This window comes from Mycolicibacterium sp. MU0053, from assembly GCF_963378095.1.
GTDB lineage: Bacteria > Actinomycetota > Actinomycetes > Mycobacteriales > Mycobacteriaceae > Mycobacterium > Mycobacterium burgundiense.
Genome location: NZ_OY726397.1, coordinates 3756711 through 3812191 on the forward strand (window position 1 = coordinate 3756711; position 55481 = coordinate 3812191).

General features: G+C 69.0%; 61 protein-coding genes (2 of these 61 cut by a window edge). 25 read left to right on the forward strand and 36 right to left on the reverse strand.

Annotated features, from left to right (window positions below):
• From secA to mtrA, 6 genes are all read right to left on the reverse strand, one after another.
• On the reverse strand, positions 1–1011 hold the 5' end (the start) of the coding sequence (gene secA, locus RCP80_RS17745; RefSeq protein WP_308478926.1) for a preprotein translocase subunit SecA. 1833 nt of this gene lie to the left of the window's left edge; the window shows 1011 of its 2844 coding nt (coding positions 1–1011); it begins with the start codon at positions 1009–1011; its stop codon lies off the left edge, out of view.
• A 204-nt stretch (positions 1012–1215) separates the two neighbouring features.
• Positions 1216–1887, reverse strand: a complete 672-nt coding sequence (gene hpf, locus RCP80_RS17750; protein WP_308478927.1) for a ribosome hibernation-promoting factor, HPF/YfiA family — start codon at positions 1885–1887, stop codon at positions 1216–1218.
• 288 nt (positions 1888–2175) lie between these two features.
• On the reverse strand, positions 2176–2811 hold the full coding sequence (locus RCP80_RS17755; protein ID WP_308478928.1) for a ComF family protein: 636 nt from the start codon (positions 2809–2811) through the stop codon (positions 2176–2178).
• Between the two features lie 34 nt (positions 2812–2845).
• Entirely contained in the window at positions 2846–4615 is a 1770-nt protein-coding gene (gene lpqB, locus RCP80_RS17760; RefSeq protein ID WP_308478929.1) for an MtrAB system accessory lipoprotein LpqB, read from the reverse strand.
• The gene (gene mtrB, locus RCP80_RS17765) at positions 4612–6267 is read right to left on the reverse strand and encodes an MtrAB system histidine kinase MtrB (RefSeq protein WP_308478930.1); all 1656 of its coding nucleotides are present in this window, start codon (positions 6265–6267) and stop codon (positions 4612–4614) included. The genes lpqB and mtrB overlap by 4 nt, the downstream gene beginning before the upstream one ends.
• A gap of 7 nt (positions 6268–6274) precedes the next feature.
• On the reverse strand, positions 6275–6952 hold the full coding sequence (gene mtrA / locus RCP80_RS17770; protein WP_068245077.1) for a two-component system response regulator MtrA: 678 nt from the start codon (positions 6950–6952) through the stop codon (positions 6275–6277).
• Positions 6953–7175: 223 nt separating this feature from the next.
• On the opposite strand from mtrA, the gene RCP80_RS17775 reads away from it, so the two are divergent.
• The 3 genes from RCP80_RS17775 (at position 7176) to RCP80_RS17785 (ending at position 8741) form a co-directional block, all read left to right on the forward strand.
• Positions 7176–7787 (forward strand): hypothetical protein, encoded by a 612-nt coding sequence (locus RCP80_RS17775; protein WP_308478931.1) that lies wholly within the window; start codon positions 7176–7178, stop codon positions 7785–7787.
• 7 nt (positions 7788–7794) lie between these two features.
• Complete coding sequence (locus tag RCP80_RS17780) at positions 7795–8325, forward strand: VOC family protein (protein WP_308478932.1); 531 nt, start codon at positions 7795–7797, stop codon at positions 8323–8325.
• Between the two features lie 101 nt (positions 8326–8426).
• Positions 8427–8741, forward strand: a complete 315-nt coding sequence (locus tag RCP80_RS17785) for a WXG100 family type VII secretion target (protein WP_308478933.1) — start codon at positions 8427–8429, stop codon at positions 8739–8741.
• A gap of 9 nt (positions 8742–8750) precedes the next feature.
• Here the strand turns inward: RCP80_RS17785 and RCP80_RS17790 are convergent, their stop codons facing one another.
• The 8 genes from RCP80_RS17790 to RCP80_RS17825 all read right to left on the reverse strand — a co-directional run bounded on the left by RCP80_RS17790 (position 8751) and on the right by RCP80_RS17825 (position 15601).
• A complete protein-coding gene (locus RCP80_RS17790) occupies positions 8751–9383 on the reverse strand; it encodes a dTMP kinase (RefSeq protein WP_308478934.1) in 633 nt (210 codons plus the stop codon).
• Positions 9384–9430: 47 nt separating this feature from the next.
• Positions 9431–10039 (reverse strand): PepSY domain-containing protein, encoded by a 609-nt coding sequence (locus RCP80_RS17795; protein ID WP_308478935.1) that lies wholly within the window; start codon positions 10037–10039, stop codon positions 9431–9433.
• A gap of 153 nt (positions 10040–10192) precedes the next feature.
• Entirely contained in the window at positions 10193–11650 is a 1458-nt protein-coding gene (ahcY, locus tag RCP80_RS17800) for an adenosylhomocysteinase (protein ID WP_308478936.1), read from the reverse strand.
• A complete protein-coding gene (locus tag RCP80_RS17805; protein ID WP_308482906.1) occupies positions 11631–12251 on the reverse strand; it encodes a TetR/AcrR family transcriptional regulator in 621 nt (206 codons plus the stop codon). The genes ahcY and RCP80_RS17805 overlap by 20 nt, the downstream gene beginning before the upstream one ends.
• Positions 12252–12388: 137 nt before the next feature.
• The gene (locus RCP80_RS17810) at positions 12389–12592 is read right to left on the reverse strand and encodes a rubredoxin (protein WP_308478937.1); all 204 of its coding nucleotides are present in this window, start codon (positions 12590–12592) and stop codon (positions 12389–12391) included.
• Positions 12589–12765, reverse strand: coding sequence for a rubredoxin (locus tag RCP80_RS17815; RefSeq protein ID WP_308478939.1), 177 nt, complete (start codon positions 12763–12765; stop codon positions 12589–12591). Before RCP80_RS17815 ends, RCP80_RS17810 begins: the two co-directional genes overlap by 4 nt.
• Positions 12762–14000 (reverse strand): alkane 1-monooxygenase, encoded by a 1239-nt coding sequence (locus tag RCP80_RS17820; RefSeq protein WP_308482907.1) that lies wholly within the window; start codon positions 13998–14000, stop codon positions 12762–12764. Before RCP80_RS17820 ends, RCP80_RS17815 begins: the two co-directional genes overlap by 4 nt.
• Before the next feature lie 110 nt (positions 14001–14110).
• Complete coding sequence (locus RCP80_RS17825) at positions 14111–15601, reverse strand: amino acid permease (protein WP_308478940.1); 1491 nt, start codon at positions 15599–15601, stop codon at positions 14111–14113.
• A 60-nt stretch (positions 15602–15661) separates the two neighbouring features.
• Here RCP80_RS17825 and RCP80_RS17830 point away from each other — a divergent pair, with 60 nt between their 5' ends.
• Positions 15662–17050 (forward strand): FAD-dependent oxidoreductase, encoded by a 1389-nt coding sequence (locus tag RCP80_RS17830; protein ID WP_308478941.1) that lies wholly within the window; start codon positions 15662–15664, stop codon positions 17048–17050.
• A 20-nt stretch (positions 17051–17070) separates the two neighbouring features.
• Here RCP80_RS17830 and manA read toward each other — a convergent pair whose 3' ends face one another.
• The 4 genes from manA to RCP80_RS17850 all read right to left on the reverse strand — a co-directional run bounded on the left by manA (position 17071) and on the right by RCP80_RS17850 (position 21336).
• Positions 17071–18297, reverse strand: a complete 1227-nt coding sequence (gene manA, locus RCP80_RS17835) for a mannose-6-phosphate isomerase, class I (RefSeq protein ID WP_308478942.1) — start codon at positions 18295–18297, stop codon at positions 17071–17073.
• Between the two features lie 36 nt (positions 18298–18333).
• Positions 18334–19410, reverse strand: a complete 1077-nt coding sequence (locus RCP80_RS17840) for a TobH protein (RefSeq protein WP_308478943.1) — start codon at positions 19408–19410, stop codon at positions 18334–18336.
• On the reverse strand, positions 19407–20825 hold the full coding sequence (locus RCP80_RS17845) for a phosphomannomutase/phosphoglucomutase (RefSeq protein WP_308478944.1): 1419 nt from the start codon (positions 20823–20825) through the stop codon (positions 19407–19409). The genes RCP80_RS17840 and RCP80_RS17845 overlap by 4 nt, the downstream gene beginning before the upstream one ends.
• Positions 20826–20913: 88 nt before the next feature.
• Positions 20914–21336 carry a DUF3499 domain-containing protein gene (locus tag RCP80_RS17850; protein ID WP_308478945.1) on the reverse strand — a complete coding sequence of 141 codons (423 nt, stop codon included), beginning with the start codon at positions 21334–21336 and terminating at the stop codon, positions 20914–20916.
• 185 nt (positions 21337–21521) lie between these two features.
• Here RCP80_RS17850 and RCP80_RS17855 point away from each other — a divergent pair, with 185 nt between their 5' ends.
• Positions 21522–21944 (forward strand): metallopeptidase family protein, encoded by a 423-nt coding sequence (locus tag RCP80_RS17855; RefSeq protein WP_308482908.1) that lies wholly within the window; start codon positions 21522–21524, stop codon positions 21942–21944.
• A 16-nt stretch (positions 21945–21960) separates the two neighbouring features.
• On the opposite strand, the gene RCP80_RS17860 is transcribed toward RCP80_RS17855, so the two are convergent.
• Positions 21961–22224 (reverse strand): WhiB family transcriptional regulator, encoded by a 264-nt coding sequence (locus RCP80_RS17860; RefSeq protein ID WP_308482909.1) that lies wholly within the window; start codon positions 22222–22224, stop codon positions 21961–21963.
• A gap of 415 nt (positions 22225–22639) precedes the next feature.
• Here RCP80_RS17860 and cofD point away from each other — a divergent pair, with 415 nt between their 5' ends.
• Genes cofD through RCP80_RS17875 form a run of 3 tightly spaced genes read left to right on the forward strand, consistent with a single transcriptional unit; the run spans position 22640 to position 25517 of the window.
• A complete protein-coding gene (cofD, locus tag RCP80_RS17865) occupies positions 22640–23638 on the forward strand; it encodes a 2-phospho-L-lactate transferase (protein ID WP_308478946.1) in 999 nt (332 codons plus the stop codon).
• Positions 23635–24987, forward strand: a complete 1353-nt coding sequence (locus RCP80_RS17870) for a coenzyme F420-0:L-glutamate ligase (protein ID WP_308478947.1) — start codon at positions 23635–23637, stop codon at positions 24985–24987. The genes cofD and RCP80_RS17870 overlap by 4 nt, the downstream gene beginning before the upstream one ends.
• Entirely contained in the window at positions 24984–25517 is a 534-nt protein-coding gene (locus RCP80_RS17875) for an NUDIX hydrolase (protein ID WP_308478948.1), read from the forward strand. Before RCP80_RS17870 ends, RCP80_RS17875 begins: the two co-directional genes overlap by 4 nt.
• Positions 25518–25594: 77 nt before the next feature.
• On the opposite strand, the gene RCP80_RS17880 is transcribed toward RCP80_RS17875, so the two are convergent.
• The 4 genes from RCP80_RS17880 to rfbD all read right to left on the reverse strand — a co-directional run bounded on the left by RCP80_RS17880 (position 25595) and on the right by rfbD (position 29484).
• Positions 25595–26476 carry an endonuclease domain-containing protein gene (locus RCP80_RS17880; RefSeq protein WP_308478949.1) on the reverse strand — a complete coding sequence of 294 codons (882 nt, stop codon included), beginning with the start codon at positions 26474–26476 and terminating at the stop codon, positions 25595–25597.
• A gap of 161 nt (positions 26477–26637) precedes the next feature.
• A complete protein-coding gene (gene manB / locus RCP80_RS17885) occupies positions 26638–27723 on the reverse strand; it encodes a mannose-1-phosphate guanylyltransferase ManB (protein ID WP_308478950.1) in 1086 nt (361 codons plus the stop codon).
• Entirely contained in the window at positions 27720–28598 is an 879-nt protein-coding gene (locus RCP80_RS17890) for a glycosyltransferase family 2 protein (RefSeq protein ID WP_308478951.1), read from the reverse strand. Before RCP80_RS17890 ends, manB begins: the two co-directional genes overlap by 4 nt.
• Positions 28599–28623: 25 nt before the next feature.
• Positions 28624–29484 (reverse strand): dTDP-4-dehydrorhamnose reductase, encoded by an 861-nt coding sequence (rfbD, locus tag RCP80_RS17895; protein ID WP_308478952.1) that lies wholly within the window; start codon positions 29482–29484, stop codon positions 28624–28626.
• Between the two features lie 66 nt (positions 29485–29550).
• Between rfbD and RCP80_RS17900 the strand changes: the two genes are divergently transcribed.
• From RCP80_RS17900 to RCP80_RS17910, 3 genes are read left to right on the forward strand one after another with little or no spacing between them, the layout of a single operon-like run.
• The gene (locus RCP80_RS17900) at positions 29551–31017 is read left to right on the forward strand and encodes an LCP family protein (RefSeq protein ID WP_308478953.1); all 1467 of its coding nucleotides are present in this window, start codon (positions 29551–29553) and stop codon (positions 31015–31017) included.
• A gap of 10 nt (positions 31018–31027) precedes the next feature.
• Entirely contained in the window at positions 31028–31756 is a 729-nt protein-coding gene (locus tag RCP80_RS17905) for a TIGR03089 family protein (RefSeq protein WP_308478954.1), read from the forward strand.
• A gap of 10 nt (positions 31757–31766) precedes the next feature.
• Positions 31767–32612: a biotin--[acetyl-CoA-carboxylase] ligase gene (locus RCP80_RS17910; protein ID WP_308478955.1), complete on the forward strand. Its 846-nt coding sequence runs from the start codon at positions 31767–31769 to the stop codon at positions 32610–32612.
• On the opposite strand, the gene RCP80_RS17915 is transcribed toward RCP80_RS17910, so the two are convergent.
• Genes RCP80_RS17915 through RCP80_RS17925 form a run of 3 tightly spaced genes read right to left on the reverse strand, consistent with a single transcriptional unit; the run spans position 32576 to position 35544 of the window.
• Complete coding sequence (locus tag RCP80_RS17915) at positions 32576–33745, reverse strand: acyl-CoA dehydrogenase (RefSeq protein ID WP_308478956.1); 1170 nt, start codon at positions 33743–33745, stop codon at positions 32576–32578. The genes RCP80_RS17910 and RCP80_RS17915 overlap by 37 nt on opposite strands.
• A gap of 29 nt (positions 33746–33774) precedes the next feature.
• Entirely contained in the window at positions 33775–34287 is a 513-nt protein-coding gene (gene purE / locus RCP80_RS17920; protein WP_308478957.1) for a 5-(carboxyamino)imidazole ribonucleotide mutase, read from the reverse strand.
• Positions 34288–35544 carry a 5-(carboxyamino)imidazole ribonucleotide synthase gene (locus tag RCP80_RS17925; protein WP_308478958.1) on the reverse strand — a complete coding sequence of 419 codons (1257 nt, stop codon included), beginning with the start codon at positions 35542–35544 and terminating at the stop codon, positions 34288–34290.
• A gap of 73 nt (positions 35545–35617) precedes the next feature.
• Here RCP80_RS17925 and RCP80_RS17930 point away from each other — a divergent pair, with 73 nt between their 5' ends.
• On the forward strand, positions 35618–36301 hold the full coding sequence (locus RCP80_RS17930; RefSeq protein WP_308478959.1) for a GtrA family protein: 684 nt from the start codon (positions 35618–35620) through the stop codon (positions 36299–36301).
• On the opposite strand, the gene RCP80_RS17935 is transcribed toward RCP80_RS17930, so the two are convergent.
• Positions 36256–36774: a PH domain-containing protein gene (locus RCP80_RS17935; protein ID WP_308478960.1), complete on the reverse strand. Its 519-nt coding sequence runs from the start codon at positions 36772–36774 to the stop codon at positions 36256–36258. The genes RCP80_RS17930 and RCP80_RS17935 overlap by 46 nt on opposite strands.
• Before the next feature lie 113 nt (positions 36775–36887).
• Here RCP80_RS17935 and RCP80_RS17940 point away from each other — a divergent pair, with 113 nt between their 5' ends.
• From RCP80_RS17940 to RCP80_RS17970, 7 genes are all read left to right on the forward strand, one after another.
• Positions 36888–38513 carry an acyl-CoA carboxylase subunit beta gene (locus RCP80_RS17940; protein ID WP_308478961.1) on the forward strand — a complete coding sequence of 542 codons (1626 nt, stop codon included), beginning with the start codon at positions 36888–36890 and terminating at the stop codon, positions 38511–38513.
• Positions 38514–38524: 11 nt separating this feature from the next.
• Positions 38525–38797, forward strand: coding sequence for an acyl-CoA carboxylase epsilon subunit (locus RCP80_RS17945; RefSeq protein WP_373693370.1), 273 nt, complete (start codon positions 38525–38527; stop codon positions 38795–38797).
• Positions 38794–39426 carry a Maf family protein gene (locus RCP80_RS17950; protein ID WP_308478962.1) on the forward strand — a complete coding sequence of 211 codons (633 nt, stop codon included), beginning with the start codon at positions 38794–38796 and terminating at the stop codon, positions 39424–39426. The genes RCP80_RS17945 and RCP80_RS17950 overlap by 4 nt, the downstream gene beginning before the upstream one ends.
• Before the next feature lie 51 nt (positions 39427–39477).
• Positions 39478–40374: a sulfurtransferase gene (locus RCP80_RS17955; RefSeq protein ID WP_308478963.1), complete on the forward strand. Its 897-nt coding sequence runs from the start codon at positions 39478–39480 to the stop codon at positions 40372–40374.
• The gene (locus RCP80_RS17960) at positions 40371–40781 is read left to right on the forward strand and encodes a SufE family protein (RefSeq protein ID WP_308478964.1); all 411 of its coding nucleotides are present in this window, start codon (positions 40371–40373) and stop codon (positions 40779–40781) included. Before RCP80_RS17955 ends, RCP80_RS17960 begins: the two co-directional genes overlap by 4 nt.
• Before the next feature lie 38 nt (positions 40782–40819).
• Positions 40820–41152 (forward strand): hypothetical protein, encoded by a 333-nt coding sequence (locus tag RCP80_RS17965; RefSeq protein WP_308478965.1) that lies wholly within the window; start codon positions 40820–40822, stop codon positions 41150–41152.
• 151 nt (positions 41153–41303) lie between these two features.
• On the forward strand, positions 41304–43100 hold the full coding sequence (locus tag RCP80_RS17970) for an acetyl-CoA carboxylase biotin carboxylase subunit (RefSeq protein ID WP_308478966.1): 1797 nt from the start codon (positions 41304–41306) through the stop codon (positions 43098–43100).
• Positions 43101–43107: 7 nt separating this feature from the next.
• Here the strand turns inward: RCP80_RS17970 and RCP80_RS17975 are convergent, their stop codons facing one another.
• The gene (locus RCP80_RS17975) at positions 43108–43833 is read right to left on the reverse strand and encodes an SDR family oxidoreductase (RefSeq protein WP_308478967.1); all 726 of its coding nucleotides are present in this window, start codon (positions 43831–43833) and stop codon (positions 43108–43110) included.
• Positions 43834–43912: 79 nt separating this feature from the next.
• Here RCP80_RS17975 and RCP80_RS17980 point away from each other — a divergent pair, with 79 nt between their 5' ends.
• The gene (locus tag RCP80_RS17980) at positions 43913–44251 is read left to right on the forward strand and encodes a hypothetical protein (protein ID WP_308478968.1); all 339 of its coding nucleotides are present in this window, start codon (positions 43913–43915) and stop codon (positions 44249–44251) included.
• A gap of 2 nt (positions 44252–44253) precedes the next feature.
• Positions 44254–45246 carry a malate dehydrogenase gene (locus RCP80_RS17985; RefSeq protein ID WP_308478969.1) on the forward strand — a complete coding sequence of 331 codons (993 nt, stop codon included), beginning with the start codon at positions 44254–44256 and terminating at the stop codon, positions 45244–45246.
• Here the strand turns inward: RCP80_RS17985 and RCP80_RS17990 are convergent.
• The 4 genes from RCP80_RS17990 to RCP80_RS18005 form a co-directional block, all read right to left on the reverse strand.
• Positions 45243–45785 (reverse strand): nucleotidyltransferase family protein, encoded by a 543-nt coding sequence (locus RCP80_RS17990; RefSeq protein WP_308478970.1) that lies wholly within the window; start codon positions 45783–45785, stop codon positions 45243–45245. The genes RCP80_RS17985 and RCP80_RS17990 overlap by 4 nt on opposite strands.
• Positions 45786–45790: 5 nt before the next feature.
• Entirely contained in the window at positions 45791–46579 is a 789-nt protein-coding gene (locus RCP80_RS17995; protein ID WP_308478971.1) for an RNA polymerase sigma factor SigF, read from the reverse strand.
• Positions 46576–47028 (reverse strand): ATP-binding protein, encoded by a 453-nt coding sequence (locus RCP80_RS18000; protein WP_308478972.1) that lies wholly within the window; start codon positions 47026–47028, stop codon positions 46576–46578. The genes RCP80_RS17995 and RCP80_RS18000 overlap by 4 nt, the downstream gene beginning before the upstream one ends.
• A 258-nt stretch (positions 47029–47286) precedes the next feature.
• Positions 47287–47664, reverse strand: a complete 378-nt coding sequence (locus tag RCP80_RS18005; RefSeq protein WP_308478973.1) for a hypothetical protein — start codon at positions 47662–47664, stop codon at positions 47287–47289.
• A 166-nt stretch (positions 47665–47830) separates the two neighbouring features.
• Between RCP80_RS18005 and RCP80_RS18010 the strand changes: the two genes are divergently transcribed.
• Positions 47831–48400, forward strand: coding sequence for a restriction endonuclease (locus RCP80_RS18010; protein ID WP_373693371.1), 570 nt, complete (start codon positions 47831–47833; stop codon positions 48398–48400).
• On the opposite strand, the gene lat is transcribed toward RCP80_RS18010, so the two are convergent.
• Both lat and RCP80_RS18020 read right to left on the reverse strand, forming a co-directional pair.
• Complete coding sequence (gene lat, locus RCP80_RS18015; protein WP_308478974.1) at positions 48397–49728, reverse strand: L-lysine 6-transaminase; 1332 nt, start codon at positions 49726–49728, stop codon at positions 48397–48399. The genes RCP80_RS18010 and lat overlap by 4 nt on opposite strands.
• A 127-nt stretch (positions 49729–49855) precedes the next feature.
• On the reverse strand, positions 49856–50314 hold the full coding sequence (locus RCP80_RS18020; RefSeq protein WP_308478975.1) for an Lrp/AsnC family transcriptional regulator: 459 nt from the start codon (positions 50312–50314) through the stop codon (positions 49856–49858).
• A 96-nt stretch (positions 50315–50410) separates the two neighbouring features.
• Here RCP80_RS18020 and hglS point away from each other — a divergent pair, with 96 nt between their 5' ends.
• Both hglS and amaB read left to right on the forward strand, forming a co-directional pair.
• On the forward strand, positions 50411–51586 hold the full coding sequence (gene hglS / locus RCP80_RS18025) for a 2-oxoadipate dioxygenase/decarboxylase (RefSeq protein ID WP_373693543.1): 1176 nt from the start codon (positions 50411–50413) through the stop codon (positions 51584–51586).
• On the forward strand, positions 51577–53124 hold the full coding sequence (gene amaB / locus RCP80_RS18030) for an L-piperidine-6-carboxylate dehydrogenase (protein WP_308478977.1): 1548 nt from the start codon (positions 51577–51579) through the stop codon (positions 53122–53124). Before hglS ends, amaB begins: the two co-directional genes overlap by 10 nt.
• Here amaB and RCP80_RS18035 read toward each other — a convergent pair.
• A complete protein-coding gene (locus tag RCP80_RS18035; RefSeq protein WP_308478978.1) occupies positions 53121–54560 on the reverse strand; it encodes a cytochrome P450 in 1440 nt (479 codons plus the stop codon). The genes amaB and RCP80_RS18035 overlap by 4 nt on opposite strands.
• 49 nt (positions 54561–54609) lie before the next feature.
• Here RCP80_RS18035 and RCP80_RS18040 point away from each other — a divergent pair, with 49 nt between their 5' ends.
• Positions 54610–55260, forward strand: coding sequence for a TetR/AcrR family transcriptional regulator (locus RCP80_RS18040; RefSeq protein WP_308478979.1), 651 nt, complete (start codon positions 54610–54612; stop codon positions 55258–55260).
• A 6-nt stretch (positions 55261–55266) separates the two neighbouring features.
• On the opposite strand, the gene RCP80_RS18045 is transcribed toward RCP80_RS18040, so the two are convergent.
• Positions 55267–55481: the 3' portion of a hypothetical protein gene (locus RCP80_RS18045; protein WP_308478980.1), read on the reverse strand. 127 nt of this gene lie beyond the right edge of the window; only the last 215 of its 342 coding nucleotides appear in the window; its start codon lies beyond the right edge, outside the window — the gene reads right to left on this strand; its stop codon occupies positions 55267–55269.

Consider the following 55481-nt stretch of genomic DNA (forward strand, 5'->3'; position numbering starts at 1 on the left):
CTCGATGGCCTGGTGCATGCCCTCGTTGTAGCGCCGGCCGGTCAGCACCCGGCCGGTGAACTCGTCGACGATGACGACCTCGCCGTTGCGGACGATGTAGTCCTTGTCGCGGTGGAACAGCTCCTTGGCCTTGATGGCGTTGTTGAGGTAGCTGACCAGCGGCGAGTTGGCCGCCTCGTAGAGGTTGTCGATGCCGAGTTGATCCTCGACGAACTCGACACCGAGTTCGTGCACGCCGATGGTGCGCTTGCGCAGGTCCACCTCGTAGTGGGTGTCCTTCTCCATCATCGGCACGATGCGGGCGAACTCCTGATACCAGTGCGCGGCGCCGCCGTCGGCCGGACCGGAGATGATCAGCGGCGTCCGCGCCTCGTCGATGAGGATCGAGTCCACCTCGTCGACCACGGCGAAGTTGTGGCCGCGCTGCACCATGTCGTCCACCGAGTGCGTCATGTTGTCGCGCAGGTAGTCGAAGCCGAACTCGTTGTTGGTGCCGTAGGTGATGTCGGCGCCATAGGCCACCCGGCGTTCCTCGGGCGTCATCTGCGACAGGATCACGCCGACGTCCAGGCCGAGGAAGCGGTGCACCCGGCCCATCCATTCGCTGTCACGTCGGGCCAGGTAGTCGTTCACGGTGACGACGTGCACGCCCTTGCCGCTCAGCGCGTTGAGGTAGGCCGGCAGCACACAGGTCAGGGTCTTGCCCTCACCGGTCTTCATCTCCGCGACGTTGCCGAAGTGCAGTGCCGCACCACCCATGATCTGCACGTGGAACGGCCGCTGGGACAGCACTCGCCAGGCCGCCTCTCGGGCCACGGCGTACGCCTCGGGAAGCAGGTCGTCAAGGCTGGTACCAGCCGCAACGCGCTTTTTGAACTCGTCGGTCTTGGCGCGCAATTCGTCGTCGGTGAGCTTCTCGACGTCATCCGAAAGGGAGTTGACGTAGTCGGCCACCCCGTTGAGGCGTTTGACCATACGGCCTTCACCCAGGCGCAACAGCTTGGACAGCACTGATGTATCCCCTACAGGATTGGAAGTCTTTATCGCTGCCCATCGTAGGTGACGCGGCGTCAAGGTCCGGCGAACTCGCCCCTCGAACTGGCCCCGACCCGGCGTTACCGCCCGGGCGGCCCAGACCGCGGCCCGGGCGGAGAGGGCCGGAAGCCGCCCGCCCGGGCCGCAGCGTGGCGCCGTGATGTCCGGCTCAGCCGCCGATCAGGCCAGTCGGATGAGGCCGTAATCGAATGCGTGGCGACGGTAGACCACCGACGGCTTGTCGGACTCCTTGTCGTGGAACAGGAAGAAGTCGTGGCCCACCAGTTCCATCTCGTAGAGCGCGTCGTCGACGGTCATCGGCTTGGCGGGGTGCTCCTTCACGCGGACCACCTGACCGGGTTCGTAGGGCTCCGGTGTCGACTCCTGGGCCGCGATGGGGGCCGCGGGCGGCTCGAAGGCCTGCGGCACGACGGCCGTGGCCTTGGCGAGCGACACCGGGGTCTTGTCGCCGTAGTGGATCTTGCGGCGGTCCTTCTGCCGCCGCAGCCGCGCCTCGAGCTTTGCGACGGCCGATTCCAGCGCGGCATAGAAACTGTCGGCGCAGGCCTCCCCGCGCACCACCGGGCCGCGACCCCGCGCGGTGATCTCGACGTGCTGGCAATTCTTACGTTGGCGACGGTTCCGTTCGTGGTCGAGTTCGACGTCGAACATGTAGATGGTGCGGTCGAACCGCTCCAATCGGGTGAGTTTCTCCGAGACATAGACGCGGAAGTGGTCGGGCACCTCGACGTTGCGACCTTTGACCACCACTTCGGCGTTCGGTCCAGATGGCTGCTCGGCCGTACGTTCGGAGACCAGCGTCTGGGCTGCATTCACGGATTGGCTTGACATGCTTGACATCTCGATTCTGTGTCGCTTTGCACGCGGGAGCGTGCCTGGCTGATACACAACATGTGCCGAGGGGCTCGTGGACGCGGGAGTCCGCCGGCGCCTGGGGTCGAGAACTCACCTCCTCACGCGGTCGGCTCCACACCAACCGTGTGGGCCTCGGGTCAGAAGCCTCGCCGCAAGCAACTTGCGGTCGTTGTTCCCGAAGGTAGTCGCAGTTCACCCAAACGTGCCACCCTTTTGGTCGACGTGTTGCCGGAACTTTCGCCGGGCGTAACACGCGAGCGCGGTTCAGGCGTACGCGAGCGTCAGCACACCCGTCACGCGCGCCCCGGAAGTTTGCAGGACGCGCACGGCTTCGCGGGCCGTCGTGCCCGTGGTGACGATGTCGTCGACGACGAGGATCTCGGCGCCGCGCGGCGGGTGTGCGGTCAGCAGAACCCGACCGGCGACGTTGCGTTCGCGGCCGCGGCTGTTGAGCCCGACCGAGTCGCGCACCAGCGCGCGCATCCGCAGCGCCGGCGCGACGGCGAGCTGCGGATGGCCGGCCACCGCCGCGACCGCCAGCCGCGTCACCGGGTCGCCGCCGCGGCGGCGCGCCGAGGACCGCCGGGTCGGGGCCGGCACGAGCACCAACGGCAGCCCGACCATCCCCCAGGTCAGCAACCTGTGCACCCCGAGCGCCAGTGCGCGCGACAACGGGGCGGCCAGATCGGTGCGGCGACGCTCCTTGAGGGCGACGATCGCGGCCCGGCGCGCCCCGGCGTAGCGGCCCAGCGCGAAAACCGGCACGCCGGGATCGTTGCGCGGGGTCACCAGGTGGGGCTGATCCGCGGCGACCGTGAGCGCGGACGCGCACGCCGCGCACCACCGCGTCGCCGGTGCGCCGCAACCGCCACATTCCAGCGGCAGGATCAGATCGAGCACGCTGGCAGTGTGCGACGGCCCACCGACACGTCGCTCAGCCCGGCAGCACCGGCACCGCCCCGGGCGTCAGGAACGCCCGCACCCCCGACCACGCCTGATCGTTGTCGGCCCCCGAACCGGACAGCTGCATCACGCCCTGCTGGTCGGCCACGTAGACCGTGGACGGGTTGGCCGCCACCGTGCCCACCGGCAGCGCCAGGCCCCGGCTGGGTCCATCGGAGTTGACCCCGTCGAGGTTCACGTAGGACACCGGATGCGCCGGTGCGTTGCGGCTGACGACGATGTCGTCGCCGGTCCGCCACGACAGCGACACCACCGAGGACTCCAGCCCGAACCCCAGGCGCCGGGGGTAGGTCAGCGCAAACTGCCCGCCCGGGGTCTGCTCGACGCCGGAGAGGATCACCTGGCCCTCGATCACCAGCGCGGCCCGGGTGCCGTCGCGCGAGAGCTGCAGTTCGGTGACCGTACCGGGATACTTGGTGGCCACCGCGATCGAGTCCACCGGGACGCGGGCCGGCTGGCCGGTGGCCGCCTCCTGCGTCACCCGCACCACGTTGTTGCCGTCCACCACCACCCACACCGCGCCGTCCAGCGCCCAGGTGGGGCGAGTCAGGGTGCGGCCCTTGATGGCCTCGACCGCGTCCTGGCCGCTGTTGTCGATCCACAGCATCGACACCGCATCCGGGGCGCCGACCCGCAACGCCACCACCGAGGCGACCCCGCTGCCGTCCCGCGACAACGCCGCCGACCGCTGATCTCCCATCGTGCCGAGCACGCCGCCGACCGGGGTCGCCCGCTGGCCGTCCAGGAACATCAGCGAGCCGTCGACCACCGCGTGCAGTCCGGCCGAGGCGCCGTCCGCGGCACCGGGATCGGTCGCCGCGACGTCGGAGGTCTCCCAGCCGTCGGCAAAGCGCTCGTCCAGCGGCAGACCGTCGACCTCGATCACGTAGGGGCCCTTGACGTCGGCCCGCGCCAGCGTCCAGATGATCTGGGCGGCAAGCAAAGACCGACTCTGCGGATCGGAGCTGGGCAGGTTCTCCAACTCGATGCGGGCGCCGCCGTAGCCGTTGCCGACGCCGGACTTGCCGCCGTCGGCCCGGGTCACCGGACCGCGCAACTGCAGCGGCGCGCCGAGCATGTTGCGCACCGAGTTGGCCAGCTCGGGGCGGGGCCCGGCGATCAGCTTGGACACCAGTTCGGTGGCCAACTGATCGCGCTCGGAGACCGCGACGTAGCGCGGATCGGGCACCGTGGTCTTCCCGGTCGGCTCGACGAAATACAGCGGGTAACGCTTGTAGGTCTCCTGAAACTGCTTCCAGTCCAGGAACACTCCGTTGGGCAACTTGTCGATGCGCCAACCCTCGGGCGTCTTCACCAACTCGATGGGCCCCGGGTCGGGCAGCGAACCCTCGGCGGTCTCGAAGACACCCATATCCGACAACGAGCCGAGGATGTCGGCCTGCATGCTCACCGAGACACGGTCCGCTTTGCGGGTTTCGGTGAACACCACGCGGTCGATCAGCAGTGCGCTGCCGGCGTCGTCCCATTCGCGGGAGGCCGATTCGGTGAGGAACTGCCGAGCGGCCAGATGTCGGTTGGCGGGATCGGCGGTGGCCTTGAGGAATTCGCGCAACAGCTGGTCCGGCGCCATCCCGGGCGTCGGCTTGGGCAGGTCCTGTGGGGCGGCCCGCTCCACAGTGCCGATCGCCTGCGGCGCCGACGAATTGGGCACGCCCGCGCAGCCGGCCAGGACGGCGACGACGGTACCCAGGGTCAGCAGCAGACCAAGCAGCCGATTCACCCGCTGTCTCCGGCGTGCTCGCGGGCCCGCGCCTGGCGCTGCCGGTCCTTGCTTTCGGCGCCAACGGGTTTCATCGGCAGCGGACTCGTGGTCACCTTGTGGCCCCGCACCAGCGGCAGCGTCAGGCGGAAGCAGGACCCGCTGCCGGGCTCGCCCCAGGCCTCCAGCCGGCCCTGGTGCAACCGGGCGTCCTCGATGCTGATCGCGAGGCCCAGTCCGGTGCCGCCCGAGCGGCGCACCCGCGCCGGATCCGAGCGCCAGAACCGACTGAACACCAGCTTCTCCTCACCCGGCCGCAAACCCACACCATAGTCGCGGACCGTCACCGCGACGGTGTCCTCGTCGGCGGCCATCCGGATCCGGACCGGCTTGTGTTCGGCGTGGTCGATCGCGTTGGCGATCAGGTTGCGCAGGATCCGTTCCACCCGTCGCGGGTCGACCTCGGCGATCACCCCGTCGCCCGGCATGTCGACGAGCAACTCGATGCCGGCGTCGTCGGCCAGGTGCCCGACGTTCTCCAAGGCGCTGTTCACCGTCGAGCGCAGGTCCACCGATTCCACCGACAACTCCGCGACACCGGCGTCGTGGCGCGAGATCTCCAACAGGTCGTTCAGCAGCGACTCGAACCGGTCCAACTCGTTGACCATCAGTTCGGTGGAGCGCCGCAACGCCGGATCGAGTTCCTCGCTGTTGTCGTAGATCAGGTCGGCGGCCATCCGCACCGTGGTCAGCGGGGTGCGCAACTCGTGGCTGACGTCGGAGGTGAATCGCCGCTGCAGGTTGCCGAACTCCTCGAGTTGGGTGATCTGCCGGCTCAAGCTCTCGGCCATGTCGTTGAACGACACCGCGAGTCGGGCCATGTCGTCCTCACCGCGCACCGGCATCCGTTCGGTCAGATGCCCCTCGGCGAAGCGCTCGGCGATCTGCGAGGCCGACCGCACCGGCTGCACCACCTGCCGCGACACCAGCCAGGCGATCCCGGCCAGCAACAGCAGCAGCACCAACCCGCCGGTCACCATGGTGCCGCGCACCAGCGCGATGGTCCGTTCCTCGCCGGAGAGCGGGAAGATCAGGTAGAGCTCCAGGTTGGTCACCCGGGAGGCGGTGGGGCTGCCGATCACCAGTGCCGATCCCGAGAAGCCGTCGGTGTCCACCGCGGCGTACTGATAGCTGACCTGACCGGCCAGCACGAATTCCCGCAGCGCCGCCGGGATCTCGTCGATGGGGCCGGCCGCGGTGGCGGCGCGCGGTCCGTCGCCCGGGACCACCAGCACGGCATCGAAGGTGCCGGCGAGGCCGGTCGAGGTGGCGCGCGACGTCAAGGTGTTGCGGGCCAGTTGCAGGCTGCTGTCCAGCGACCGGGTTTCCTCGCCGCCGACGATTCCGGCCACTATCGTGCCGGCCCGCTCGATCTCCTCAGTGGCCGCGCGGACCTTCACATCGAGCACGCGGTCGGTGATCTGACTGGTGAGCACGAAGCCCAGCACGAGGATCACGGTCAGCGAGAGCCCGAGCGTGAGCACCACGACCCGCAGTTGCAGCGACCGCCGCCACGCCACCCCCACCGCACGGCTCAGTGCATTCAGCCCGCGCAGTAGCGGACCCGATCGCCCCCAACGGCCCCGGCTACGCCGTTTCGAGCGACCGATCATCCGCGCCTCACGGAGGTCCGGCCTTGTATCCCACTCCTCGAACGGTCAGCACCACCTGCGGGTTCTCGGGATCCTTCTCGACCTTGGCGCGCAGCCGCTGGACGTGCACGTTCACCAACCGGGTGTCGGCGGGATGCCGATAGCCCCAGACCTGTTCGAGCAGCACATCCCGAGTAAACACCTGGCGTGGTTTCCGTGCCAGCGCGACCAGCAGGTCGAACTCCAGCGGGGTCAGCGAGATCTGCTCGCCCTGGCGGGTGACCTTGTGCGCCGGCACGTCGATCTCGACGTCCCCGATGGACAGCATCTCGGCGGGTTCGTCCTCGTTGCGGCGCAGCCGCGCGCGGACCCGGGCCACCAGTTCCTTGGGCTTGAACGGCTTCATCACATAGTCGTCGGCACCCGACTCGAGCCCGAGCACCACGTCCACGGTGTCGGTCTTGGCGGTCAGCATCACAATGGGCACGCCGGAGTCGGCGCGCAGCACCCGGCAGACGTCGATGCCGTTCATCCCGGGCAGCATCAGGTCCAACAGGACCAGATCCGGCCGCAACTCGCGCACGGCGGTCAGCGCCTGCGTACCGTCGCCGATGACCGCGGTGTCGAAACCCTCGTTCCGCAGGACGATGGTCAGCATCTCGGCCAGCGACGCGTCGTCATCGACGACAAGGATTCTTTGCCTCATGACAGTCCATGGTGTCACCAAACCGTGACAAAACGCCGCTAGGACGCTGGGCGTTTCGCATCTGGCGCCGGTCGGCCACGGCCGCCGCCGCCCGACGGACGCCATGATTGACATGGTGTCATTTCTGACGCACACTCCGTCAGATTGTTACCTGCGCCACAGCAGCGCGCGCCCCTCGTAGGTCGATACCGCCCATCGGTCGCATCCAAGGATGGTTCTTGCCATGACAAAGCTCGACATCACCACCCAGACCCGCAACCTCGACAACTTCCTCGAAACGTTGGACAACCCGCGGCATCGCCGGATCATCGCCAATTACCGTCGGCATGCGATCTTCGAGATCACCGGGCACAAGGAGCGGATCTTCACGCCGGAGATGACCGTGGATCACCCCGTCTACTACCTCAACGCCAATGGACTGAGCCTGACTCTCGACGGCCGGGATCAGGTATTGGCGTTCTACTCGTCGCTCGAGGAGCGCGAAGCGACGGTCATGGTCGTCGAGGACGAGAAGCTCGCGGTGGCCGATTGGGGATTCGCGTCCGAGGCCTGGTTCAACTCCTACATGCCGGGCCGCCTCGTGCCGGACGGCTGGGACGCCGACCCGGACAAGCTGTACATCCTGCGCCAATACCTGGCGATGAACTGGCCCTACGACGAGCAGGGCCGAATGGTCGGCGAACATGTCTACGAGCATGCCGACCTCGCGGAACTGACCGAGATCGCCGCCGACGAGTTCATCACCCTCGCCGAAGCGCGCGAGAAGCTCCTACCGTTGCAGCAGGAACTACCCGCGCTCGACGGCTCGCCGGCCACCGCCGTGGCAGCGCGCTGACGACGCGATGAGCAACATTTTCGGTCCGGCCCGGCAGAACGGTCTGGTCGTGGCGAACCTCGACGAGGCGGTGAAACGCTGGGTCGGCAAGCTGGGCGCCGGTCCGTTCTACGTGGTGCGGCACCTGCCGCTGGACTACTTCACCTACCGCGGTCGTCCGAGCAGTCCCGACATCAGCGTGGCGTTGGGCAACCTGGGCGAGCTGCAAATCGAGCTGATCGAGCAGCACAATGACGAACCCTCCCCGTACCTGCATTTCGTGCACACCAAAGGGCCTGGCCTGCACCACATCTCGGCGTGGACCGCGGCCTACGACGAGGACCTCGAACGCATTCGCGACCGCGGCTTCACACCGGACTGCGAGGGTCAGATCAGTGGATTGGCCCGCTTCGCCTACTTCGATTCGGATGCGACCGACGGGTCCGCTTTCGAGATCTCCGACCTCGGGGCCGGCAACGAATACGGCGCGATCCACGATTTGATCCGCCAGGCCGCGGTGGACTGGGACGGGTCCGACCCGATCCGATCGCTGAGCTGAACGCAGCGGCCGGGGATCAATTCGTGTCACCCGCGGCCCCACGCCGGGCCTAGGATCTAGTGACCTGCCACAATCGGCAGCAAACTTTCCGGAGGGGGCTCATGACGGATCCCAACCTGCTGTCGATGACCCCGTCCGACGTCATCTACTCGGCCGACTACCTGGACTCCATCGGCACCGCGGCCGGCGCCGAACGGCGCGCGCTGGCCACCGAGCTGGCCGGCCACGGCGCGGCCTGGCAAGAGCAGGCCAAGCCGGGTTTCGCGGCGTTCATCGACACCGTGCACCGGCAGGCGGACCGGACGCAGACCGAACTCAGCGACGTCGCCGACAAGCTGCGGCACGCCGCCCGGGAATACCTGGCCACCGCGCAGGAGGGTGCCGATGCGCTGCGCTATCACCGCTCGGGTACGTGAGGCGGAGCGTCAGACCGCGGTCAGTGCCGCCAGCACGTCCCCGGGCGTGCTCTGCGGCCCCAGCGTGAGCCAGGGTCCGACCCAGTTCGCCGCCGCCAGTTCGGCATACACCGCACCGGTGCGCTGCTGCAGTCCGCTGTCACGTTCATAGGCATCGCGTGCGCGGCCCGGCTCGTCCTCGGCCCGGCTGCGGGCCCGCGCTCCGGCGAGCTCCACCGAGACATCGAGCAACAGTTGACAGTCGGGCTTGGGCAGCCCCAGCCGCTCGAACTCCAGGCGGTACACCCAGTCCACCGCCGCCCCGTCCGCCCGCTGGTGCAGCCGCGCCGCGCTGTAGGCGGCGTTGGAGGCCACATAGCGGTCCAACAGGACCACGTCGTGGGTCCGGCTCAGCTCGGCGATGTGCTCGGCCGCCCCGGCGCGGTCCAGCGCGAACAGCATGGCCATCGCATACACCGACTCGGCCAGGTCACCGTGTTCGCCGTGGAGCGCCTCCGCGGCGATATCGGCGTGCACCGACTGCCCGTAACGGGGAAATGCCAACGTGGACACGGTCTTCCCGGCCGTCTCCCAGGCGTTGCACAGGCCTTGGGCCAGGGTCCGCTTCCCGGCCCCGTCGAGTCCTTCGATCACGATGAGCACGCGTCGAGCCTAGTGGGCCGCCCGATCGCGGGTCGCGACGTCGGTGATCAACTGTCGGTGATGGCGCCGGTTTGCGCGTCGACATCGATCTCGACCTCGGAGCCGTCCGGGCGAACCAGTTCGATCTGCCACACCACGACGCCGCGCTCGGTGTCGATCTGGATCTCGCTGACGGTGGCGTCCGGTTCGCGTTCCACCGCCGTCTGCATCGCGCGGTTCGCATCGACCTGGGCCGCCTCGGCCTTGGCCACATCGTCACTGGGCGTGCCGACCTGGCGCTGCGAGATGATCTCGGCTCCCGCCTGATCGATCCGCACCTCGAACTCGTTGCCGTCCGAGGCCACCTCGATGTCGAGGACCTTGCGGCCGTCGTCCGAGTCGACCTCCAGATCGAACGGCCGGCCGTTCGGGACGGCCGCGGCGGCGGTCCGCAGCCCCTGCTCGACCGCGGAGACCGGCAGGCCCTTGCCGGTGGCCGCCGGCGCCGGGGCGCCCGGCGCTGCCGACGTGGTGACCGAGGTGGTGGCCTGGGTGGTCTCGCTCGTTTCGGTGGCCTCCGCCGTGGGTTGGTCGGTCTGCGAGTCGCTCGAACAGCCCCCCAACACGAGTGTGCAGGCGAGCAGGCCCAGGCCCGCCGGACGTCCCCAATGCATCATGGTGCGCTCCCAACGCTGAGTCTCGATCTCCGTCTGGTACCCACAAACCCCGCACCCGACACCACGGGCTGTCGCGGTGTGCGCGCCGGGGCGGTCCCGAAAACGCAAATCGCCCAAACCCCTACGGGTTTGGGCGATTTCGCTCGCGCTGGGTCAGTACCGGTAGTGATCCGGCTTGTACGGGCCTTCGACGTCGACGCCGATGTACTCGGCCTGCTCCTTGGAGAGCTTGGTCAGCGTCCCGCCGAGAGCCTCGACGTGGATCTTGGCGACCTTCTCATCGAGGTGCTTGGCCAGCCGGTACACCTCGTTGTCGTATTCATCGTTCTTGGTCCACAACTCGATCTGGGCGATCACCTGGTTGGAGAAGCTGTTGCTCATCACGAACGACGGGTGACCGGTGGCGTTGCCGAGGTTGAGCAGCCGGCCCTCGGACAGCACGATGATGGACTTGCCGGTGTCACCGAAGGTCCACTCGTCGACCTGGGGCTTGATGTTGATCCGGGTGGCACCCGAGCGCTCCAGACCGGCCATGTCGATCTCGTTGTCGAAGTGACCGATGTTGCCCAGGATCGCCTGGTTCTTCATCGCCTTCATGTGATCGAGGGTGATGATGTCCTTGTTGCCGGTCGAGGTGATCACGATGTCGGCGTTGCCGATGGCCTCCTCCACGGTCACCACGTCGAAGCCGTCCATCAGCGCCTGCAGCGCGTTGATCGGGTCGATCTCGGTGACCTGGACGCGCGCGCCCTGGCCGGCCAGCGACTCCGCGCACCCCTTGCCGACATCGCCGTAACCGCAGATCAGCACCTTCTTGCCGCCGATCAACACGTCCGTGCCGCGGTTGATCCCGTCGATCAGCGAGTGCCGGGTGCCGTACTTGTTGTCGAACTTGGACTTGGTCACCGAGTCGTTGACGTTGATCGCCGGGAACACCAGCGTGCCGGCGGCCGCGAACTGATACAGCCGCAGCACGCCGGTGGTGGTCTCCTCGGTGACGCCCTTGACCGACTCGGCGATCTTCGTCCACTTGGACTTGTCGGTCTCGAACCGCTCCCGCAGCAGGCTCAGGAACACCTTCCACTCGGCGGGATCGTCGTCCTCGGCGGGCGGCACGACGCCGGCCTGCTCGAACTCGGCGCCACGCAGCACCAACATGGTGGCGTCCCCGCCGTCGTCGAGAATCATGTTCGCCGGCTCACCCTCCCAGGTCAGCATCTGCTCGGCGGCCCACCAGTACTCCTCGAGCGTCTCGCCCTTCCAGGCGAACACCGGCACACCCTGGGGCTCCTCGGGGGTCCCGTGCGGCCCGACCACGGTGGCGGCGGCGGCATGGTCCTGGGTGGAGAAGATGTTGCACGAGGCCCACCGGACTTCAGCACCGAGGGCAACCAGCGTCTCGATCAGGACCGCGGTCTGCACGGTCATGTGCAGCGAGCCGGAGATGCGGGCACCCTTGAGCGGCGCAACCTCGGCATACTCGCGGCGCAGCGACATCAGACCGGGCATCTCGTGCTCGGCCAGGCGGATCTCCTTGCGGCCGAATTCGGCCAGGGAAAGGTCAGCGACCTTGTAGTCGATGCCGTTGCGGCTATCGGCGGTCAGCGTCATTCGAAATAACTTCCTTCGCAGTACGGTTTGCTTGGCTCGGATCAGTGTCGGTCTGGATCACACCGTACCGCTCGGCGAATGGCGTCATGAGCCTTGCCAGATCTCCAGCGACGTCATGGTTGGCCTCCGGGGGCATCGAGACGTAGCTCATCGCCAGCCGCACGATGGCGCGCGCCAACACCCCGGCGTCCTCCTCGCTGGCCGCGACCCAACTGTGCATGAACGAATCGGTGAGCTTGGCCGAGGCCCGCGAGATGATCGGTGCGCTGTCGGTGGTGATCAGCTGCAGCAGATCCGGCTTGGCGGCGCCGGTCAACAGCGAGATCACCAGCGGATCGGCGGCCGATTCGGCGAAGAACGACCGGAAGCCCTCGAGAAACGCCGGATACATCTGCCCGACGTTGTTGTCGATCGCCTGGCCGACGGCATCGACCAGGCGATCGGCCAGGCGCAGCGCGTACCCCTGGGCCAGACCCTGACGCGATCCGAACTCGTTGTAGATGGTCTGGCGGCTCACCCCGGCCGATTTGGCGACGTCGGACAGCGTGATCGAGGACCAGTCCTTGGTGAGCAGGAGATCACGCATCGCCTCGAGCACCATCTCGCGCAACAGCCCGCGGGAGGCCTCGGCGTAGGGCACGCGCGCGGCCCCACCCTTGCTGCCGGCCGGCCGCCGCGACGAGTTGCTCACACGCGCGACACTAACGCCTCGCCGGCGTCGCGGTCGGCAGGCCGCCGTCACGGACGGACGACTTCCACCATTTCGAAGTCCGACTTGGCCGCTCCGCAGTCCGGGCAGCTCCAGTCCTCGGGGATGTCGTCCCACCGGGTGCCCGGGGCGATACCGTCGTCGGGCCAGCCTTTGGCCTCGTCGTATTCGAACCCGCACTGCACGCAGATGAACAGTTTGAAGGCCGCGCTGATGTCTGATTCGGCGGTCATATCCCTGCGCTCCGCACCGGTTCGAAGTCGACCTTCTCGCGCACGCCGCAGTCGGGGCAGGTCCAGTCGTCGGGCACCTGGTCCCAGCCGGTGCCGGGCGGAAACCCTTCCCTGGCAGCGCCTTTGGTCTCGTCATAGATGTAGTCACAGATCGGACAGCGGTAGCTGCTCACTGGCCCACCGCCGGGGCTCCGTAGCGCGCCAGCACCTTCTCGCGTACCCGCGGGGCGATGTTGACCTTGGTGATGTCGCCGTCGTAGTGCTCCAGCACCCGGTGGTCCATCATCCGGCGCCACAGCGGCGGGAAGTAGGTCAGGCCGATCAGCGACGCGTAGCCGCTGGGCAGGTTCGGCGCCTCGTCCATGCTGCGCAGTGTCTGATACCGACGGGTGGGGTTGGCGTGGTGGTCGCTGTGCCGCTGCAGGTGGTACAGGAACAGGTTGGTGACGATGTGGTCGGAATTCCAGCTGTGCGCCGGCGTGCACCGCTCGTAGCGTCCGCTGGCGGTCTTCTGCCGCATCAGTCCGTAGTGCTCCAGGTAGTTGACCGCTTCCAGCAGGCTGAATCCGAACACGGCGGAGATCAGCATGTACGGGACGAGCGCCACACCGAAGACCGCGATCAGCACACCCCAGAACAGCACCGAGAACGCCCACGCGTTGAGCACGTCGTTGGATGGATACGTTCTCGGATCCCACGGGCTGCGCCCGCTGCGCCGCAACCGCGCGGCCTCCAACTCCCAGGACGACTTCACCGCACCCCACACGCTGCGCGGCAGGAACTCCCAGAACGATTCGCCGAAGCGCCCGGACGCGGGGTCCTCGGGAGTCGCGACCCGGACGTGGTGGCCGCGGTTGTGCTCGATGTAGAAGTGGCCGTACCAGGTCTGCGCCAGGGTGATCTTGGATAGCCAGCGCTCCAATGGGGCCTTCTTGTGGCCCAATTCGTGCGCGGTGTTGATGCCGACCCCGCCGAGCACGCCGACCGACAACGCCAGGCCGATCTTGCCGACCCAGTTCAGTCCGCCGTCGAAGCCCAGCCAACTCAGGTCGGACGCGGTGAACAGGTAGGCGCCGACGATGACGCTGGCGTACTGGAACGGGATGTAGAGATAGGTGCAGTACCGGTAGTACTTGTCGTTCTCCAGGCGCTCCATCGCCTCATCGGGCGGGTTCTGGCCGTCCGGTCCGAAACGCAGATCCAGCAGCGGCAGCACGATGTACAGCAGGATCGGGCCGATCCAGAACGGGATCAACGCCGCCCCGTGCCAGCCGAGGGTGTTGAGCGCCCAGACCACCGGCAGCATCACGAACAGCGCGGTGGGCACGATCAATCCCATCAGCCACAGGTGCCGCTTTCGGTCCCGCCACCGCTCGCTGCTGGGCCCCGAGGGCTTTGATGCCTCCAGTGAAGTCACCGGTCTACCTCCAAGTGAGTGCGATCACGTCGATGACTTGACTATAGAACGCTATTTGTCGCTTGTCTAGACACAGGAGGCCGTTTTGTAAAGAGCTCGGGTCAGGGCTGGGTCAAGGCCTGTTGGCGCAGGCGCTCGCCCATCAGGGAGTGTTTGCGGCTGTAGAGGACGTAGATGACCACGCCGAGCGCCATCCAAATGAAGAACCTGATCCAGGTCAGCGCGGTCAGATTGAGCATCAGCCAACTGCACGCCAGGATCGAGGCCACCGGCAGCAGCGGCACCCACGGCACCCGGAAACCGCGCTTGATCTCCGGTCGCGTCCGCCGCAGTACGAGGATGCCCGCCGAGACCAGGATGAAGGCGAACAGCGTTCCGACGTTGACCATCTCCTCGAGCTTGTCGACCGGGAAGCACGAGGCGGCCACCGCGATCAAGATCGCCACCAGCACCGTGATCCGCACCGGGGTGCCCTGCGGGCTGGTCTTGGCCAACGACCGGGGCAGCAGGCCGTCGCGGGCCATCGCGAAGATCACCCGGGACTGCCCCAGCACCAGCACCATCACCACCGTCGTCAACCCGGCCAGCGCGCCGATCGAGATCACCTGCGCCGCCCAGTCGACACCGTTGGCGGAGAACGCGGTGGCCAGGTTCGCGGTCTTGCCGTCGGGTCCGGTCCTCAACTCGGTGTAGGACACCATCCCCGTCAGCACCACCGACACCGCGACATAGAGCACCGTCACGATCGCCAACGCCGCCAGGATGCCCTTGGCGACATCGCGCTGGGGATTGCGGGTCTCCTCGGCCGTGGTCGCGACGACGTCGAAGCCGATGAAGGCGAAGAACACGATCGACGCCCCGGCCAGCAGACCGTAAACGCCGTAGTGGCTGCCCTCGGCGCCGGTCAACAACGAGAACAGCGACTGGTCGAACCCGGTGCCGCCGGCGTCCTCGCCGGGCTCCGAGGGCGGGATGAACGGCGTGTAGTTGGCCGCCTTGATGAAGAAGGCGCCGACGATCACCACGAGCAGGACCACCGCGACCTTGATCGCGGTGATGATGGCGGAGAACTTGGCCGACAGCTTGGTTCCCATCGCCAACAGCACCGTCACGATGGCTACGATCAGCAGGGCTCCCCAATCCAGCCGCAGGGGGCCGACGTCGGCGATTCCCCCGCCGAAGCCGAACACCGTGCCGAGGTAGGACGACCACCCCTTGGCCACCACCGCTGCCCCGATCGAGAACTCCAGAATCAGGTCCCAGCCGATGATCCAGGCCATGAACTCACCGAAGGTCGCGTACGAGAACGTGTATGCGCTGCCGGCGACGGGCACCGTCGATGCGAACTCCGCATAGCACAGCGCGGCGAGGCCACACGTGAACGCGGCGATGAGGAACGACACCGAGATCGCCGGCCCGCTGATGTTGCCCGCGGTCGTGGCGGTCACGGTGAAAATGCCCGCACCGACCACCACCGACACCCCGAAGATCGTCAAATCCCACCAGGTCAAGTCCTTGCGCAACCGCGTGCCGGGCTCGTCGGTGTCGGCAATCGACTGTTCGACGGATTTGGTGCGCCATCTGGTGATCACAGTTTTGTCACCTTTCGATTTGACCGGGTTTCGGCAATCTACCCATTACCGTGGCCTTCGATGAGCAGGACAGTTAATCTCCCCCGCGATCACGCCGTGGTGATCGGCAGCAGTGTTGCCGGTCTGTGCGCAGCCAAACTGCTCTCGGACCATTTCGAGCGGATCACGCTGTACGAACGCGATCCGTTGCCCGACCGTCCGGTCAACCGCAGCGCCATCCCGCAGGGCGACCATGTGCACCTGCTGATGGCCCGGGGCGCCGAGGAACTCGAGAAGGTGTTTCCGGGCCTGCTGGCCGCGATGACCGCCGAGGGCGTGCCGGTGGTACACAACCAGCCGGAGTCCATCCACTTCACCGCCGGCGGGCACGTGCTCGGAACCGGACGAACGCTGGACTCCAACTTCACCGCCTACGTGCCGAGCCGCGCGCAACTCGAATTCCAGATCCGGGCGCGCGTCCGCGCCCTGCCCACGGTCGAGATCGTGCAGCGCGGGGTCACCGAGCCGGTCTTCGATGCCGCCGCGGGCCGGGTCACCGGCGTCGTGCTCGACGACGGCGAGGCGGTGGCCGCCGATCTGGTGGTGGACGCCTCCGGCCGCGGCAGCAGGCTGCCAACCTGGCTGCAGCAGTGGGGCTTTGGCAAGCCCCGCGAAGATTCGGTGAAGATCGGCGTGACCTATGCCTCGCAACGGGTCCGCATTCCGGTGGGTCTGATGGCCGAGAAGATGGTCCTGGTGAGTGCGCCGCATGACCGCCCGCTGGGCATGGGCATGCTGTTCCACGAGGACGGCATCTGGACGGTGACGGCGTTCGGGGTCGCCAAGGCCGAGCCGCCGCACGACTTCGCCGGCATCTGCGAACTGGCCGAAAAGGTCCTCCCACCGCACATCAGTGCCGCGCTGCGCGCCGGAGACCCGGTGGGGGACATTAACTTTCACCGCTACCCCACCAGCCGGTGGCGCCGCTACGACAAGATGGACCGGTTACCGGGCGGCATCTTCCCGTTCGGCGACGCCGTGGCGAGCCTGAATCCGACGTTCGGCCAAGGCGTCACGATGACGGCCCTGCAGGCCGCGAACCTGCGCGAGGCGTTGGCCCACGACAGTCACGACTTCATCACCCGACTCAATCGGCGCACCGCGCGGACGACGCTGCCGGTGTGGCTGATGAATGCCGTCGCCGACATCGAGGCCCACGGGGCACAGGGCCCGCGGCCGAAGTGGTACGGACCGATGTTCGCGCTGTTCGATCAGTTCCTCGGCGCCGCCGAGACCGATCCCGTGCTCGCCGAATGGTTCTTGCGCCGGACCAGCCTGCTCGACAGCGTGTGGATGACTCCCCCGCCCCGAATCATCGGACGTGCGGTGCGCACCAACATGCGTCAGTGGATGGCCGACAAAAGTCGGCGCCGCACCGCCATCGACGAGCGGGCCGTCGCGCGCTCCTGAGCTGGACCTCGAGTCCCGCCCTAGATTCCCACGGTCGCCCGGAACAGGGTGGCCCGTTGATCGGCGATCAGCCGGATCGGCCCGTCGTCGGCCGCGACCCAGGCCGCGCCGCCGCGTTCGAGGTGCACCTCGCCGGCCTTGCCCAGCACCGTCACCGCGCCGTCGGCGCACACCAGGATCTGCGGCCCGTCATGGCGGCACGGGGCGTCGACCGCGTGGCCGAGATCGTCGCCGTCGAGGTGCAGTACCGACACCGCGAATTCGGCGGCGGGGGTGAGGTAGCAGCGTTCGAACCCGTCCTGCTGCACCGCCGGGTGCAGGTCCTGCTCGGTGGCGGGAGTGAAATCGAGCACCCGCAGCAGTTCGGGCACATCGACGTGTTTGGGGGTCAGTCCGCCGCGAAGCACGTTGTCCGAGTTGGCCATCACCTCAACCCCGACGCCGTGCAGATAGGTATGCAGGTTGCCGCCCGGCAGATAGATCGCCTCGCCGGGTTCGAGGTGGACCCGATTGAGCAGCAGGGCCGCCAGCACTCCGGCATCGCCCGGATAGCGCTCCCCGAGTTCCAGCACCGTCCTGGCCACGGCGACGAATTCGGTGGCATCGGACCGCACATACTCGATGGCCCCCTCGAGCACCGCAGGCACCAGCACGTCCAGGTCGGGCTGCGGCAGCGTGATCCAGGTGGTGAACAGCGCGCGTAAGCCGTCGGCGTCGGATTGGTCCGACAACAGGTTCACGTAGTGATCGAGTTCGGAGACCGCGAAGGCGCGTAACAATTTCACCGTCTGCGCCGCGGGCCGGAACCCGGCCAGCGCCTCGAACGGCTGCAGCGCCACCAGGATCTCCGGTTTGTGGCTGCGATCGCGGTAGTTGCGCTCCGGCGAGTTCAGCGGCACGCCCATCCGGTCCTCGCGGGCGTAGCCCTCCACGGCCTGCTCGGCACTCGGATGCGCCTGCAGCGACAGCGGTTCGTCGGCCGCCAGGATCTTGACCAGAAACGGCAACGCATCGCCGAATCGGGCCCGCACCGCGGCGCCGAGTTGGCCCTCCGGGTCGGACTTCACCAGATCCAGCAGCGTGCGCTCCCCCTCGGGCGTGCGCACCCACGCCGGATCCGCGGGATGCGCACCGAGCCACAACTCCGCCTCGGGATGCGCGGCCGGCACCGCCCGGCCGGTGAAGTCCGCAATTGCGGTCCTCGAACCCCAGGCGTACGTCCGTATCGCCCCGCGCAGTAGCTCCACTACCTGATCCCCTGTGTCATGCCCGACCCCACACCGTCAGCCCCGAACCAGTCGCAGGTACGCCGCGGCCATTCCGAGCCGAACAGCGAGCGTAGCCAATTGCTGTTCGGGGCGGCCCACTGCCACCGTGGCCGGCGTCCCCTCGGCGTCCGGAACGTCCTGGATACCGACCATGTCGACGTCCGGAAAACCGCTGAGTCGCGCGGCCAGCGCGGGCCGCTCGGCGGTCAGCGTCAGCGCCAGCACCCGCAACTGCGCCGGTGCCGGCCCGTCGATCTGCTCGTCGTGGAACAGCGCGTCGACTCCCGGGGTCGCCACGGCCGGCGCGGCCAGCGCGGCCAGGGCATCGGCCAGACCCGCCGCGGCGATCGGGTGCCCCGCAACCCGCAGGAACAGCGCCGCGCCGTAGCGGGCCAGCGCCAGGGTCGCCGCACCGTCGCCGACCAGCGCCACATCGCGCCCGGCGATGCGGTCGGCCAGCGATTTGGCGGCGTTGGTGAATACCTCGCGCGCCGCGCTGTTGTGCAGCGCCTCGGCATCGAGTTCGTCCGCGAGCGCATCCAGGTCCGTGGAGACCGTGGCGTCGACCGCCTGCACGACCGCCAGGCCCGCGGCCAGATAACGGCAGAAGGAGAATTCGTCGGACACCCACAGCCGTGGGGGCAACGCCGCCGACTGTCCGGCCGCGGCCTCGCGCAGCGGCCCTTCGACCGGGGCGACCACCACCAGCCGGCTACCGCGGCGGATCGCCATCGCCGCCGCGCCCACCAGCGTCGGGTCGGCCGGGTCGTCGCCGGCGACCACCACCAGATCGAGCGGCCCGATCCAGGGCGGCGCCTCGGCGGCCAGCACGATCGGTTCGACGGCCGCACTGCTGAGGGTGGCCGCCAGGACCGCGCCCGCCGACTCGGCCGAGCCGCGCCCGGCGACCCAGACCACCGACCGCGGCCGCTGATCGGTCCGGATCGAATCGAGCGCGCCCTCGGCGACCGCCGCCGCGGTCGCGCGCACCTGTGCCCCCGCCAGCGAGGCCGCGCGCAGCAGCCCGTCGCGGTCGGCGGCGATCAGGCCCTGCGTGTCGTCGAGGTCGACGACGGCGCGCACTGCGTTCACGGCACCGCCTGCGGGCCGGTGAGCGCGGCCGCGGCCACCAACTCGATCTGCGCTTCGACCTGCCCGACGATGTCACCCACCTCGGCGGGTGTACGGGCCTCGACGTTGAGCCGCAGCAGCGGTTCGGTGTTGGAGGAGCGCAGGTTGAACCACGCATCGTCGCCGAGATCGACCGTGACACCGTCGAGGTGGTCCAGCGAATGCACCCGGTTGCCGAACCACCGCAGGACCGCTTCGACCACTGCGGGTGCGTCGGCGACGGTGTAGTTGAGCTCACCGGAGGCCGCGTAGCGCTCGTAGTCGGCGGTCAGCTCCGAGAGCGGACGATCCGAACGGCCCAGCGCGGCAAGTACGTACAGCGCCGCGAGCATGCCGGAGTCGGCGCCCCAGAAGTCCCGGAAGTAGTAGTGGGCGGAGTGCTCGCCGCCGAAGATCGCCCCGGTCTCGGCCATCAGGCCCTTGATGTAGGAGTGCCCGACCCGAGAACGCACCGGTGTGCCGCCCCGCTCGATGATCAGCTCGGTCACCGCGCGCGAGGTGATCAGGTTGTGGATCACCGTGGCGCCGATCTCGCGGGACAGCTCGAGCCCGGCCACCATCGCGGTGACGGCCGACGGCGAAACCGGCAGGCCGCGCTCGTCGACCACGAAGCACCGGTCGGCATCACCGTCGAACGCCAGCCCGATGTCGGCGCCGCTGGACACCACGAACTGCTGCAGGTCCACCAGGTTCGCCGGGTCCAGCGGATTGGCCTCATGGTTGGGAAAGGTGCCGTCGAGTTCGAAATACAGCGGCAGCACCTGCAACGCCTCGATCGGGCCGAGCACCGCCGGGGCGGTGTGGCCGGCCATCCCGTTTCCCGCGTCGACGGCCACCTTCAGCGGCCGCAGCCCCGTGATGTCCACCAGCGACCGCAGGAAATCGCCATAGTCGGCGAGCACGTCGCGATCGGTGACGGTGCCGGCCGGGCCGTCATAGTGCGGTACGCCGTTGATGACGTCGTCGCGGATCTGGACCAAGCCGCTGTCCTGCCCCACGGGTTTGGCACCGGCCCGGCACAGCTTGATCCCGTTGTAGGCCGCCGGATTGTGGCTCGCAGTGAACATCGCGCCCGGGCAGTCCAGCAGTCCGGCGGCGAAATAGAGCTGATCGGTGGAGGCCAGCCCGATCCGCACCACGTCGAGGCCCTGAGCGGTGACGCCGTCGGCGAAGGCCGCCGCCAACTCCGGCGAGCTGGCGCGCATGTCATAGCCGATGGCCACCGTCGAACTCGTGTCCCGCACCAGCCGGGCGAACGCCGCACCGACCGCGGTGACGAAGGCGGCGTCGATCTCCTCGCCCACCAGGCCTCGCACGTCGTAAGCCTTGATCACGCGGTGCACCGCAGCGGCGGCGAACCCGGGGGAACGCGACATGCTCAAGACTCCTGACAGCACAAACTCCGGTGCATCGAACGGGCTAAAACGTCCCCGTCAGCCTAGCGGTTACCGCTGCGCGGCAGGCTCAGTCGCTGGGGTCGGGCAGCACCCGCAGATGGCCGCGCCGGCGGCCGACCCCGGTGGGGCGGTGCGCGGGCGGAGCCAGCACCGCGCCGGTGTGCGCGGCACCCTGATGTGGCGCGGGCTCGGAGAATCCGTGTACCGGAGCCGGTGCGGCGGCCTGTTGTCCCTCACGCACCGCATCGGCCAACGCCACCAGGTCGTCGTCGTCGGTGTGGGTGGGCAGCGGACCGGCATGGCGCACCAGTTCCCAGCCGCGCGGCGCGGTGATCCGGCCGGCGTGGGTGACGCAGAGATCCCAGGAGTGCGGTTCGGCCACGGTGGCCAACGGGCCCACGACGGCGGTCGAATCCGAATAAACGAACGTCAACGTCGCCACCGCGTAATGGGGGCACCCGGGCCTGCAGCAGCGACGGGGAACATTCACTCCGTGAGGCTATCGTGCGCCAACGATTCGGCAAGGCGGGACACGCGCACACCCCGCCGCGGTGTACGAACCGTTATCTTGCGGTTTTTCCCGCCGGATACGATCGGCGCGTGGCTGATTCCCGCAGTTTCCGTCCCGGTCCGGCCCGTCGGGCCCGGCGGCGGGCGACGCGGCACGGCCGAGAAGTGCGCGGGCCGCTGCTGCCGCCGACCGTTCCCGGGTGGCGCAGCCGCGCCGAACGGTTCGACATGGCGGTCCTCGAGGCCTACGAACCGATCGAACGCCGGTGGCACGATCGGCTGACCGGGCTGGACATCGCGGTCGACGAGATTCCGCGAATCTCGCCGCGCGATCCGGACAACGTGCAGTTCCCGCCGGAGGTCATCGCGGACGGTCCGATTGCGTTGGCCCGGCTGATCCCTGCCGGGGTGGATGTCCGGGGCAACTCGACGCGCGCGCGAATGGTCTTGTTTCGCAAGCCGATCGAGCGCCGCGCCAAGGACTCCCTGGACCTGGGTGATCTGTTGCACGACATTCTGGTGGCGCAGGTGGCCACGTTCTTGGGCGTGGAGCCGACGGTGATCGACCCGTCCATCGACGACGAGTGACCGGCGACCGTATTTGCTAGATGATGCCGCGCTTCAGCCGGCGCCGCTCCCGCTCGGAGAGCCCGCCCCAGATGCCGAAGCGCTCATCGTTGGCCAGCGCGTACTCCAGGCACCGGTCCCGCACCTCGCAACCCAGGCAGATGCGCTTGGCCTCACGCGTGGAACCGCCCTTTTCGGGGAAAAAGGCTTCCGGGTCGGTTTGCGCGCACAGCGCATTCTCTTGCCAGTCCTCGTCTTCGGTTGCCGGCGCGGGTGCGAAATTGTCCGGCACCACACTCAAATGCGAACGCCCCGCCACTGCCCCCGTTGCCGAGTCCATATTGGTGTGCGGTGCACTGCCAATCGAGCCGAAATATTGCTCAAACGACATGTTCCGCCTCCTCACCTTGGTTTCGTCAATTCTTGAATGTCGCCCACTATTTGTTCTGTGGTCATCCCAATTCGAACATATGATCGAATCTCGGTCTGCGACACCGGAACCGGCCGGCCAACCGGGAAATGACACTGATGTGATTAGACACGGGTTAGCTGCTGGGGTCAAGCGCAACGGCCGAAATTCATACCACCAATCGTCGAAATTGCGGCGCGTCGTTCCATTGGCGTGTCGTGTGAGTAATCGCACTGAGATTTCTGCGTGTCGATCCCGGCACTACCAGTTGACCGGCGCGGCAGGCCAACGCCTAGTCTCGATCGGTGTGAAGGTCACCGTACTGGTTGGTGGAGTGGGCGGCGCCCGCTTCCTGTTGGGCGTGCAGCAGTTGTTGGGGCTGGGACAGTTTGCGGGCGCCCAGCCTACCGACTCCGGCGACCACGAGTTGACCGCCGTCGTCAACGTCGGCGACGACGCGTGGATGCACGGCGTGCGGATCTGCCCCGATCTGGACACCTGCATGTACACCCTTGGTGGCGGGATCGACCCGGACCGCGGCTGGGGCCACCGCGGCGAAACCTGGAACGCCAAGGACGAGTTGGCGCGCTACGGCGTCCAGCCCGATTGGTTCGGCCTCGGCGACCGCGACCTGGCGACCCACCTGGTGCGCAGCCAGATGCTGCGGGCCGGCTACCCGCTGTCCCAGGTGACCGAGGCGCTGTGCAAACGCTGGGCGCCCGGGGCCAGGCTACTGCCGGCCTCCGACGACCGCAGCGAAACCCACGTCGTCATCACCGAACCCGGCACCGACGAGCGCAAGGCCATCCACTTCCAGGAATGGTGGGTGCGCTACCGCGCGAAGGTGCCGACCCACAGTTTCGCCTTCGTCGGAGCGGAGAAGGCCACCGCGACCGCGGGTGTCGCCGAGGCCATCGCCGGGGCCGACATCGTCTTCCTGGCCCCGTCCAACCCCGTGGTGAGCATCGGCGCGATCCTGGCGATCCCCGGCATCCGGGGTGCACTGCGCTCGACGCCGGCACCGGTGGTGGGCTACTCCCCGATCATCGGCGGGCGCCCGTTGCGCGGCATGGCCGACGAATGCCTGTCGGTGGTGGGGGTCGAATCCACCTCGCAGGCCGTGGGCCGCCACTACGGCGCCCGGTCCGCGACCGGCATCCTCGACGGCTGGCTCGTGCATCAGGGCGACCAGGCCGAGATCGACGGCGTCGCGGTGCGATCGGTCCCGCTGTTGATGACCGACCCCACGGCCACCGCGCAGATGGTGCGCGCGGGCCTGGAGTTGGTCGGCGTGGCCGCGCCGTGAGTTCAACCCCCGAACACGGCGCCGCATCCACCGTCGAGATCCTGCCCGTCGCCGGCCTGCCCGACTTCCGCCCCGGCGACGATCTGGTGGCGGCCATAGCCGCGGCCGCCCCGTGGCTGCGCGACGACGACATCGTGGTGGTCACCAGCAAGGTGGTGTCGAAGGTGGAGGGCCGCGTGGTCCCCGCCCCGACCGATCCCGAGGAGCGTGATGCGCTGCGTCGCAAACTCATCGACGACGAGGCGGTGCGGGTGCTGGCGCGCAAGGGTCGCACCCTGATCACCGAGAACAGCTACGGCCTGGTGCAGGCCGCCGCGGGCGTGGACGGCTCGAACATCGGCAGCGACGAATTGGCGCTGCTGCCCACCGACCCCGACGCGAGTGCGGCCGGGCTGCGCGCCGGGCTGCGGGAGCGGCTCGGGGTGTCGGTGGCGATCGTCATCACCGACACCATGGGACGCGCCTGGCGCAACGGCCAGACCGACGTCGCAATCGGGGCGGCCGGCGTGCCGGTGCTCTACGGGTACGCGGGCGCGGCCGACACCCACGGCAACGAATTGCTGGTCACCGAGGTGGCCGTGGCCGACGAATTGGCCGCCGCCGCCGATCTGGTCAAGGGCAAGCTGACCGGGATACCGATCGCTGTGGTGCGCGGGCTGCGGTTGCCCGACGACGGCTCGACCGGTAAGGCCCTGATCCGCGGCGGCGAGGAGGACCTGTTCTGGCTGGGCACCGCCGAGTCCATCGAGCTGGGCCGCCGGCAGGCCCAGCTGCTGCGTCGCTCGGTGCGCCGCTTCTCCCCCGATCCGGTCGACCCGGCCGTCATCGAGGCCGCGGTGGCCGAGGCGTTGACCGCACCGGCGCCGCACCACACCCGGCCGGTGCGTTTCGTGTGGGTGCGCGACACCGCGCGGCGCACCGCGCTGCTGGACCGGATGAAGGACCAGTGGCGCGCCGACCTGAGCGCCGACGGCAAGTCCGCCGGGGCCGTCGAGCGTCGGGTGGCGCGCGGCCAGATCCTCTACGACGCCCCGGAAGTGCTCATTCCGTTCCTGGTCCCCGAAGGCGCCCACAGCTATCCGGATGCCGCGCGGGCCGCCGCGGAGCACACCATGTTCACTGTCGCGGTCGGTGCCGCGGTGCAGGCGCTGCTGGTCGCGCTGGCGGTCCGCGGCGTGGGCAGCTGCTGGATCGGGTCGACGATCTTCGCCGCCGATCTGGTGCGCGCCGAACTCGACCTGCCCGCGGACTGGGAACCGTTGGGCGCCATCGCCGTCGGGCATCATCCCGACGGTCCGCCGGACCCGCGCGACCCGGTCGAGGCCGACGGGCTGCTGGTGCTGCGATGACGCTGCGCGACTCGGTGATCACCGTGCTGAGCGACTGGGCCGCACCCGATCCCGAACAGGATGCGTTACGGCAGGCCGTCCTGGCGTTCACGCTGGCCCGCGAGGACGCCTGCCAACGGGCCTGCGTGCCGGGCCACATCACGGCCTCGGTCGCCGTGCTCGACCAAACCGGGACCCAGGTGCTGCTGACCCTGCATCCGCGCATCGGCCGCTGGCTGCAACTCGGCGGCCACTGTGAGGACCACGACCCCGACATCGTCGCCGCGGCGCTGCGGGAAGGCACCGAGGAGTCCGGCATCGCCGGGCTGGACATCGACCCGAATCTCACGGCCATCCATGTGCACCCGGTGACCTGCTCGTTGGGGGTACCCACCCGGCACCTCGATCTGCAGTTCGTCGCCCGTGCACCGGCCGGCGCCGAGATCGCGGTCAGCACTGAATCCCTGGATCTGCGTTGGTGGCCCACCGATGCGCTACCAGCCGATGCCGATCACGCCCTGGCGTATCTGGTGGCCCGCGCGAGTTCCTGACGCACACCCATGGCGAGCGGCTACCGTGGTACGCAAACTCGGTCTGTGGCGTACCAGGATGAGCGCTCGCCCGCACGTCAGGCAGCGGCGGCCAACTGCGCACCGATCCGGCGCACCATCGACGCCTGCCGGCTGCGCACATCGTCGGCGACGAGGTGCAACACCCGCCAGCCCAGCTCCTGCAACGCGGCGCGCTTCTGCCGGTCTCGGCGCAGGTGCTCGGTCGAGCTGTGCCAGTCGAACCCGTCGTACTCGACCGCGAATCTGTGTTCCGGCCAGGCGAAGTCGAGCCGCCAGCGGCGTCCGTCGCGGTCGATGACCTCGTATTGCAGCACCGGCTCCGGCAATCCGCCGTCGACCATGACCAGCCGTGCTTCACTCTCCATCGGCGACTCGGACTCGGCGCGCGTCAGCGGGATCAGATCGCGAACCAGGACGATTCCGCGCCGTCCCGCCTGAGCTACCGCGGCCTCGGTGAGGTCGCTGCGATCACACGTCCGGCTGCGCAGCGCCGCATCCAAGGTCGCCAGCGCCCTGGGCCGGTCCAGCGTTCTCGCCACCTCGACCGCGGTCCAGCCCGGCCGCGTGACGGGCCGCCCGGCCCAGATGGTCAGCGGCGCACCCGCGCGGCGGTGCACCACGAGACCGGCAGCGCTGCGCAGTCGATGACCGAGCGGATTCAGGACGTGCAGGGCGGTCACGTCCTCGGTGTCGAACCCGAACGCCGCCGCCGCTGTCGACAGACACGCCACCACCGGCTCGCCGCACCGAATATCCAGCCCCCGCAACAGGGTCCGCCGGTCGGGTGCACCCAGGCTGTAGACGCCCGGCCAGATCTTGACCAGCGCCGCGTCGCGCAGTTGACGTTGCACGGTGCGACGGCTGAGGTGTTCGAGTAGCTGCGCCGAGGTCGCGACGCGTCCTTGCGCGAGGAACAGGCGGCGGAGTTCAGGTGGCACCCGGACAGCGTGTGCGGCCGCCTGACTGGGGCGCTATTCACCGCTGCCCATCCCTGTGCATAACCGGCCAGCGGCCATCCTTGTACGCAAAATGCGCGCGGAACGTACGACGGTGAGCGCTCGCCGGGGGTGATGTGTACAACGCTGAGCGCTCGCGGCAATCACACGTCGCTGGAGTACCGAATCCCGCAGTCCGGCAGTTCGACTCCCGGCCACACCCGCGCGCCGCGGAGCAACTCGCAGCGCGCCCCGATGTTCGCACCGTCGCCGATGACGCCGTCGCGGATCAGCGCCCGCGGCCCGATCCGCGCGCCGAACCCGATGATCGAGCGCTCGATCACCGAACCGGCATCAACCCGCGCACCGTCGAAGATCACCGCGCCGTCGAGGCGCGCGCCGGGTCCGATGACCGCACCGCGGCCGACCACCGTGCCACCGATGAGCACCGCGCCCGGGGCCACCGAAGCGCCGTCGTGCACCAGGCTTTCGCCGCGCTGACCCGGCAATGCCGGTGACGGGGCGATGCCGCGCACCAGATCCGAGGAGCCCCGCACGAAGTCCTCGGGCGTGCCCATGTCGCGCCAGTAGGTGGCATCGACGTAGCCGTACAGCTTCACGCCCTCCGACAGCAGCACCGGGAACACCTCGCGTTCCACCGACACCGCCCGCCCGCGCGGGATGCGGTCGATGATCTCGCGGTCGAACACATAACAGCCGGCGTTGATCTGATCGGTCGGCGGATCCTGGGTTTTCTCCAGAAACGCTGTGACGCGGCCGTTCTCGTCGGTGGGGACCGAACCGAACGCGCGCGGGTCCGCGACCCGGACCAGGTGCAGCGTCAGCCCGCCGTCGTGGCCGTGATGAAACTCCAGCATGGAACCCAGGTCCCCGCCGGACAGAACGTCGCCGTTGAACACCACCGCGGTGTCGTGCCGCAGTTTGTCGGCGACGTTGGCGATGCCGCCGCCGGTGCCCAGCGGGTCGGACTCGAAGACGTACTCGAGTTCCAGGCCCAGCTTGGAGCCGTCGCCGAACTCCTCGGCGAACACGTCGGCCTTGTACGAGGTGCCCAGCACCGCGCGCTCGATGCCGGCCGCGGCGATCCGGGACAGCAGGTGCGTCAGGAACGGCAACCCCGCCGTCGGCAGCATCGGCTTGGGCATCGACAGCGTCAACGGCCGCAACCGGGTGCCCTTGCCCCCGACCAGCACGACGGCATCGACCTTCTTCGGATCGAATCCGCTCATCCGCCCAGCCTCCTCATCTCGCGCCGGGACCGGCGGACGACCAGTGTTGAACGCACCGCCAGCGCACCCCGCATCGCCCACCGCAGCGGACTGCGCCGCCACCCGGAATGGCGATCCGACAGGTAGGTCCACGTGCTCTGGTGGTGTACGGCCAGATTACGGGCCGGATCGCGGCCGGTGGCGTGACCCTTGTCGTGCAGGATCTCCGCCGAGGGTGCGTAGACGTTCTGCCAACCCGCGCGGGCCAACCGGTCCCCGAGGTCGACGTCCTCCATGTACATGAAGTAGCGCTCGTCGAAGCCGCCGACCTGGTCGAACGCCTCGCGCCGCACCAGCAGGCAGGAGCCGGACAACCAGCCCACCACGCGCTCGGTGGGCGTCTCGCGGTCCTGGCGGTAGGCCGCCGTCCACGGATTCCTCTTCCAGAACGGGCCCACCACCGCGTGCATGCCGCCGCGGATGACACTGGGCAGGTGCCGCGCCGACGGGTACACCGCACCGTCGGGATCGCGGATCAAGGGGCCGACGGCGCCGGCCTTGGGCCAGCGCTGCGCGACCTCGAGCAGCGCGTCGATGCTGCCGGGTGACCACACCACATCGGGGTTGGCGATGACCACGAACTCGCCGCAGCCGGACTCGAACTGCGCGACGCCGCGGTTGACGGCGCGTCCGTAGCCCAGGTTCGCGCCGGTGTGCAGCACCCGGGCGTTCGGATAGCGTTCGACGGCCTCTTCCGGGGCGCCGTCCTCGGAGCCGTTGTCGGCGATGACGACGCTGGTCGGACGGTCGGTGGCGACCGTCAACGACGACAGGAACCGCTCGAGGTGCGGGCCCGGTGAGTACGTCACCGTCACCACAGGCAGTTCGTCAGTCACGGCGTAGAGGGTATCCGCACCAGGATCAGACCGCGGCCAGTGCCCGAGCCACCGCATCCGCCCAGGACGGCAACGGCCGCAGCCCGGCCCGCTCGGACTGACCGGCGCCCAACGCCGAGTACGACGGGCGCGCGGCCGGCCGCGGGTGGGCGTCGGTGCCGACGGGCCGGACCAACTCGGCGTCGGCGCCCACGGCCGCGTACACCGCGCGGGCCTGCTCGTAGCGGCTGCCCGCGCCGCCATTGGCCGCGTGCAGCAGCGGCGCCTGCACGTCGTCGTCGATGATCTGCAACAGCGCGGCCACCAGGTCACCGGTGTAGGTCGGCGAGCCGACCTGATCCGACACCACGTCCACGGCCTGACCTTCGCGCGCCTTGCGGGCCATCACGGCCGCGAAGTCGCTGCCCGCGGCGGCCCCGGTGTAGACCCAGGAGGTGCGGACCACGGTCGCGGTGGGCAGCGCCGCGGCCACCGCGTGCTCGCCGGCGAGCTTGCTGCGGCCGTAGACGTTGAGCGGGTCGGTGGTGTCGTCGAGTTCGTACGGCCGCGCCGACCCGCCGCCGAAATCGCCGCTGAACACATAGTCGGTGGAGATGTGCAGCAGTCGGGCGCCGGCGGCGGCACAGGCCCGCGCCACGTGTCCCGCGCCCGTCGCGTTGACCGCGTGGGCCGTCTCGGGATCCTGTTCGGCGCCGTCGACATTGGTGTAGGCCGCGCAGTTCACGACGACGTCGGCACTGGTGAGCGCCGGTGCTGCGGCCGGATCGGCGATGTTCCACTGCGCGGAATCCAGCGCCAGCACCGGCCGGCCGGCCGCCCTCGCCTGCGCGGCCAGAAACCGGCCGACCTGACCCCCTGCACCCGTGATGACGATTCGCTGCGACACACTCAGAGTCTGGCACGCCGAGTCGGGCTAACCGGATACCGGCGCTGTCGCAAGTAGCCTTGCCTGGTGCCGGTCCGGGTCTTACGCGTGATGTCCAGTGTGATTGCCGTAGCGATCGTGCTGGGTACCGGCGTGGCCTGGGCCAAGATCCGCTCGTTCGAGGGCGGCATCCACCACATCAGTACCGCGGCCCTCGGCGGCGACGGGGACGACGGCGCCATCGACATCCTGCTGGTGGGCTCCGACAGTCGCACCGACGCCCACGGCAACCCGCTGACCCCGGAGGAACTGGCGGTCCTGCACGCCGGCAACGACGTGGCCACCAACACCGACACCATCATCCTGGTGCGCATCCCCAACAACGGGCGCTCCGCCACCGCCATCTCGATTCCGCGCGACACCTATGTGGAACTGCCCGACGACGAGGGCAAGATGAAGATCAACGGCGTCTACGGGGACGCCAAGCTCGCGGTGATGAAGGACCTCATCGAGGTCCAGAAGATGGATCCGCTCGAGGGCGAGAAGCGCGGCATCGAGGCCGGCCGTGAGGCCCTGATCAGGACCGTGGCCAAGTTGACCGGCGTCACCGTCGACCACTACGCCGAGATCGGCCTGCTCGGCTTCTCGTTGATCACCGATGCGCTCGGCGGCGTCGACGTGTGCCTCAAAGATGCGGTCTACGAACCGCTTTCCGGCGCGGATTTCCCGGCCGGCTGGCAGAAGCTGTCCGGCCCGCAGGCCCTGAGCTTCGTGCGGCAGCGCCACGATCTGCCCCGCGGCGACCTCGACCGGGTGGTGCGCCAGCAGGTCGTGATGGCTTCCCTTGCCCACCAGGTGATCTCGGGCAAGACGCTGTCCAGCCCGGCCACCCTCAACCGGCTCCAGGACGCCGTGCAGCGCTCGGTGGTGCTCTCCGAGGGGTGGGACATCATGAGTTTCGTCGACCAGCTGCAGAAGCTGGCCGCGGGCAATGTGGTGTTCGCCACCATCCCGGTGCTCGATGAGGCCGGCTGGAGCGACGACGGCATGCAGAGCGTGGTGCGGGTGGATTCGACCGCGGTCAAGGACTGGGTCGACAGCCTGCTGCACAACCAGGACGAGGGCAAGACCGAGGAGATCTCCTACTCGCCGGACAAGACCACCGTCGATGTCATCAACGACTCCGATGTGGGCGGGCTGGCCGCGGCGGTGTCGACGATCCTGAACGGCAAGGGCTTCACGCCCGGCCACGTGGGCAACAACGACCGCGCACCGGTCGACCACAGCCAGATCCAGGCCGCCAAGTCCGACGACCTCGGCGCGCAGGCGATCGCCGAGGAACTCGGCCTGCCGGTCGTGGCCGACGAGGCGGTGCCCGAGGGCACCGTGCGGGTGGTGCTGTCCTACGACTACACCGGCCCCGGTTCCGGCCTCGACGGCTACGCCCCCGAGCTGTCGAGTTCGACCGAGGCCAGCACCCTGCAGGTGAACTCGGCGCCGGCGCCCTCGCCGATCATCACCGCCGGATCCGACGACCCCAAGTGCGTCAATTAGCCTGAGCGACATGCTCAACTTGGCCTCGGCGGTGCTGGATCCGCTGCTGCGTGATAATCCCGCCGCCCCGCGCATCACCTACTACGACGACGCCACCGGCGAACGCATCGAACTGTCAACCGCGACGTTGGCCAACTGGGCGGCCAAGACCGGCAACCTGCTGCGCGACGAACTCGGCGCGCAGCCCGGCAGCAAGGTCGCGGTGCTGCTGCCCGCGCACTGGCAGACCGCGGCCGTGGTGTTCGGCGTGTGGTGGATCGGCGCCGAGGTGACGCTGGCGGGGCCGGCCGACGTCGCGCTGTGCACGCTCGATCGGCTCGACGAGGCCGACGAGGCGGTCGGCATGGGCGAGATCGCGGTGCTGTCGCTGGATCCGTTCGGCAAGTCGGTGCCGGATCTGCCGGTCGGGATCACCGACTACGCGACGGCGGTACGCGTCCAGGGCGATCAGCTCATCCCCGAGCCACAACCCGGCCCGGCGCTGACCGGACGCTCACCCGAAGAGGTGTACACCGAGGCCCGAAACGCCGCGGCGGCAATGGGATTGCAGGCCACCGACCGGGTGGCGGCGGCCCTGGGTTGGTCGACACCGGACGAGCTGCTGCGAAACCTGGTCGGGGTGTTCGCGGTGGGCGCCTCGCTGGTGCAGGTCGTCAACCCCAGTTCCGACGCCGACGTCACCGAGCGCCGGAACCGGACCGAAAAGGTGACCCGGCGCCTCGATCAACCCGCCGGTTAGGCTGGCTGCCATGGCAACCGAGGCGCTGCGGCCCGAGCTCGACCGGCACGTCCTGCGCGAGCGCGTGCTCGGCGCCGACTCCCCCTGGCGAAGCCTCGACGTCGTGGCCGAAACCGGTTCCACCAACGCCGACCTGTTGGCCCGGGCCGCGGCCGGTGCGGACATCACCGGGGACGTGCTGCTGGCCGAGTATCAGGCGGCCGGTCGCGGCCGGCACGGCCGGACCTGGTCCGCGCCGCCCCGCTCCCAGCTTTCGGTGTCGGTCGGGGTGTCCGCGGCAAACGTGCCCACCGACGCCTGGGGGTGGCTGCCGCTGTTGACGGGGGTGGCCGTGGTCGACGCCGTGCGCGAGATCTGCGGTCTGCAGGTCGGCCTGAAATGGCCCAACGATGTGCTGGCCCCCAACGGCAAGCTGGCCGGGATCCTGGCGGAGGTCGCCAGCCCCGCCCCCGCGATCGTCGTCGGACTGGGTCTCAACGTCACGCTGAGCGCCGACGAGGCACCGGACGCGGGCGCGACGTCGCTGCTGCTGCTCGGCCACGGCGAGGTCGACCGGACCGCGCTCGCCGCGACGCTGCTGCACCACCTCGGTGCCCGCATCGCCGCCTGGCAGCGGTCGGCCGGCCCCGATGCCGCGCTGCTCGACGACTATGTCCGGCACAGCCTCACGCTGGGCACACCGGTGCGCGCGCAGCTGCCGGGCGGAAACGAGATCACCGGCACCGCAACGCATGTCGACCGACTCGGCCGCCTCGGCATCGACGATGGCGCCGGCGGCGTGACGGTGTCAGCCGGCGATATCACGCACCTGCGGCCGATTCAGCGCAGTAGCGCGCGGGACATCACGACGCGCTGAATCTGGTTGGTGCCCTCGTAGATCTGGGTGATCTTGGCGTCGCGCATCATGCGTTCCACGGGGAAGTCGGTGGTGTAGCCGGCCCCGCCGAACAACTGCACGGCGTCGGTGGTGACCTCCATGGCCACATCGGAGGCCAGGCACTTGCTGGCCGCGGAAATGAATCCCAGGTGCCCCTCGCCGCGTTCGGCGCGGGCGGCGGCGGTGTAGACCAGCAGGCGCGCGGCCTCGACCTTCATCGCCATGTCGGCGATCATGAACTGCACGGCCTGGAAGTCGCTGACGGATTTCCCGAATTGCTTGCGGTCCTTGGTGTATTCGATCGCCGCATCGAGTGCGCCCTGGGCGATGCCGACGGCCTGGGCGCCGATGGTCGGGCGGGTGTGGTCCAGGGTCGCCAACGCCGTCTTGAAGCCGGTGCCGGGCTCGCCGATGATCCGATCGCCCGGGATCCGGCAGTTCTCGAAGTACAACTCGGTGGTGGGCGAGCCCTTGATGCCCAGTTTGCGTTCCTTGGGTCCGACGGTGAAGCCCTCGTCCTCGGCGTGCACCATGAACGCCGAGATCCCGTTGGACCCCTTGTCGGGATCGGTCACCGCCATCACGGTGTACCAGGTGGACTTGCCGCCGTTGGTGATCCAACACTTGGCGCCGTTGAGGATCCAGTCGTCGCCGTCGGCCTTGGCGCGGGTGCGCATCGCGGCCGCGTCCGAACCGGCCTCGCGCTCCGAGAGCGCGTAGGAGGCCATCGCCGAACCGTCGGCGATCGCGGGCAGCACCTGCGCCTTGAGCTCATCGGAGCCGCGCAGGATCAACCCCATGGTGCCCAGCTTGTTCACCGCCGGAATCAACGACGCCGAAGCGTCGACACGGGCGACCTCCTCGATGACGATGCAGGCCGCCACCGAATCCGCCCCCTGACCGCCGTACTCCTCGGGCACATGCACCGCACTGAACCCCGAGGCGTTCAGCGCCGCCAGCGCCTCCTCCGGGAAGCGCGCGTTCTCGTCGACGTCGGCGGCGTACGGCGCGATCTCCTTCTCGGACAACGCCCGAATCGCCGCGCGCAACTCCTGATGCTCCTCGGGCAACTGGAACAGATCGAAAGACGGATTCCCGCTCCACACAGCCATCACGGCCTCCTTGCTACTCGTCGGTAACTTTACTCGCCCAGGAGCTTGGCTCGCAGGGCCGCGTCCTTCTCCAGCACCATGGCCTCCAGGTCGGCCTGGAACGCCACCATGCGGGCGCGCAGCGCCGGATCCGAGGCGCCCAGGATGCGCACCGCGAGCAGGCCGGCGTTGCGGGCGCCGCCGATGGACACCGTCGCCACCGGCACCCCGCCGGGCATTTGCACGATCGACAGCAGCGAATCCAACCCGTCGAGGCGCGCCAACGGCACCGGAACCCCGATCACCGGCAGCGGCGTCGCGGCGGCGACCATGCCCGGCAGGTGCGCGGCGCCCCCGGCGCCGGCGATGATCACCTCGACGCCGCGGTCCGCGGCGGTGCGGGCGTAGTCGAGCATCCGTTCCGGCGTCCGGTGCGCGGAGATCACCCCGACCTCGAACGGCACCTCGAAATCCGCCAGCGCGTCGGCGGCCTCGGTCATGACCGGCCAGTCACTGTCGCTGCCCATGATCAGCCCAACCCGGGGGCCAGTGCTCTTCGTCATCTACGCCTGCTTCTCCTCATCGGTGCGCCCCGCGTCGTCCCCGGCGTGTGGATCCCACCCATCGGTCCATTCCGCATGCGACAACCAGTGTGCCGCCCTCTCGGCCCGCTCCCGCAGGTCCCGCAGATCCTCGCCGGGCCGGCCCACCAGATTCACGTGACCCAGCTTGCGTCCGGGTCGCTCCGCCTTGCCGTACAGGTGCACCTTCGCCTCGGGCATCCGGGCGAACAGGTGATGGATCCGTTCGTCGACGCTCATCGCCGGGATCTGCGGGGCCCCCAGCACATTGGCCATCACGGTGGTCGGTGCCAACGCCGCGGTGTCGCCGAGCGGATAGTCGAGCACCGCGCGCAGATGCTGTTCGAACTGACTGGTGACCGAGCCGTCCATGGTCCAGTGCCCGGAGTTGTGCGGGCGCATCGCGAGCTCGTTCACCAGGATCGCGCCGTCGAGCGTCTCGAACAGCTCGACCGCCAGCACCCCCACCACGCCGAGTTCGTGGGCCAGCCGCAGGCCGAGCTGCGCGGCGGCGGCCGCGGTGCCCTCGGACAGCTCCGGTGCCGGGGCGATGACCTCCACACAGATGCCGTCGCGCTGCACGGTCTGGACCACCGGCCAGGCCGCGCCCTGACCGAACGCCGAGCGCGCGACCAGCGCCGAGAGCTCGCGGCGCATGACCACCCGTTCCTCGATCAGGATCGGCACCCCGTCGGCCAGGTAGCGCTGCGCCACGTCGCGGGCCTGTGCTGGATCGTCGACCAGCACCACGCCGCGGCCGTCGTAGCCGCCGCGGATGGTCTTGATCACCGCGGTGCCGCCGGCCTCGACCGCGAACCGGTGGGCCACCGCTGCGGTCGTCACCTCGGCAAACCGCGGCACCGGCGCGCCCAGCGCCGCGAGCTTGGTCCGCATGACGAGCTTGTCCTGGGCGTGCACCAGCGCCTCGGGCGGCGGGGCCACCGTGACGCCGTCGGCGACGAGCTTCGCCAGGTGCTCGGTGGGCACGTGCTCGTGGTCGAACGTCAGCACGGTCGCATCCTTGGCGACCCGCTGCAGCGCGTCGTAGTCGGTGTGCGCGCCGATCACCACGTCCGGGCTGACCTGCGCGGCCGGATCGCCCGCGTCGGCCGCCAGGACCCGCAAGCTCTGCCCCAGGGCGATGGCGGCCTGGTGGGTCATTCGGGCCAGCTGACCACCGCCGACCATGGCCACCACGGGCGCGGCCTGCGCTGAGCGCGTACGAGACGATTCGGGCACGTTTCCATGGTGTCATGGCGGGTAGCAGGCACGATTAAGCGCCGGCACCTATGTTTCCGTACACTGGCTATTCGTGTCCTTTGCCGATGCCACGATCGCGCGTCTTCCCCGCCCGGTCCGACCGTTCGCCGAGCGGCACCATGAGCTGATCAAGTTCGCCATCGTCGGAGCGACCACGTTCGTCATCGACTCGGCGATTTTCTACACGCTCAAGCTGACGATCCTCGAACCCAAGCCGGTCACGGCCAAGATCATCGCCGGCATCGTCGCGGTGATCGCGTCATACATCCTGAACCGGGAATGGAGCTTCCGCGACCGCGGTGGCCGCGAACGCCACCACGAGGCGCTGCTGTTCTTCGGCGTGAGCGGCGTCGGGGTGATGTTGAGCATGGCGCCGCTGGCGGTCTCGAGTTACGTGCTGATGCTGCGCGTCCCGATGGTGTCGCTGACCACCGAGAACATCGCCGACTTCATCTCCGCCTACATCATCGGCAACCTGCTGCAGATGATGTTCCGGTTCTGGGCCTTCCGCCGGTTCGTGTTCCCCCAGGAATTCGCGCGCAACCCCGACAAGGCCATGGAATCCACCTTGACCGCCGGCGGCATCGCCGAGGTTCTCGAGGACGACTACGAGTTGCGGCACCCGCTGGGCCAGCCCGATCCGGACAATGTGGTGACACCGCTGCGCCGGTCGCGTCGGCGCGCGGCGCGTCAGCTCGGGGATTCGTCGGATCCCACGGTGTCGAAAACCTCGTGATAGAGCAGCGCGTGCACCTTCTCCACGCGCGGAATGTCGTAGAACTCCAGGGGATCCTGACTCGCTGACTCGATGATCAGGGTGCCGGTGCGCAGCATCCGGTCGACGATCCCGTGCCGGAATTCCACGCTGTTGATGCGCGCCAGTGGGATGTCGATGCCGGTGCGGGTCAGCAATCCGTGCCGGAACATCACCCGCCGGTCGGTGATCACGAAATGGGTGGACAGCCACGTCAAGAACGGCCACAGCGACAGCCAGCCGACCAGCACGAGCCACACCGCCAGGATCACCAGCGACACCACCGTGGTGGCGTTCGCGTCCCACTCGAGCGAGTTGACGTAGGCCGCGCCGAAGGAACCCAGCGCAGTCGCCAGCAACAGGATCAGGACGGGACCGACCAACCGCTTCCAGTGCGGATGCCGGTGCAGCACCACTTGCTCGTCTCTGGCCAGGACATTGTCGGGGTAGCCCACCGCCGAGAGTTTACGGTGGTGCCGCCGCGCCCGGCGGGTCCGACCGGGCCTTCTTAAGGGACTCGTAAGGGCCGAGCGTCAGACCCCGACGGCCCGCCGATAGCATCTAGGCCATGACGAGCGTTACCGAGCCTGAGAACGAGACTGCCGACATCCATACCACCGCCGGCAAGCTGGCCGAGCTGCGCAAGCGCGCCGAGGAGGCCATCTACCCGGTGGGCGAGGCCGCCGTGGAGAAGGTGCATGCCAAGGGCAAGCTGACCGCGCGCGAGCGGGTGCTGGCGCTGCTGGACGAGGGTTCGTTCGTCGAACTCGACGCGTTGGCCAAGCACCGCAGCAAGAACTTCGGCCTGGACAAGAACCGCCCGCTCGGCGACGGTGTGGTCACCGGCTACGGCACCATCGACGGCCGCGACGTGTGCGTGTTCAGCCAGGACGCCACGGTCTTCGGCGGCAGCCTCGGCGAGGTCTACGGCGAGAAGATCGTCAAGGTCCAGGAACTGGCCATCAAGACCGGCCGACCGCTGATCGGCATCAACGACGGCGCCGGCGCCCGCATCCAGGAGGGGGTGGTCTCGCTCGGCCTCTACAGCAAGATCTTCCACAACAACATCAAGGCCTCCGGCGTCATCCCGCAGATCTCGCTGATCATGGGTGCCGCGGCCGGCGGGCATGTGTACTCCCCCGCGCTGACCGACTTCGTCATCATGGTCGACCAGACCAGCCAGATGTTCATCACCGGTCCCGACGTCATCAAGACCGTCACCGGCGAGGACGTCACCATGGAGGCCCTCGGCGGGGCCCAGACCCACATGTCCAAGTCCGGGACGGTGCACTACGTCGCCTCCGGTGAGCAGGACGCGCTGGAGTACGTGCGCGATCTGCTGAGCTATCTGCCGCCCAACAACTACGCCGAGCCGCCGCGCTATCCCGCGCCGGCGCATCCGGGCGCCATCGAGGACAACCTCACCGACACCGACCTCGAGCTCGACACGCTGATTCCGGATTCGCCGAACCAGCCGTACGACATGCACGAGGTCATCACCCGGATCCTCGACGACGACGAATTCCTGGAAGTACAAGCCGGTTACGCGCAGAACATCGTGGTCGGGTTCGGTCGCATCGACGGTCGCCCGGTCGGCATCGTGGCCAACCAGCCCACCCAGTTCGCCGGTTGCCTGGACATCAACGCCTCGGAGAAGGCCGCCCGGTTCGTGCGGACCTGCGACTGCTTCAACATCCCGATCGTGATGCTCGTCGACGTGCCCGGCTTCCTGCCCGGCACCGATCAGGAGTACAACGGCATCATCCGGCGCGGCGCCAAGCTGCTCTACGCCTACGGCGAGGCGACCGTCGCCAAGATCACCGTGATCACCCGCAAGGCCTACGGCGGCGCGTACTGCGTGATGGGTTCTAAGGACATGGGCTGTGACGTCAACGTCGCGTGGCCGACGGCCCAGATCGCGGTGATGGGCGCCTCGGGCGCGGTGGGCTTCGTGTACCGCCCCGAGCTCAAGGAGGCCGCCAAGAACGGTGACGACGTCGACGCGCTGCGGCTCGAACTGCAGCAGTCCTACGAGGACACCCTGGTGAACCCGTACGTCGCCGCCGAGCGCGGTTACCTCGACGCGGTCATCCCGCCGTCGCACACGCGGGGATACATCTCCACCGCGCTGCGGCTGTTGGAGCGCAAGATCGTGCAGACCCCGCCGAAGAAGCACGGCAACATCCCGCTCTGAGAGGACTTTCGATGGACTCCGATATCACCGAGGTCAGCGACCCGCGGGACATGACGATCGACGACCCGGCACCGCCGGTGCCGGAGGTCCAGATCCTCAAGGGCAAGCCGACCGACGAGGAGATCGCCGCGCTGGCGACCGTGCTGGCCGCCGCGGGCGGGGGCGCACCGGTGCCCGGGCCGCAGGAACTCAACCCCTGGGGCCACCCGGTCGACAAGCTGCGCTATTCGGTCAGCAGCTGGCAGCGCGTCACGCTGCTGGAACGGACCCACATGCGCCGATGACCCGGGTTGTCCTGGGTTCGGCCTCCACGGGCCGACTTTCGGTGCTGCGCGGTGCGGGTATCGACCCGCTGGTCATCGTGTCGCAGGTCGATGAGGATGCGCTGATCGCCGCCCAGCCCGGTGCGGGGCCGGCGGCGGTGGTCAGCGCGCTGGCCGAGGCCAAGGCCGACGCGGTGGCCGCCGTGGTCCCGGCCGAGGTCGCCGCCGATTGCGTTGTGATCGGCGCTGACTCGATGCTGCTGCTCGACGGCGCACTGTGCGGCAAGCCCGGCACCCCCGAGGCCGCGCGGACGCAATGGCAGGCGATGGCGGGCCGCTCCGGCCAGCTGCTGACCGGGCACTGCGTCATCCGCCTGCACGCCGGCCGGCCGAACCGCATGGTCAGCGAAACCCGGAGCACGACAGTACATTTCGACTCACCGCCGGACGCGGATCTGACGGCTTACATCACCGACGGGGAACCGCTGGGCGTGGCCGGCGGCTTCACCCTGGACGGTCTCGGCGGATGGTTCGTCCAACGCATCGAGGGCGATCCGTCCAACGTCATCGGATTGAGCCTGCCGCTGACCCGCCGACTGTTCGAGCGGGTCGGGGTTGCGGTCAGCCAACTGTGGGACGCCCGACGGTAGCCTCGCACCTCCGCCGACCGCGATCGGGTACTGCCCGGTACTCTCGGATTCGTGCCCCTTCCTGCAGATCCCAGCCCCGCCCTGAAGGCCTACGCCCACCCCGAACGCCTGGTGACCGCCGACTGGCTGTCCGCCCACCTCGGTAGCAAGGGCCTCGCCATCGTCGAATCCGACGAGGACGTCCTGCTTTACGACGTCGGACACATTCCCGGCGCGGTGAAGATCGACTGGCACACCGACCTCAACGACACCCGCGTCCGCGACTACATCAGCGGCGAGCAGTTCGCCGAACTGATGGACCGCAAGGGCATCTCACGCGACGACACCGTGGTGATCTACGGCGACAAGAGCAACTGGTGGGCCGCCTACGCGCTGTGGGTGTTCACCCTCTTCGGTCACGAGGACGTCCGCCTGCTCGACGGCGGGCGCGACCTGTGGATCTCCGACGGCCGCGAGACCACGCTGGAGGTGCCGAGCCGGACCTCGACCGGGTATCCGGTCGTGGAACGCAATGACGTACCGATCCGCGCCTTCAAGGAAGACGTGCTCTCGACCCTGGGCGTCGAGACGTTGATCGACGTCCGCTCACCGCAGGAGTACACCGGCGAACGCACCCACATGCCCGACTACCCCGAGGAGGGCGCGCTGCGCGGCGGCCACATCCCCTCGGCCCTGTCGGTGCCGTGGGCCAGGGCCGCCGACGACCACGGCCGGTTCCGCAGCCGGGCCGAACTCGACGAGATCTACGGGTTTGCCCGCGAGGCCGGCAAGCCCGTCATCGCCTACTGCCGCATCGGCGAGCGCTCCAGTCACACCTGGTTCGTGCTGACCCACCTGCTGGGCATGTCGGACGTGCGCAACTACGACGGCTCCTGGACCGAATGGGGCAACACCGTGCGGGTGCCCATCACGACCGGCGAGAGCCCCGGGGAAGTGCCCTCGGCATGAGCATGCCGGCGCCGCTGGCCGAGGTGGTCTCCGATTTCACCGAAGTCGAAGGCCAGGACAAGCTGCAACTGCTGCTGGAATTCGCCGGCGAGTTGCCGCCGCTGCCCGCCGACCTCGAAGAGGCCGCGATGGAACCGGTGCCCGAATGCCAGTCGCCGCTGTTCCTGCATGTCGACGCCGCCGATCCGGCGCGCGTCCGGCTGTACTTCTCGGCCCCGGCCGAGGCCCCGACCACCCGCGGGTTCGCGTCCATCCTGGCAACGGGCCTCGACGGGCAGTCCAGGGACGACATCCTCGCCGTACCCGACGACTTCTACACCGCACTCGGTCTGGCGGCCTTGATCAGCCCGCTGCGCCTACGCGGCATGTCGGCCATGCTGACCCGGATCAAGCGCCGCCTGCGGTAACACCCTGCCCCGCGCCGGGTGTTGCTAGGGTACGCGCCATGCCCATGCCCACCGTCGGTCGTCATACCGCACGCGCACTGGCGGTCGCCGGCGCGATCCTGCTCGCCGCCTCGATCCACGTGATCGCCCCGGCCCACCACCCGGCCCGTGCCGAGGTGGTCGAGGTCGGCCCCAACCCCGGGGTCAGCAGCCGGCAGGCCGACGCGGTGGCGGGGAACTCGACACACGGCGGCATCCGCCGCGCACCCCGCGGCACCGTCCGTGGCCAGGGCGAGACCAAGCGCGATTCGGTCAAGGCCGTCCCGGGCGACAGCCGGGCCCGGCCGTTCCTGCGCGGCAGCAACAACTACCCCGGCATGGGCAGCTGGTAACGGTCGCTCGGGGCGCTCCGACCTGCGCGGGGACCGACCTTACTGCCCGGTAACCGGCACCGGCTCACCGGGCACGAGTCGCGGCGCATAAACTTCCCCCGATACATTCTTAAAGACGTTTCTTAGACATGCCCAGCAGTAGGAGGCACAGGTGCCCAGTCACGCCAGCTCGACCATCACCAAGGTCCTGGTAGCCAATCGTGGCGAAATCGCCGTCCGAGTGATCCGGGCGGCCAAGGATGCGGGACTGGAGAGCGTGGCGGTCTACGCCGAACCCGACGCCGACGCGCCCCATGTACGGCTGGCCGATGAGGCCTTCGCGCTCGGCGGCCAGACCTCGGCGGAGTCCTACCTGGACTTCGGCAAGCTCCTCGACACCGCGGCGAAGTCGGGGGCCAACGCGATCCACCCCGGCTACGGATTCCTCTCGGAGAACGCCGACTTCGCCCAGGCCGTGATCGACGCCGGGCTGATCTGGATCGGCCCCTCCCCGCAGTCCATCCGCGACCTCGGCGACAAGGTCACCGCGCGCCACATCGCCGCGCGCGCCAACGCCCCGCTGGTCCCGGGCACCTCGGAGCCGGCCAAGGACGCCGACGAGGTCGTCGCGTTCGCCAAGGAGTACGGCGTTCCGATCGCGATCAAGGCGGCCTTCGGCGGTGGCGGGCGCGGAATGAAGGTGGCCCGCACCATCGAGGAGATCCCCGAACTGTTCGAGTCGGCGACCCGTGAGGCCGTGGCGGCCTTCGGTCGCGGCGAGTGCTTCGTCGAGCGCTACCTGGACAAGCCCCGCCACGTCGAGGCGCAGGTCATCGCCGACCAGCACGGCAACGTCATCGTCGCCGGCACCCGCGACTGCTCGCTGCAGCGGCGCTTCCAGAAGCTCGTCGAGGAGGCCCCGGCACCGTTCCTCTCCGACGCGCAGCGCAAGGAGATCCACGATTCGGCCAAGCGCATCTGCAAGGAGGCCGGCTACTACGGTGCGGGCACCGTTGAGTACCTGGTGGGCCAGGACGGTCTGATCAGCTTCCTCGAGGTCAACACCCGCCTGCAGGTCGAGCACCCGGTCACCGAGGAGACCGCGGGCATCGACCTGGTGCGTCAGCAGTTCCGCATCGCCAACGGCGAAAAGCTGGACCTCACCGAGGATCCCGAGCCCCGCGGCCACTCCTTCGAGTTCCGCATCAACGGCGAGGACGCCGGTCGCGGCTTCCTGCCGGCTCCCGGCCCGGTGACCAAGTTCACCCCGCCGACCGGTCCCGGCGTCCGCCTGGACTCCGGCGTGGAGAGCGGTTCGGTCATCGGCGGACAGTTCGACTCGATGCTGGCCAAGCTGATCGTCACCGGCGCCACCCGCGAGGAGGCCCTGCAGCGCTCGCGCCGGGCGCTGGCCGAGTTCGACATCGAGGGTCTCGCCACCGTCATCCCGTTCCACCGCGCCGTGGTCTCCGATCCGGCGTTCATCGGCGACGAGAACGGCTTCACGGTGCACACCCGCTGGATCGAGACCGAGTGGGACAACACCATCGAGCCCTTCACCGGCGGCGGTGGCGTGGACGCCGAAGAAGAGCAGCCCCGGCAGAAGGTCGTCGTCGAGGTCGGCGGCCGTCGCCTCGAGGTGTCGCTGCCCAGCGACATGGCGATCGGCAACGGCGGTGCCAGCCCCAGCGGCGCCATCCGCAAGAAGCCCAAGGCCCGCAAGCGCGGTGGCCACGGCGGTGCGGCGGCCTCCGGCGATTCGGTGACCGCGCCCATGCAGGGCACCGTCGTCAAGGTGGCCGTCGAGGAGGGTCAGCAGGTTTCGGCCGGCGAACTGGTGGTGGTCCTGGAGGCCATGAAGATGGAGAACCCGGTCACCGCGCACAAGGACGGCACCGTCACGGGGCTGTCGGTCGAGTCCGGCGCCGCCGTCACCCAGGGCACCGTGCTCTGCGAGCTCAAGGACTGAATTCGCCTCAGCCGAACGGGGTATTGCCCAGCACCGCATCGGCACCTGTGACCAGGCTGGTGCGGGCCAGGGCGGCACCGAAGTACCTGGCGCCCGGATCGACGACGACCGGGGTGTCGGCGCCCTGGCGGGCCAGCACGATCCGGGCCAGTTCGGCGAACGTGATCTTGTCGGGGCCGCCGATGTCGAGCACGCCGTTGCGTGGTTCGGCGACGGCCGCCTCGGCCACGGCCGCGGCCACCTCGGTCGCGGCGATCGGTTGGATCAACGCGTCCGGCACCCGGACCTCGCCGTCCGCGGTCTGGCCGGCGACGATCGCGTCGGCGAACTCCTGGAACTGCGTGGCGCGCACGATCGTGTAGGGCAGACCCGAGCCCGCGATGATGGCCTCCTGGGCCACCTTGGCGCGCATGTAGCCGCTGTCCGGTAGGTCCTCGAGTCCGACGATGGACAACGCGACGTAGTGCCGAGCCCCGGCCGCCCGCATCGCGGCCACCAGGTTGCGCGCCGAGGTGATGAAGAACTCCAACACCGCCGCATCGGCGAACGACGGCGAATTCGTGACGTCCACCAGGACATCCGAGCCGGCCAACGCCTCGGCCAATCCGGCCCCGGTGAGCACGTCGGCGCCGCTGTCCCGCGAGGCCGCCACCACCTGCTGCTCAGCCTTGCGCAAGATGTCGACGACCTTGCTCCCGATCAGACCGCTGGCCCCCATCACGGTGACCTTCATTTCGCACCCCCCGCTCTGGTCACTCCCCTGACCGGACCGACCTTACGACGCGGCGCCCGGGCATGGGACGCTGTTGGCCATGGATCCTGTCGAGATCAATGCCGGGGCCTGGTATCTGCGGGCGCTGCGGGCCGACGCCCGCATGGACGACCGGCCGTCGCTGGCGCAGCTGGGTGAGACCGACCCCGACTACGTGTCCCGGACCGAGCGGCAGTGGGCCGACGATGCGCGTTACACGTGGGCGGCGTGCGAACCCACGACCGGCGAGCTGCTGGCCGAGATCGCGCTGTGTCCGCGCACCGGCGCGATCGACAGCCGATTCCGGACCGGCCACGCCGAGGTGGCCCAGGTGTCTGCCGAGGCGGTGGCGCGCTTCGCCGCCTCCTGCGGCATCCCCGACCCACGCTTGGGGTCCTGACCATGCCGGCACCGCAGATCGTCACCGTCACCGGCGCCGCGGGCCACATCGGGTACGCGGCGTTGTTCCGGATCGCCGCCGGGGCGATGCTGGGCCACGACACTCCCGTCATCCTGCGACTGCTCGAGCTGCCCGCCGCGGTGCGCGCGGCCGAGGGCGTGGTGATGGAACTCGACGACGGCGCATTCCCGTTACTGGCGGGCACCGAAATCCACGACGACCCCGTCCGGGCGTTCGACGGCGTCGACGTCGCGCTGTTGATCGGCGCCAAACCCCGCAGCCAGGGCATGGAGCGCGCCGACCTGTTATCCGCCAATGCGCAGATCTTCGCCACCGCGGGCAACGCGCTGAACGCCGGCGCGAGTGCGCAGGTGCGGGTGGTGGTGGTCGGCAACCCCGCCAACACCAACGCGATGGTGGCCGCCGCCCACGCCCCGGACATCCCCGCGCAGCGGTTTACCGCGCTCACCCGGCTCGACCACAACCGCGCGATCGCCGCGCTGGCCCGGCACGCCCAGGTGCCGGTCACCGAGATCTCGCGGATGTCGGTCTGGGGCAATCACTCCCCCACCCAGTACCCGGACATCTTCCACGCCATCGTCGCGGGCCGCTCCGGCGCCGATTACGCCGCCGACACCCATTGGCTCAGCGATCATTTCATCCCCACCGTGGCGCGCCGCGGGACCGCGATCATCGAAGCGCGCGGCGCCAGTTCGGCCGCCTCGGCCGCGAACGGGGCCATCGACCACGTCGACGACTGGGTGCACGGCACCGGCGACGGTGACTGGACCTCGGTGGCGTTGCCCTCCCCTGGCGTCTACGGGGTCGACGAGGGACTGGTGTGCTCGTTCCCGTGCCGTTCCGTCGACGGCCAATGGCAGATCGTCGAGGACTTGGACCTCAACGCCTTCTCGCGGTCCCGCATCGACGCCTCGGTGGCCGAGTTGCGCTCCGAACGGGACGCGGTCGCCGCCCTCGGTCTGCTGCCGTCCTAGCGGGTGTCGATGTCCACGCCCGTGGCGAGGTCCGCGCATTCGACCGCCACCACATCCGCGCGCGCGGCGAGGAAGTCCCGGGCGCCGTGATCGCCGTGCAGACAGGCGATCACCGCGGGCCAGTGGGCCCGCGCGATGACCACGGGATGGCCGGGCCGTCCGTCGAAAACAGCACGGGCCAGCCCGGATTCGCCGGCTCGCGCCGCCGCCAGTAGCCGCGCCACCACGTCGGCCCCGACATCTGGGGTGTCCACGACGTGCAGCACCGCGTATCGCCCGGCCGCGGCGGCCAACCCGGCGCGTACCGAGGCGCTCATTCCCGCCGACCAGTCCTCGGCGATCACCGCGCGGGCGGGTGGGGGTACCTCGACAATCGCGGCACCCAGCACCACCAGCACCTCGTCGCAGCCGCCATCGGTCAGCGCGGCTATCCCGTGACGCAGCCAATCACCGTCGTCGGCAAGGACTTTCGGCATCCCGTAGCGTGTTCCGGCGCCGGCGGCCAGCAGAATCCCCACCGCCGAGCCAGGCTCGGACACGGCGCCTACTCCAACTGATCGCGCAACCGGCCCAGGGCGCGGGCGAGCAGCCGCGATACATGCATCTGGGAGACGCCGACCCGTTCGGCGATCTGGGTCTGGGTCATCGATTCGAAGAACCGCAACACCACCACGACGCGCTCGCGTTCCGGCAGCGAGTCCAGCAGCGGCCGCAGCGTCTCGCGGTTCTCGATCTGATCCAGCGTGGCGTCCAGGTCGCCGAGGCTGTCGGCGATCGCGGGCGCATCGTCGTCGCCGCCGCCCCCGCCGCTGTCGATCGACAGCGTGTTGTAGGAGCTGCCGGCGACCAGACCTTCGATCACTTCCTCGCGGTCCATCTCGAGTTCGGCGGCCAGTTCGGTGGCCGTCGGTGCCCGGCCCAGTCGCTGGGACAGTTCGGCGGTGGCGGTGCCCAACCGCAGGTGCAGTTCCTTGAGCCGCCGCGGTACCTTCACCGACCAGCTGTTGTCCCGGAAGTGTCGGCGCACCTCGCCCATGATGGTCGGCACGGCGAAGGACACGAAGTCCGAACCCGTCTCGACATCGAACCGGATCACCGCGTTCACCAGACCCACCCGGGCCACCTGGACCAGGTCGTCGCGCGGCTCACCGCGACCGTCGAAGCGACGGGCAATGTGGTCGGCCAGCGGCAGACAGCGCTCCACGATGCTGTCCCGCTTGCGGCGGAACTGCGCGGAGTCCGGCGTCAGCTTGGCCAACTCCCGGAACATGTCCAGGACATCGGCGTACTCGGAGCTCGATCGCGAGGACGAGCGGCGGGCGGAGGACGTCACCTCGCGGGGCTCACTCGCCTGGTGGTCAGCGCGATGCCGAACACCGGCACTGTTCCCTCGATGTCGGCGCCGTCGCGGAACGTCCGTACCTCATCGGTCAGCGACGTCAGCACATGCCAGCTGAAGCTGCCCGAGGGCAGGATGTCGTCGGTGGCCGTCGTGGCGGTCGACACCTCGACCACGACCTCGTTGGGGCGGGGGTCGAACACCAGGACCAACGACGCGTCCGGCCCGGCCGAGCGGATCAACCTCGTACAGGCCTCGTCGACGGCGAGCCGAAGGTCCGCCACCGTGTCGAGGTCAAGGTCCTCGAAGGTGCTGACCGCGCCGATGATGGTCCGCAACACCGCGAGGCTCTCCAGTTGCGCGGCCACTCGCACCTCGACCGCACCGGGGCTTCGAGGGGAGCGGGAGTCGACGCGGGGTTCCGCGCTTTCGGCATTCGACATGTGTTGGCCTCCCGGCAATATCGACCTGAGACTACCGCAGCCCGATGGTCGGTTACGCACGCCAGCAACCTTGCACTGACGCACAGAATTGGTCATGAATTTCGCTACAAGTCATCGTGGCTGCCGAGTACCCCAACCGGACCGCGACCAAAACGGTGCGCTGCGGCCCGCACGCCAATGAGATCCTGAGGTGACCGCATCCTCAATGCCGCTGTCGCCAAGAGTGCTTCGGCTCACCGCGCTGGTGTCATTCGATGCTCAGCTGCCAAGGATCGGCCCCACCATCGGTGACACACCCATCAGGGCGACCAGCATCACCATCATCAGAAACCAGCCCGCGCCCTGCCACCCCCACCAGGTGCCCTCGACCCGCCAGACGCGGTAGGTGCGGTAGAACGCATACAGACCCGAGACCACCAGGATCGCCGGGGCCCCGAGACCGAAGATCGCGCGGACCGGGGTGCCGCAGGACCCGGTGTTGGCCGCGTCGTCGCAGCCACCGACGAGCACGGCCCCGACAATCAGGAAAGCCACCCCGATCAGGGTGGCCACGCCGGCAAATCGGATCGCCGACCGGACCTCGTCGTCCATCTGTCCCAGCCGATCGCCGCGTCCCCGCCGCTCTGACGTGCCCATGGCCTTCATATCCTCTGCATCCTCGGTTCCGTGTGGCTTCAGTGTGCCCTGCCGATGCGATCCCTATCCAAGGTGGTTGCCGTGTTCCCCCTCGGCCACGCCGGTAAACGTGCACCAGAGCGCTGCTGCGCGGCCCTTGTCACCGGCTGCGCCTAGCATCCGGGGCGTGCTGCGGATCAGGGTTCTCAAGGTGGCCGTGGTGCTGGCGGCCGCGGCGGCCGCTGGCGCCCATCTGGCGGGCGTCGACCCGTGGTGGTGTGTGGCGATCGGCGCCGGTTCCCCGCTGGCCGCCTACGCCGCACCCCGGTTCGTGCGCGGCACGCTGGCCGGTCTTGGCACCCCCGGAAAGCGGGAGCGGCCCGAGGAGGCCATGACCGGCCTGGAGTTCGAGGATTACGTGGCCCGGGTGGCGCGCGGCTGCGGAGTCCCGGTGATCATGACGCCGCTGTCCGGCGACTGGGGTGTCGACCTCATCGTCGGCGTGCGGCCCAATCGTATTGCCATTCAATGCAAACGCCAGTCCCGGCCGGTCGGGCCCGGGGCCGTGCAGGAGGTGGTGGCCGGCGCTCCGATGCAAGACTGCGCCACGACCATGGTGGTCTCCAACCAACCGTTCACCCCGGCGGCGCAACGGTTGGCCGAATTGCACGGCACCACGTTGGTCGGCGGCAGCGACCTCCGCCACCTGCGGGCCACCATCCGGCGCTTGACCACGCTGGGTGCGCGCGCCGACTAGAGCGCTGCCCGCACCGCGGCGACGGCCGCGTCGAGCTCTTGGCGGCCCACCGTCAGCGCCGGCCGGAACCGCACCGAGTCCGTTCCGCAGCCCAGCATGACGACACCGCGGTTCCACAGTCGGCGCAGCAACTCGTCGCGCTGTTCGCGCGAGGGCAGGCTGAACGCGCACATCAGGCCTCGGCCCCGCACGTCGAGGACCGTGTCGGGCCTGTCGTCGGCGAGTTCCTGCAGCCGGCCGAGCAGATGGGCGCCCATGACGGCCGCGTTCTCGAAAAGACCTTCGGCAGCAATGGTTTCGAGGATGCGTCGGCTGCGCACCATGTCGACGAGGTTGCCACCCCAGGTGGAGTTGAGGCGAGAGCTCACCCGGAACACGTTGTCCGGGATCTCGTCGATGCGCCCACCTGCCATCACCCCGCACACCTGGGTCTTCTTCCCGAACGCGACGAGGTCGGGCCGGACCCCCAATTGCTGGTAGGCCCAGGCGGTTCCGGTGAGCCCGCAGCCGGTTTGGACCTCGTCGAAGATCAGCAGCGCGTCGAACTCGTCGCACAGCGCCCGCATCGCGGCGAAGAACTGCGGCCGGAAATGGCGGTCGCCGCCCTCCCCCTGGATCGGCTCGGCGATGAAGCACGCGATGTCGTGCGGATGCGCCTCGAACGCGGCCCGGGCCTGCCGCAGCGCGTCGGCCTCCAGGGCGACGATGTCGGCGCCCGGACGCAGGTACGGCGCATCGATGCGGGGCCAGTCGAAGGTGGGAAACCGGGCGGTTTTGGTCGGATCGGTGTTGGTCAGCGACATCGTGTAGCCGCTGCGGCCATGGAAGGCGCCGCGCAGGTGCAGCACCTTGGTCCCCAAGCCGGCGTCGATGCCGCGCGCCTCGTTGAATCGACTCTTCCAGTCGAACGCGGCCTTCAGGGCGTTCTCGACGGCCAGTGCGCCGCCGTCGACGAAGAACAGGTGCGGCAACGCCGGATCGCCGAGGACCCGCGCGAACGTCTCGACGAACCGGGCCATCGGCACGGTGTAGATGTCGGAGTTGGAGGGCTTGTTGACCGCGACGGCCGCCAACTCCGCGCGGAAGGCGACGTCGTCGGCCAGCGCCGGATGGTTCATTCCCAACGCGGCGGACGCGAAGAAGGTGAACATGTCGAGATAGGTCCGGCCGCTGTGCTCGTCGACCAGGTGGGACCCCCGCGATCGGGTCAGATCGAGCACCATGTCCATGCCGTCCACCAGGATGCTGCGACCGAGCACTTCACGAACGTGCGGCGAGCCCACGCGGCCGACGCCGCCGTCGCTGCACTCAGGAATTATTGCGGTCATGCACGCCATCTTATCGGAAAATATACGGTGGCCGCCCGCCAACGCGCGTAAGACGTCACCCCGCTCGCCACGCCCAGATTCCCCAGATCGCCGTATTATTTATCGAGCGAACCTGCCGATGCCGGAACTATTCCGATATAAAATGCCGGTCGCTGTAGAACGTCTGTAGGATGATCGTGCTGCGTGTCTTGACGTTGGCCGCGGTGCGGATCCGCTGCAGCAGGCCTTCGAGCGCCCGCGCGGATTCCACGTGCACCAACAACACGTAGCTGTCCTCACCGGCGACCGAGTGGCACGATTCGATCTCTTGGAGGTGTTGCAGCCGTGCGGGTGCATCGTCGGGCTCGGAAGGGTCCAGGGGCGTAATGGCCACGAACGCCGACAACTGCTTGCCCAGCGCCTCGGGCGCCACCCGAGCCGTGTACCCCGAAATCACGCCGCGGGATTCCAGCCGCCGGACCCTGGACTGCACCGCCGAGACCGAGAGCCCCGCGGTCGAGGCCAGGTGCGCCAACGTGGCCCGACCGTCGGCAACGAGTTCCCGCAGCAGGGCCCGGTCGATGGCGTCGAGCTCGTCAGCGGCCATTGCCGGAGACTATCGCAGCGGAGTCACACCGTGAGCGCATCGCGACACATCCCCACCTGGCAGCTCCGCGCCCGGTTCGCGGCGGCGTTGTCGGCGATGTACGGCGCCGAGGTACCCGCCTACACCGCGTTGGTCGCCGTCAGCGCGGCGGTCAACGCCGACCACGCCGCGTGGCATCCGCAGGCGCGGCGACTCGGGTCGCTGGACCGGGTCACCGCGGAGCGGCACGGGGCCATCCGCGTCGGCACACCGCGCGAACTGCGCGAGGTGGCGGTGCTGTTCGGCGCCTTCGGCATGTATCCGGTGGGGTTCTACGATCTGCGCGAGGCCGCCGCGCCGGTGCCCGTGATCTCCACGGCGTTTCGCCCGGTCGCACCGGATGAACTGGCGCGCAACCCGTTCCGGGTATTCACCTCGATGCTGGCCACCGCCGACGTGCGGTTCTTCGACCGCGATCTGCAACGCCGCGTGCAGAACTTCCTGGACGCCCGCGCTCTTTTCGACCCGGAGTTGATCGCCCAGGCGCGCGGCATAGCCGCCGACGGGCACTGCCCCGCCGAAACCGCCGACAAGTTCGTCGCGCGCGCGGTATCGGCGTTCGCGCTGTCCGATGATCCGATCGATAAGGGCTGGTACGACGAACTGTCCGCGGTGTCCGCGGTCGCGGCCGACATCGCCGGGGTGCGGACCACCCATATCAACCACCTCACCCCGCGGGTGTTCGACATCGACGAGCTGTACCGCCGGATGTCCGCGCGCGGGATCGAGATGATCGACGCCATCCAGGGTCCGCCGGCCACCCCGGGACCCGCGGTGCTGTTGCGGCAGACCTCGTTTCGAGCGCTGGCCGAACCGCGGCGGTTCCGGCACCGCGACGGGACGGTCCGCGCCGGCACCCTGCGGGTACGGTTCGGCGAGGTCGAGGCCCGCGGTGTGGCCCTGACCCCGAAGGGCCGCGAGCGCTACGACGCGGCGATGGCGGCCCCGGATCCGGCGGCCGCGTGGCCGCAGCACTTCCCGGGTACCGACCGTGAGCTCGCCGACCAACAGCTGGCCTACTACGTCGGCGGTGACCCCACCAAACCGGTTGTCTACGAGGACTTCCTGCCCGCCTCGGCAGCCGGGATCTTCCGCTCCAACCTGGACGCCGAGACCCGGCTCGGCGCCGGCAGCGATGACTCGGAGTATTCGTCGGCGTGGCTGTCCGGCGCGCTGCACACCGAACTGCTCGATCCCTACGCTCTCTACCGGAAGGCGGCAACATGTCCCTGAAGTCCCCGGCGATACAGCTGCCCGGCACCGCACAGCTCCGTGCGCGGGCCGGCGCCGCGCTGCTCGCCCTGGGCGCCGACCCGGCACGCCTCGGCGACGTCGGCGCGCCCGGGCTGCCGGCCAGCACCCCGATCACCGGAGAGCTGCTGTTCCGCGTGCCCGAGACCACGCGGACCGACGCCGATGCCGCGATCGCCCAGGCCGCGCGGGCGTTCACCGGTTGGCGCACCACCCCGGCGCCGGTGCGGGGCGCGCTGGTGGGCCGACTCGGCGAGCTGCTCACCGAGCACAAGGCGGCGCTGGCCGAGCTGGTGACCATCGAGGCCGGCAAGATCACCGCCGAGGCGCTCGGCGAGGTCCAGGAGATGATCGACGTCTGCCAATTTGCGGTCGGGCTCTCCCGGCAGCTCTACGGCAAGACCATCGCCTCGGAACGGCCCGGTCATCGGCTGCTGGAGAGCTGGCATCCGCTCGGCGTCGTCGGGGTCATCACGGCCTTCAACTTCCCCGTGGCGGTATGGGCCTGGAACACCGCGGTGGCGCTGGTGTGCGGCGACACCGTGGTGTGGAAGCCGTCCGAGCTGACCCCGCTGACCGCGATCGCGTGCCAGTCCCTGATCGAGCGCGCCGCCGCCGAGGTGGGTGCGCCACCTGAGGTCAGCTGGCTCCTCGTAGGCGGCCGCGACCTCGGCGAGCAACTGGTCGACGATCCGCGCATCGCGCTGCTCAGCGCCACCGGATCGGTGCGGATGGGGCGGGCGGTCGGCCCGCGGGTCGCGCAACGGTTCGGTCGGTCGTTGCTCGAACTCGGCGGCAACAACGCGGCCGTGGTGACACCGGCGGCCGACCTGGACCTGACGGTCCGCGGCATCGTCTTTGCCGCGGCCGGTACCGCCGGACAGCGGTGCACCACGTTGCGGCGGTTGATCGTGCACCGAACGGTGGCCGACCCGCTGGTCGAGCGCATCGCGACCGCGTATCGCAGTCTGACGGTGGGTGATCCGTTCGCACCGGAAACCCTGGTGGGACCGCTGATCCACGAGACCGCCTACCGGGACATGCGCGGCGCGCTGGCGCAGGCCGAGGCCGACGGCGGTGCGGTGCTCGGCGGCGAGCGCCACGAGTCGCCGAGCGAATGTTTCTACGTCGGTCCCGCCCTGGTGCGGATGCCGAGCCAGACCGAAATCGTCCACGAGGAAACGTTCGCCCCGGTGTTGTACGTGTTGACCTATGACACGCTCGAGGAGGCCATCGAACTCAACAATGCGGTGCCACAGGGACTTTCCTCGGCCATCTTCACCACCGACCTGCGCGAGGCCGAGCGGTTCCTGGCCGCCGACGGCTCGGACTGCGGGATCGCCAACGTCAACATCGGCACCTCGGGCGCCGAGATCGGCGGGGCGTTCGGCGGCGAGAAACACACCGGCGGTGGGCGGGAATCCGGCTCGGATTCCTGGCAGGCCTACATGCGGCGGGCCACCAACACCATCAACTATTCGTCGGAGCTGCCGCTGGCACAGGGGGTTCGGTTCGGCTAGCCAGGCCGCCGCAACCCCAGTCGAAAGTCCTTCGGCATCACGGTGAGCCGCTCGGTGACCGCCAGCCGGTAATCCGGGTCAGCGATCAGGTCATAGCGGCGGATCAGCATGCCCAGCAACAACACCGCCTCGTGCAGCGCGAACTGCCGCCCGATGCAGGACCGTTCACCGGTGCCGAACGGCTTGTACAGCGTGCCGGGCCGGGCGCGCAGGTGTTCGGGGGCGAACCGGTCGGGGTCGAACTCGTCGACCGGTGCCAGACCGTCTCCGCCCCAACGTGGATCGCGGTGCAGCGTGCCGGTCAGGGCCAGCACCCACTGCCCTTTCTTGATCGGGTAGCGCCCGGCCAGCACGGTGTCCTCGCGGGCCTCGCGGTAGTAGCCGGGAACGGTGGGTTGCAGCCGCAGCGACTCGTCGAGCACCCGCCGCAGGTAGCGCAGCTTGGCGATCTGCTCGAAGTCCGGACGCTCCGCTGCGCCCCAGACCGCATCGACCTCGGCCCGCGCCCGCGCGAACACCTCCGGCTGCCTCGACAGGAAGTACAACGCGAAAGACAAGGCACCGGAGGTGGTTTCGTGCCCAGCGATCAGAAAGTTGATCAGCTGATAGCGGATGTTCGCCTCATCGAGGCGCGGTTTGCCGTCCGCGTCCGGAGTCAACATGAGCTCCAGCAGATCGTCGTGGTGACCCAGCCCCTCGGCGCGGCGCGCGGCGACGATCTCGTCGGCGACGCCGTGCAGGTAGCCGGCATGCTTGCGCACCTTGCGCTCGTAGCGCCGGGCGACGAACCTGGGCAGATAGGTCTTCCAGAGCACTCCCAGCGTGTCCGAGCCGCGCAGCGCCGCGACCATGTTGTCGACGAACGGGTGCGTGCCCTCGGCGCCGAAGACGTCGAACGAGTGGTCGGCGGCGCAGCGTCCGATGGTTTCGAGCGTGACGCGGGTGGTATCCGCCGGGACGTCGACGGTGCTGCCGGCCTCGGCGCGGGTGTCCCAGCGGCCGAGCAACTCGGTTCCGACGTCGACCATCCTCGGGTGGTAGCGCCGCATCGCGGCCTGCGTGAACGCCGGCATCAGCAGGTCGTGGGCGCGTCGCCAGTTCGGCTCGTCGTTGCCGGCGGTGAACAACCCGTCGCCGCCGAGGATTCGCAGCGCCACCAGTTCGGGGCCCAGATGCTTGCAGAATCGCTTCTCGTCGTTGAGGTCGTGGACGATGTCGGCGCCGGCAGCCACCACGTAGCGCGCGCCCATGAAGGCGAATTCGAAGATCGGGCCCAGTTGGGCCGCGTAGTCGATGGCCGATCCGGTGGGCTCGTCGCCGCGGAAGGTCAGCACGTCGCCCAGTAGCGGAACCCGCTTGGGCGGACGCGGAATCCGCGGGTCCCGCAGTGGCTCGGACCCACTGCGCCGGTGTGTCTCGGCGGCAACGGCGGTCATGCACCCAGCCTCCGGCGTTGTTGTACATGTGTCAAGTAGGATGTCGGGCATGTCCGGAAAGGCCCGACGACGGCTGTCGCCCGACGATCGGCGCGCCGAACTGCTGGCCCTCGGCGCCGAGGTGTTCGGCTCCCGCCCCTACGACGAGGTGCGCATCGATGAGGTCGCCGAGCGCGCCGGGGTGTCGCGGGCGCTGATGTATCACTACTTCCCGGACAAGCGGGCCTTCTTCGCCGAGGTCCTGCGGTGCGAGGGAGAACGGCTCTTCGAGGCCACCAGCACCCCGGCGCGCCCGGGTCAGACCCTGTTCGAGCGGCTCCGCGTCGGCGTCCTGGCCTACCTGGAGTATCACGAACGCAACCCGCACGGGTCGTGGGCGGCGCACGTCGGTCTCGGTCGTACGGACCCGGTGTTGGCCGGCGTCGACTCCGCCGACAACGAACGGCAGATGCAGCGCATCATGGCCGCCGTCGTCGAGGTGTCCACCGAGCTGGACACCACGGTGGAGCGCGAACTTCAGGTCATCGTCTCCGGCTGGCTGGCGTTCACGCTCGAGATTTGCCGGCAGCGGATCATCGACCCGTCGCTGGACGCTCAGCGGCTGGCCGATTCGGCCGCGCATGCGCTGCTCGATGCGATCACCCGAGTGCCGGGTATCCCCGCGAAGCTGGCCGCCGCGGTCGCGCCGCAGCGGCGCTGAACGTCGTCAGCGCCGGCCGCCCCGACCCCCGCCCCCGCGGCCAGGCAGATCATTGTTCGGCCGCGACGGACCCGAGATGCCGCCGTCGAAATCCGGATCCAACACAATGCCGTAGTCGAATCCGTCGTAGTCGCAGTACCAGTCGAAGTCGCACGGGTAGGACATGCCGGAGCCCGGCCCCTGTCCGGTATTGCTGCCGCGGGTGTCGCCCTGCGAGCACA

What these genes read in the sequence shown, in the direction of transcription:
- hpf (WP_308478927.1), bottom strand. Translation starts at nt 1,887, where the DNA reads ATGTCAAGCCAATCCGTGAATGCAGCCCAGACGCTGGTCTCCGAACGT.
- mtrB (WP_308478930.1), bottom strand. Translation starts at nt 6,267, where the DNA reads ATGATCGGTCGCTCGAAACGGCGTAGCCGGGGCCGTTGGGGGCGATCG.
- mtrA (WP_068245077.1), bottom strand. Translation starts at nt 6,952, where the DNA reads ATGAGGCAAAGAATCCTTGTCGTCGATGACGACGCGTCGCTGGCCGAG.
- RCP80_RS17775 (WP_308478931.1), top strand. Translation starts at nt 7,176, where the DNA reads ATGACAAAGCTCGACATCACCACCCAGACCCGCAACCTCGACAACTTC.
- RCP80_RS17780 (WP_308478932.1), top strand. Translation starts at nt 7,795, where the DNA reads ATGAGCAACATTTTCGGTCCGGCCCGGCAGAACGGTCTGGTCGTGGCG.
- RCP80_RS17785 (WP_308478933.1), top strand. Translation starts at nt 8,427, where the DNA reads ATGACGGATCCCAACCTGCTGTCGATGACCCCGTCCGACGTCATCTAC.
- RCP80_RS17795 (WP_308478935.1), bottom strand. Translation starts at nt 10,039, where the DNA reads ATGATGCATTGGGGACGTCCGGCGGGCCTGGGCCTGCTCGCCTGCACA.
- ahcY (WP_308478936.1), bottom strand. Translation starts at nt 11,650, where the DNA reads ATGACGCTGACCGCCGATAGCCGCAACGGCATCGACTACAAGGTCGCT.
- RCP80_RS17805 (WP_308482906.1), bottom strand. Translation starts at nt 12,251, where the DNA reads ATGGTGCTCGAGGCGATGCGTGATCTCCTGCTCACCAAGGACTGGTCC.
- RCP80_RS17810 (WP_308478937.1), bottom strand. Translation starts at nt 12,592, where the DNA reads ATGACCGCCGAATCAGACATCAGCGCGGCCTTCAAACTGTTCATCTGC.
- RCP80_RS17830 (WP_308478941.1), top strand. Translation starts at nt 15,662, where the DNA reads ATGAGCAGGACAGTTAATCTCCCCCGCGATCACGCCGTGGTGATCGGC.
- RCP80_RS17845 (WP_308478944.1), bottom strand. Translation starts at nt 20,825, where the DNA reads ATGTCGCGTTCCCCCGGGTTCGCCGCCGCTGCGGTGCACCGCGTGATC.
- RCP80_RS17875 (WP_308478948.1), top strand. Translation starts at nt 24,984, where the DNA reads ATGACGCTGCGCGACTCGGTGATCACCGTGCTGAGCGACTGGGCCGCA.
- manB (WP_308478950.1), bottom strand. Translation starts at nt 27,723, where the DNA reads ATGAGCGGATTCGATCCGAAGAAGGTCGATGCCGTCGTGCTGGTCGGG.
- RCP80_RS17905 (WP_308478954.1), top strand. Translation starts at nt 31,028, where the DNA reads ATGCTCAACTTGGCCTCGGCGGTGCTGGATCCGCTGCTGCGTGATAAT.
- RCP80_RS17910 (WP_308478955.1), top strand. Translation starts at nt 31,767, where the DNA reads ATGGCAACCGAGGCGCTGCGGCCCGAGCTCGACCGGCACGTCCTGCGC.
- RCP80_RS17915 (WP_308478956.1), bottom strand. Translation starts at nt 33,745, where the DNA reads ATGGCTGTGTGGAGCGGGAATCCGTCTTTCGATCTGTTCCAGTTGCCC.
- purE (WP_308478957.1), bottom strand. Translation starts at nt 34,287, where the DNA reads ATGACGAAGAGCACTGGCCCCCGGGTTGGGCTGATCATGGGCAGCGAC.
- RCP80_RS17940 (WP_308478961.1), top strand. Translation starts at nt 36,888, where the DNA reads ATGACGAGCGTTACCGAGCCTGAGAACGAGACTGCCGACATCCATACC.
- RCP80_RS17945 (WP_373693370.1), top strand. Translation starts at nt 38,525, where the DNA reads ATGGACTCCGATATCACCGAGGTCAGCGACCCGCGGGACATGACGATC.
- RCP80_RS17950 (WP_308478962.1), top strand. Translation starts at nt 38,794, where the DNA reads ATGACCCGGGTTGTCCTGGGTTCGGCCTCCACGGGCCGACTTTCGGTG.
- RCP80_RS17960 (WP_308478964.1), top strand. Translation starts at nt 40,371, where the DNA reads ATGAGCATGCCGGCGCCGCTGGCCGAGGTGGTCTCCGATTTCACCGAA.
- RCP80_RS17965 (WP_308478965.1), top strand. Translation starts at nt 40,820, where the DNA reads ATGCCCATGCCCACCGTCGGTCGTCATACCGCACGCGCACTGGCGGTC.
- RCP80_RS17975 (WP_308478967.1), bottom strand. Translation starts at nt 43,833, where the DNA reads ATGAAGGTCACCGTGATGGGGGCCAGCGGTCTGATCGGGAGCAAGGTC.
- RCP80_RS17980 (WP_308478968.1), top strand. Translation starts at nt 43,913, where the DNA reads ATGGATCCTGTCGAGATCAATGCCGGGGCCTGGTATCTGCGGGCGCTG.
- RCP80_RS17985 (WP_308478969.1), top strand. Translation starts at nt 44,254, where the DNA reads ATGCCGGCACCGCAGATCGTCACCGTCACCGGCGCCGCGGGCCACATC.
- RCP80_RS18000 (WP_308478972.1), bottom strand. Translation starts at nt 47,028, where the DNA reads ATGTCGAATGCCGAAAGCGCGGAACCCCGCGTCGACTCCCGCTCCCCT.
- RCP80_RS18005 (WP_308478973.1), bottom strand. Translation starts at nt 47,664, where the DNA reads ATGGGCACGTCAGAGCGGCGGGGACGCGGCGATCGGCTGGGACAGATG.
- lat (WP_308478974.1), bottom strand. Translation starts at nt 49,728, where the DNA reads ATGACCGCAATAATTCCTGAGTGCAGCGACGGCGGCGTCGGCCGCGTG.
- RCP80_RS18020 (WP_308478975.1), bottom strand. Translation starts at nt 50,314, where the DNA reads ATGGCCGCTGACGAGCTCGACGCCATCGACCGGGCCCTGCTGCGGGAA.
- hglS (WP_373693543.1), top strand. Translation starts at nt 50,411, where the DNA reads ATGTACGGCGCCGAGGTACCCGCCTACACCGCGTTGGTCGCCGTCAGC.
- amaB (WP_308478977.1), top strand. Translation starts at nt 51,577, where the DNA reads ATGTCCCTGAAGTCCCCGGCGATACAGCTGCCCGGCACCGCACAGCTC.
- RCP80_RS18035 (WP_308478978.1), bottom strand. Translation starts at nt 54,560, where the DNA reads ATGACCGCCGTTGCCGCCGAGACACACCGGCGCAGTGGGTCCGAGCCA.
- RCP80_RS18040 (WP_308478979.1), top strand. Translation starts at nt 54,610, where the DNA reads ATGTCCGGAAAGGCCCGACGACGGCTGTCGCCCGACGATCGGCGCGCC.